The sequence below is a fragment of the Agarivorans sp. QJM3NY_33 genome (assembly GCF_050870865.2).
In the GTDB taxonomy this organism is placed as follows: Bacteria; Pseudomonadota; Gammaproteobacteria; order Enterobacterales; family Celerinatantimonadaceae; genus Agarivorans.
In genome coordinates, this window is record NZ_CP194039.2 from 1010479 (window position 1) to 1068149 (window position 57671).

Sequence of the window (57671 nt, forward strand, 5' to 3'; positions counted from 1 at the left end):
GTGGTAAATTACTGGCTCAGCAAGCCGGGGCTTTGCCCGCGCAAGCGCTGTCACAATGGATAGAACAGCAGTTGTAAATAGCCAAGCCTGATGATCCCTGTCATAACTTAGTGTGGGGGTTCCGCTTCGGTTTGTCTTTCATTAACATGAGGGTGAGTAGGATCTTACTGGGCACCATTAGTAATAAGCCTGCACCGATGATCCCGGCGATAATCTGTACCCCTTGAACGCCCCTGTCAACACTGATGCTGGTAAACATAGCCAGCGCGACGCCTAACAATACTAGCGTTAAGCCAAGCCCAATACTGATGTACAATAGCCACTTCCAGTTTGTTTCACTCATCACTTTGTCCTTTTCATCATCAGCTGATTTTATTATTCAGACATAGCTCGCGATTAACCTTGCGTTGGCGCAGTTTATTGGAGATTTTTTGTTACCAGCCTGTTTTATTATTTAGGCTTGGTATCGTTAGCGATTCAGTTGGTATTGGCGCTTCTTATTGAGGCTCAGTGGCGTTTTGTCATACTTCCTTTAGCGACGAGGGTGTCGAGAATAGCGATGTCACCTTGCCATTGGAGTTTGCCGCTGACTCGCCAGAGAGAACCGATGGCTGGTGGCTGGGGGAGGTTCGCCAAGATTTGTAATTCAAGAGCGGAACCATCGGTGGTGATGGCCTTCAAGTCGTAGTGACTGGGAGATGTTTTCCGACTCGCTAGTAGGCGAATATTGCCACGACTCAGCCCTTGAAAAGTCTGGCTCAGGGCCTGTTCTAAGCGGGGGAGCTGAGAGGTTTGAAACGGGCTATCAGGTGACCAGGTGTAGTAACAAAATACACCAATAAATAAGACCATCACCAAAGGTAAGCGTTTATCGATATGTCGGGGATCTTTCGACATTTTGGGGTCCTCGTTGTGATGCTCTAGGTGCAGGCTTAGACTTGCGCCTGATTAACTGAAAGGCTAGTGCCCATTGGTAATTAAAGCTACTTCTCTCAGCGAGGTTAACTTACCCACTAGTGATCCGTTTTGTTCAAAACTTTACGAGCAGTGGAGCAGTTTAGGCTATAAATTATCCAGTTAAGTGGCCTGATATGGGCATCTCATTAAGCCTAATTGTCACTTTGCTGGGATGCTTCTCGATTGCTGGTTAACGAGTTATTACTTCCTAATGCTAGGTGTGTACATTTAAATTTTATATGCTCATCTAAAAAACCATCTACGGCATTTTGTCACCAATTAATCATCTGCTTTGGGGGGAGCGATTCAGCTATTCATTCTAATCTAAGGGCTTCTTCTGCTATGTTGAAATTTTATGGGCGTTATTTATTTTCTGAAAGAGAACTGCGTCTGCCTTTACTAAAGACTAAGCTATTTATCTGATTTGATAGACTAAATTTAATTTATCCTTGTTTTATTTTTTGTTTTTGCTTTTGTTTTTTTACGTTTTTTGTTTGTTGTTTAAAGTCTTGTGACTTTTATTTCGCCTTCTAAATTTAAACGTTTTTCAGATGAGTTTAAAAGTGGCCCCTAAAAAACCGATGATTAAATTCAAGGTCAATCATTGATTGCGAATCTTCTTGATGAATTAAGTGGTTCATATATTTCATTATATATCAGTATGTTGGGGGTTTTATTGTGGTTATATTAATTGGGGGAGGATTGTTTTTTTATTATGTGATGTAAATCATTTAGACCTTTTTCTCTTAATGATTAATTTATAGGCACCTGTTTTATCCTTGAGTTGCTCGTTACTTTTTGTTTAGGAATGTTTTATAAAATCATTAGTGTGAAATAGCTCAACATTCCCAAATTACTCTGTTGATTTCTTACTCACTTTATACAACTATTGATTATCGAAATAACGGTTTGTTTTTTTAGATCCGCTATTTTGTTTTGTGTTTTTTTGTGGGTGATAGGTTTTTAGTTCTTGTGGGAGGTTGTATTTAATCCTAAATATATAAGTTTTAAATTGTTTTTTATGTATTTTTATAATGGCTTTAAATCTGTTGGGTGTGTTCATTAAAATAAGATCATAAGAAATGATATTATCAAGTTGTAGCATGATGTATATGCAGATTTGTCATTCCTTTACATGAATTTGAATAGGATTTGAGATGATAATGCAAGCGAAGAAATATTCTTTATTTACATTGAAGGCGACAGCGATTGCTGTGTCTTTGTATACAGCGGGGGCTTTAGCCAACGGCGGTTTTGCTACTCAAAATGGTGGAACGACTGGGGGACAAGGTGGTGCGGTTGTTTATGCCAGTACCGGTACCCAAATTCACGAAGCCTTATGTAATCGAGCCTCTAGTGATACGCCTATTATTATTAGAGTTGAGGGCACTATTAATCACGGTAATACCAGTCAAGTATCTGGCGATAGTTGTAATACAGCAGCAGATAAAATTGAACTAAAAGAAGTCAGTAATATTAGTATTATTGGGGTCGGTAGTGGCGCTTTATTTGATGAGCTCGGTATTCATCTACGAGCGGCATCAAACATTATTATTCAAAATGTTCACGTTCGGAATGTTAAAAAATCAGGCTCACCAACCTCTAATGGTGGGGATGCCATTGGTATGGAGAGTAATGTATATAACGTCTGGGTGGATCACGTCACATTAGAGGCCAGCGGCGGAGAAAGTGACGGCTATGATGCCTTATTTGATATGAAAGCCACCACCAAGTATGTCACGCTATCTTACAGTATATTACGCAATTCTGGACGGGGTGGTTTGGTTGGCTCTAGCGATAGTGATGACACCAATGGTCCAGTGACCTTTCATCACAACTATTACCAAAATATTAACTCTCGCACTCCCTTGCTTAGACACGCAACGGCTCACTCTTACAACAATTACTATGATGGTTTAATCTCTTCGGGAATGAATCCTCGAATTGGCGGCCAAATTCGTGCTGAAAATAACTATGTGAAAGATTCTAGCGATCCTTTAGGGACTTTCTATACCAATGATATGGGTTATTGGCAGGTGAGTGGCAATATATGGGACAACGTGAGTTGGTCGTCTGACGATGATAAGTTACACCCCGCTGGACCGAACCCTGTTTCAACCACTTCTATTAGTATTCCGTATAGTTACTCGATGGATGACGCAAGTTGTGTTCCTGCCTTGGTGTTAGCGGCTGCCGGGGCAAATAAAGGCCTGGCTGTGTCTGACGGGAGCTGTTCACCGACGGATCCGACTGACCCAACCGATCCAACTGACCCAACCGATCCGACCGATCCTACGGTTCCTGGTGATGGTGAGAATCTTGCCTTAAACGCTGCCGCAGATGGTAGTTCTAAAGCCAGTGGTACCAGTTACGGTAATGTGATTGATGGTGACACCGCTACCTATTGGGCCCCTTCAGGCTCAACCGGTACCATTAACGTTAAAAATCTAAATACCACTATCAACGCCGTAAGAATTGTTCCATCTTCAGGCACCGAGGGGCGGATTAGTTCTTGGGCATTAGTGAACTATGATACGGGTGAAACTTTGGCAAATGGCGGTACGGTGCCAGATGTGATTACTTTCTCTGACGTCAACTTGAACAAGCTGAGCTTTGTGATTCAGGCTGCGAGCGCAAGCCCGCAAATCGCCGAGTTTGAAGTTTATAATGGCTATACCAGTGGGGGTTCCGATGGCGGAAGCTCGGTGGTGAATGGTACCGTGAATGGCACCTACAAAATTTCACCATTGCATAGTGCGAAAGCGCTTGATGTTGCCAACTGTGGTAGCAGTAATGGGACGAATGTGCAGCAATTTAGTTGGTTAGCTAACGATTGCCAGAAGTTTGTTATCTCTAACGTGGATGGTATTTGGCATCGTATTTCGCCAGTGAATGCTTCAACGAAAGGGGTAGAAGTGGCTTCTTCTTCAACCAGTGCAGCAGCCAATGTACAACTCTATGATTACTGGGGTGGTGCGAATCAACAGTTCCGCTTCCAAGCTGCAGGTTCAGGTAAATGGAGAATCATTAACCGAAATAGTGAGTTGTGTTTAGATGTGGCGTCTAAGTCAGCGGCTGATGGTGCTAATATCATCCAATATACTTGTAAGGCGGGTGCTGAAAATCAGATGTTTGTTTTAGAGCGTCAGTAATTCTTTAACTTGAGTTTTAGCTTGTGCTTAAAAGCCGCTCTGTGAAATAACAGAGCGGCTTTTTTTGATGTCGCAAATCGACATGGGCGAAACCATCGCGTTTCGGTAACTCAGTATGCTTTATCGCGTGTCAGTCAAGGTTTGGCTTGCTTAACTGTCGTCATCTTCACCATCGCTACCTTTTTTAAACATCGATAAATTTAAAGATTGGGGAGTTCCTAGCCAATAGGCGTACTCGGTATGATCGCGTAAGTTATTACCGGTTTGGGCATGCACCAAAATGTTTAAGTCTTGGCGTTGTGCTTCTAACCAAGGAATGAGCTGTTCAAAATGTTGTTCTGAGAAACTAAGCTGGCAACTCCAATGTGGGTGAGGGCCAACTAAGGTTTGATGCACTCTCCCCATTTTAATCGCGCATTTTTGCGCGGCCTGTTGGCATAGCTGTGTCGCAAATTCGAGGCTCGTAGCATCGAAATACACGTGGGCGTGATAGTGTTTATGGACATTTTGGGGAAAGTAGGGATTCAAGTTGAGCGATCCTTCGGTGATGAATGACATGATTACATTGTTGTACTAATTGATGAGACTTGCTATATAATTGCTCACTTCGTCGCCAAGGGCGGTGTTGTAACACTAACTAATGAGGTGAACATGAGTCACAAAAACAAACGGGCTAAGCAGCTTGCCCATGCGCATGGCCGAGGCCAGATCAATGATAATGCGCTTAAAGCTTTAGTCACCAGTCCACTGTTTAAAAGCAAAGTGGAGCGGCCTAAAAAGGGTAAAGGTTCATATAACAGAAAGGGGCATCAGCTGAAGGGCGATGCTCCTTTTAACATTTTGACTTGCAACTTACTTAAGCAGTCATCAGTAGGTGTTGCAGTTCTTTAAGTGAATTCACTTCGTGCTTAGGCGCAATCCCTTCAGGTTTAGCATGACCATGTCGGTTCAACCAACAAGTATCAATACCTGCGTTAATCCCGCCTTGAATATCCGAGTGCAGATTGTCCCCCACCATTAAAATAGAGTCTTTTGCAGGATGCTTCATGTGCTTAAAGGCATGATTAAAAATATCAACATGCGGTTTAGCGATACCGACTTGTTCGGAAATAACCAGTGGGAAAAAATAGCTTTTTAAACCAGTGCGTTCTAAACGGATCGTTTGTAAGGCGGTGAACCCGTTGGTGATGATCCCCATTTTGACTTTGCCCGATAAAGCATCTAGAAGTTCTTTGGCTCCCGGTAATAAGCTGCAAATGTCGGCCATGGCATTTAAAAAGGCACTATTTAGTTGTTGTGGATGAAGTCCAAACTTGGCCGCCCATTGGCTAAAGCGCTGCTGCTGGAGTTCGCGAGCGGATATTTTTCCGGCCTGATAGTCGACCCAAAGCGGTAAATTAACGGTTTGATAGTGTTGATAGTCTTGCTCATTAAAGTTAACCCCATAGCGTGAGAACATCAGTCTGAGCCCCGCAAAGGCATCAAAGTTGAATAGCGTTTCATCAGCGTCAAATAGGATCCATTGGTATTTCATTCTCTGCGCACCTTACAACTTAACAGGCGACTTATGCTGGGCTAAGTGACTCATATTGTCAAAAATGTTTTACAGAACAAGGCGATTCAGTTGATGGCTGAGGGGCTTCGACTTCACCAGAAAATCTGCGATTCTTAACGAAGCCTTTAAACCTGCATCCATTGCTGATTTAACTCCGTTTAAGCTGGCCTTATAACTTGCAATTAACCCAAAAAGGAGTACAATTCCGCGGCTTCAATTAGCGGGACTCCCATTTAGGGACCTTAAATTTTTTAACTAGTATGAGGACGATATGGTTACCATTCGTTTGCAACGTGGCGGCGCAAAAAAGCGTCCATTCTATCAAGTAGTTGTTACTGATAGCCGTAATTCACGTGACGGTCGTTTCATTGAAAAATTAGGTTTTTTCAATCCGATTGCTCGTGGTCAAGAAGAGCGTATTCGCTTAGAACAAGACCGCATTGATCACTGGGTTGGCCAAGGCGCTGCGGTTTCTAACCGTGTAGCTAAGCTAATCAAAGATTCAAAAGCAGCATAATTCAGTCTTTTTTAGTGGAGTTAAGATGAGCAATAAAGAACAGCCCATCGTGATAGGTCGCTTAGGTGCCGTTTACGGTATTAAAGGGTGGCTTAAAGTTAACTCGTTCACTGAAGATGCGGAAGCTGTTTTTAACTATCAACCTTGGTTGATAGGTCGTTCTGGTGAGTATACTTCGATTGAAGTGACAGAATGGCGGCGACACAGTAAATCTTTCATCGTGAAGCTTGCGGGCTTTGATGTGAGAGAACAAGCTCAGAGTTTAACCGGGATGGATATTGCGGCTTCGCCGGAGGTTCTACCGGAGCTATCTGATGATGAATATTACTGGCGTGACCTGATGGACATGAAAGTGGTGAATCGCAGTGGCTATGACTTAGGACATGTGACCGATTTAATGGAAACAGGTTCGAATGATGTCTTGGTTGTGAAAGCCAATTTAAAAGATGCCTTTAGCAAAAAGGAACGGTTAATCCCGTTCGTAGAGTCTCAGATAATTGATAACATCGATCGCGAGTCTCAAACTATTACTGTTGATTGGGATCCTAGTTTTTAGGTTCCTTTATGGCTGAGCAGACACCACAGTTGTGGGTGGGAATAGTGAGTCTATTTCCGGAAATGTTTCATGCTATAAGCGAGTACGGTGTGACTGGGCGTGCGGTAAAACGTGGCTTAGTTAAGATTGAGTGTTGGAATCCGCGTGATTTCACTCATGATCGTCATCGTACGGTGGACGACCGGCCTTACGGCGGTGGCCCTGGTATGTTAATGATGGTACAGCCCTTACGGGATGCGATTCATGCTGCTAAACAGGCTGCTGGTGATGGGGTTAAGGTGATCTATATGTCACCGCAAGGGCGTACCTTGAAGCAAGATGGAGTAATGGAGTTAGCTCAACAGCAAAAGCTGATTATAGTTGCGGGTCGCTATGAAGGCATTGATGAACGCTTAATTCAAGCCGAAGTTGATGAAGAATGGTCGATTGGTGATTATGTGTTAAGTGGTGGTGAGCTGCCAGCAATGAATATGATAGACGCCGTCTCGCGGTTAATTCCGGGAGTTTTGGGGGATAAAGCTTCAGCTGAGCAGGATTCATTCTCTGATGGATTGTTGGATTGTCCACATTATACTCGTCCAGAAGTTTTGGATGGGCAGGCGGTACCTCCGGTACTGCTCAGTGGAAACCATAAAAAAATTGAAGAATGGCGCTACAAACAAGCACTTGGGCGAACCTATTTGAGGCGACCGGAGTTATTGGAGAATCTAGCTCTGACTGACAAGCAAGAGAAGATTCTTGCTGAGTTCATCCAAGAGCAAACGCCCTTGGATAATAAATAAAGATTCAGTTAATTCTAGGAAATAGTAATGAGCAATATTATTAAACAGCTCGAAGAAGAGCAATTGAAGCAAGACGTACCTGCGTTCGCTCCTGGTGACACAGTAGTTGTACAGGTAAAGGTAAAAGAAGGTAATCGTGAGCGTCTACAGGCGTTTGAAGGCGTAGTAATTGCTAAGCGTAACCGTGGTTTACACTCAGCATTTACTGTTCGTAAAATTTCAAACGGTGAAGGCGTTGAGCGTGCATTCCAAACTCATAGCCCGCTAGTTGAGAGTATTACTGTTAAGCGTCGTGGTGACGTTCGTCGTGCTAAACTTTACTACTTACGTGAACTTTCTGGTAAGAAAGCCCGTATTAAAGAAAAGTTGGCGACGAAGTAAGTCTACTTCTTCGAGAAAAAAGCCCGCGTATGCGGGCTTTTTTGTGCGCGAGTCTAGGCGATTTCTAAGACTGAGTTGTCACCACCAACACCACTGTTCTGATAGCTATCTGCGAGCCAATCGTTGTCATAGGTTTCGGTCCCATCAGCTAAGCACAGTTTATATTTAAACTGATAGCTTGCTTGTTGGTCCGTGGGAACATTGACCACGACTTTAAATTTGCCATTTTTGAGTTTGGTTAGCTCTATCGGCTGCCACTCATTAAATTCGGCAATTAAATAGATCTGCGCGGCGTCTTGGGTGGCTTCCTTTTCAATTTCAAAGGTGACCTTTACTTCAGGTTTTGACTTTAGATATTGCTTTTTTAAGGGCATGCTATTCTCCTCCGAGAGATAAAATAAATCCGTATACATTGTGACCAATAGTGATTCTTTCAAAAAAGTGAGAGCTTGGTCAATAGTAGATTGGTTTTTTTAAAGTTGAAAGTATTGTCGAAGGATCTCTTGAGTAAACACAGTTTTAAGGTAATAACCTCGAGGAAGTACTTGAATTAGGCTGCCATTGGGTCCTATGGCGGCAGTTCTTGCCTTGTTATTTGCGGCCTTAGGACGTAATTGTAGTACTTGTCCTTGGCGTGCCGTTATTTGTTCAATTTGGCCAAAGCTAATCATCTCCATTTGCTCTTCCCAATCAGCTTGGAGTTGCTGGTTTTGCTCCGCTGAAGGGCTCCACAAAATTGGGTTTGCGACAATCCGTTGCGGGATAGGGATGCTTCGTTCTGCCAATATGGGGATCCACAATACTCGCGAAAGCTTATTGTAGACATTGCTATGATGCCAAGTCAGCCCTGCCACATTAGTGAGCGGCGTAATACATACATAAGTACTTTCCAGAGGTTTACCTTGTGCATCAATTGGGATCGTTTTTAATTCGATGCCTAGTTCGGGAAAGTCTTGAATCGGCTTGCTGCCAGCGCTTGCCCCTAGGCACCATTCAATCAGTTGACCCCCCCAGCCTTTTTGACGTTTAAAGTTAGCGGGAATGCTAAAGCCTTCACGTAATGCTAATTCACCAAGACTCAGTCCGGCTAAGGATTGGGCGCGAGCGTAGAGTTCGGCTTCACTATTTGGTTTGCTGATCATGGCTTCGTTAACTGTGGGTAAAAGGCTATTGTATAGAAGCTGCGCAGTAAATGCAGCAGCTTATCCAATAGCCATAATTATAGTGTAACTTATTGATTATTGGTGGTTTTATTTTTTCTCTTTGAATCGGTTGGTGGATAGTTAAACGTTATTCATAGCTAATTTAGACTTACAAACAACCTTATCCACATTATCTATGGATAACTATTGTTAATTGTTATTAACTAGTATTTTATGCACAGAAAGACTCTATTTAACTCAGAATGTCTATAATTAAGGCGATCTGATGAGAATAAACCCGTTTTATGGAGATGTGTTGTTTTTTTAAACAATTAAAGTTATGAACAGTGCGAATCTAGATAAACTTGAAAAATTATTTCCTATTCAAAATTAAGATATTGATTTTTAATGTTATTTTGTATTTTTATGTATGTTATTTTTTAGACTTTTATTGTTTGAAAATGTTAGTTTTGGGCTTTATCCCAAGTTATACACAGTTTTTCTCACAGATAAATCGAATAACTTTGCTTAAGCGGGTGTTATTACAATTTTGTTCCTTTGTGATAAGCGTATTTGCCGAGCTTGACGATCTGTGAAAGAATCACTTATCTATAGTTTTTAGCTGAAGGTTGTTTCAGTGATTGATGGGGATGGTTATCGCCCCAACGTCGGCATCGTTATTTGTAATCAGCGTGGTCAGGTATTGTGGGCACGTAGATATGGTCAACATTCATGGCAGTTTCCCCAAGGTGGCGTTGATGAAGGGGAATCGGCTGAACAAGCGATGTATCGTGAGTTGCATGAAGAAGTAGGCTTGCTGCCGCAAGATGTAAAAATTTTGGCAACAACCAAACATTGGCTGCGTTATAAATTACCGAAGCGCTTAATTCGTTGGGATAGTCCGCCAGTTTGTATCGGACAAAAACAAAAGTGGTTTTTACTGCGTCTAGTGGGTCAAGAATCTAGTATTAAATTTGATTGTTGTGGACACCCAGAGTTTGATGATTGGCGCTGGGTGAGTTTTTGGTACCCGGTTCGGCAAGTCGTATCATTTAAACGAGAAGTATATCGTCGTGCTCTCAAAGAGTTTGTGGTTTCGGCAATGCCTTATCACCGTCCAGATAAGGTACCAAATAAAGATAAACGGCGACGTTTTAAGAAACGTAAAGGAGCTTAAGAAGTGTTAGCAGAGTTACGTGCCATTGTTGAACAGGTAAGCAATGCCGATACTCTCGACAGTGCTTTGGCAATTTTAGTTACGAAGATCCGTTATACGATGCAAACCGATTGTTGTTCGGTATATGTCATGGATCATCAACAAAAACGCTTAGTTCTGCGAGCAACAGAAGGCCTAGCCGCCAGCGCTATTGGTAAGGCGGCAATGCCCCTTGGCGAAGGCGTGGTTGGTCAGGTGGCCTTACGCGAAGAGCCGATCAACTTGGCCGATGCTCGGCTTAATCCGCATTTTAAATATCTTCCTGAAACTGCGGAAGAAGGCTTCTTTTCTTTCTTAGGCACGCCGATTACCCATCAGCGTAAGGTACTGGGCGTATTGGTCGTCCAGCAATCAGAGGCGCGAAGCTTTGATCAGAGTGAAGAGTCATTCTTGGTGACTTTGGCGACTCATTTAGCGGGAGTCCTCGCGAATTCCGATCTACACGCGGTGCTTAATGCGCCCTCCAAGAAAAAGAAATGGGCCGAGGCGATTAAGGCTGGTTCCAGTTCGAGTGGTATTGCGATTGCTAAAGCTTGGTTAAACCGTTCAACCGGGGCGCTTGAACAGCAACGGATTGAGCAGTGTGAAGATGTTGATATTGAGTTACAACGTTTTAATGGTGCCTTAGATATTGCTCGGGATGAGTTTCATAGTCTGGCGATTAAATTGTCTGAGCAGTTACCAAAAGACGTCGCGTCAATTTTTGATTTTTATCAACAGATGTTGGCTGACGCTAGCTTGGCCGGAGATATTCGTGCAAAAATAACCCAAGGTTATTATGTCGAATCAGCTTTGCGTTTGGTCGTTGAACACTATGTTAATTTATTTGCCGAGATGAACGACCCTTATTTGAAGGAGCGGGCAATTGACGTTAAAGACGTTGGTTTACGTTTATTACACGCTTTGCAAATGGGACCTAGTGCTGGCTTGTTACCCTCGGAACCCGTGATTGTGGTTGCTGAAGAGGTGACCGCGACAATGTTTGCTCAGGTGCCTCGGCATTTACTTGCTGGCGTCGTGTCGCAACGCGGTGCGGCGAATTCTCATGCTGCTATTCTGGCTCGAGCCTTGGGGGTGCCAGCCTTAATGGGCTTGAGTTTCGATGTGAATAAGTTGCAAGACTGTGAATTATTGCTAGATGGTTATTCGGCGGAGTTATTTGTAGAGCCAGACCAACTTTTAAAAGACGAGTACAATAAGCTTCTTGCCCAAGAAGATCAGCTTAATAGTCTGGTTCAGCAGAAATTGGATAAACCAGCAGTCACTCAAGATGGTTTAGCCATTGAGTTATTAATTAACGCAGGTTTGAGTGCTGACAGCGATATTGCAATTAATGCGGGTGCCGATGGCGTCGGTTTATATCGCACAGAAGTGCCATTTTTGATGCAAGATCGTTTTCCTTCTGAAGAAGAGCAATTTGTTCGTTATCGCGATATCTTAAGCAGTTATCAAGGTAAGAATGTTTGTATGCGTACCCTCGATGTGGGGGGCGATAAACAGTTACCTTATTTCCCTATTGTTGAAGAAAACCCATTTTTGGGATGGCGTGGTATCCGACTGACGTTAGATCACCCTGAAATTTTCTTGGTGCAAGCGAGAGCGATGTTTCGAGCTGCCATCGAATGCGGTAATTTGTCGATCATGTTACCCATGATCAGTAGTTTGAACGAAGTCGATGAGTCTTCTCGTTTGCTGGAACAAGCCTGGGCAGAAGTGGTTGAAGAACTTAGTTTAGAGGAACCGCCAGAACCGCCGAAATATGGGGTGATGTTGGAAGTCCCTTCGGTGTTGTTTTTGTTGCCAGAGTTAGCGCAGCGCGTTGATTTTTGGTCGGTGGGCAGCAATGACCTAACCCAGTATTTATTAGCGGTGGATCGTAATAATACCCGAGTCGCTGAATTGTTTGATACCTTTCATCCGGCGGTCGTGAGAGCGCTGAAGCACATAATTGAACAAGCCAATTTGTATGATGTTCCAGTGAGTTTTTGTGGTGAACTGGCAGGGGACCCTGTGGGCGCTTTATTGGTGCTGGTTCTGGGGTATAGCCGTTTAAGTATGAGTAGTTTTAATCTGGCTAAAATTAAATACATTGTTCGTCATGTGAAGCAGGCCGATTTTGCTCAGTTACAAGAAAAGGTATTGGCGAGTCAAACGGGGTCGGCAATTTACCAGATACTTTATGACTACTTAGAGAAGCAACAGTTATCGCAGTTTGTTCGTGTAAGTAAACATTAATGGATAAGCTTGCTTGATACGCTTGTTTCATCTTGTGATTCACTGCAAAATGCCCTTTCTTTATATTCGTTAAATAGAGCTACTTATTGTGTCTACTCCTTTGGTGTTTCCTAAGATTGATCCGATTGCTATTAGTATTGGCCCATTAGACGTGCGTTGGTACGGCTTAATGTACTTACTTGGATTTATGTTTGCGATGTGGTTAGGTAATCGCATGGCTGATAAAGCTGGCAGCGGCTGGACTCGCGCCGAAGTTAGTGATTTGTTATTTTATGGTTTTCTCGGAGTGATTCTTGGCGGACGGGTTGGTTACGTGATGTTTTATCAGTTACCACTATTTTTAGACAACCCACTTTATCTATTTAAAATCTGGGAAGGTGGAATGTCTTTCCACGGCGGTTTACTCGGCGTGATTACCGCGATGTTTTGGTTTGCGCGACATACTAAACGTCATTTCTTTACCGTCTCCGATTTTATCGCACCTTTGATCCCGTTTGGCTTAGCGACAGGGCGGATCGGCAATTTTTTAAATGGCGAGTTATGGGGACGACCAACTGATATGCCTTGGGGCATGATATTTCCCTCGGGCGGATTAGTCGCTCGTCATCCCTCGCAACTATACGAGTTTGCTCTTGAAGGGATTGCACTACTGCTCATTTTATTGATTTACGCAAAACGTAAGCCACCCATGGGGGCTATTTCTGGAGCATTTCTACTCACTTATGGCTGTTTTCGTTTCACTATAGAGTTTTTCCGTGAGCCCGACAGTCAGCTCGGTTTACTCAGTTTTGGGATGAGCATGGGACAATTGTTATCTCTACCGATGGTGATTGTTGGCGCATTATTTATCACCTGGGCCTATCGACGTCACTCTAATGAGAGCAAAGCATGAAACAGTATTTAGACTTATGTCAACGGATTGTTGAACAGGGAACTTGGGTTGAAAATGAGCGCACCGGTAAGCGTTGTTTGACGGTGATTAATGCTGATCTCGAATATGACGTAGCAAATAATGAATTTCCCCTGGTGACCACTCGTAAGAGCTATTGGAAGGCGGCCATTGCTGAATTGCTCGGCTATATTCGGGGTCTGAATGATGCTGGCGAGTTTAAAGCCTTAGGTACGCCAACTTGGTTAGCCAATGCCAATGAAAATCGGGCATGGTTAAACAACCCTGCTCGCAAAGGCGAAAATGATATGGGGCGAGTATATGGTGTTCAGGGCCGTTCTTGGCTTAAACCCGATGGTGGAACGGTTGATCAACTGCGTAAGATTGTGGATGACTTAAGCCAGGGGATTGATGATCGCGGTGAGATCTTATCGTTTTACAACCCAGGGGAGTTTCATCTTGGTTGTTTGCGTCCTTGTATGCATACTCATACCTTTTCCTTGCTTGGAGATAGTCTTTACTTAACTTCTAGTCAGCGCTCTTGTGATGTGCCTTTAGGACAAAATTTCAATCAAATTCAAGTCTTTACTTTCTTGGCTTTGATGGCGCAGATTACCGGTCACAAACCTGGTAAGGCTTACCATAAGATTGTTAACGCTCACATTTATGAAGACCAACTGGCGTTGATGAAAGAGGTGCAACTGAAGCGGGAGCCCTTTGCGGCTCCAAAGTTGCATATTAATCCGAAGATCAAAACATTGGAAGATTTGGAAACTTGGGTCACTCTTGATGATTTTGAGGTCAGTGGCTATCAGTATCATGACCCTATCGCCTACCCATTTTCGGTGTAATCAGCGACTGCTATTGGTTGTTATATGGGGGCGGCCTTAAGTTTGGCCGCCGCTATTTTTGCAAGTCTCCTTTAAGTCTTTAGCCTGCCATCTCGCACCTATTTGAGCGTTATGAGCCATTTTAAGTTCTTTTCTCTTCCTGCATTTAATTTTCCTTCTCTTTCGGGTCTAGTGCTCAGCTAAATCTCACTCGTCATCTACAGTCAAAATAGATCTTTATGCCGAACATTGCTGTATAAACTACAGTCTATCTTCTTTATTATCGGAAATACCGATGCTTAGGCTCATTAGAAGTGAATATCAATTACTTGCTCGCTGGGTAAAATAACCATTCTTTTTTTTAGTGGGCTGTTATGAAACAATTTATTGATCGTTTTTTAAGATTAGAAGCTGCTGGTGGTATTTTGTTGATGGTGGCTGCGGTATTGGCTTTAGTGATGGCCAATACCGCTTGGTTATCTCCTGTCTATTTCTCTTTTCTCGAGACTCCTTTGCAGCTGAGGATCGCTGAATTAGATATCAATAAACCTTTGCTGTTGTGGATTAATGATGGCTTGATGGCGATTTTTTTCTTAGTCATCGGTTTAGAAGTTAAACGCGAACTCATCGAAGGAGCGCTTTCTTCGAAAGAACAAGCATTGTTGCCAGTGGTTGCTGCGGTTGGTGGCATGCTGGTGCCAGCGGCGATTTATTTAATATTTAATGGCACTGATCCGGAGTTGGCGAAAGGTTGGGCGATCCCTGCAGCAACCGATATTGCTTTTGCCCTAGGGGTCATGGCTTTATTAGGTAAACGTGTTCCAGCGAGCCTAAAAGTATTCCTCTTGGCTCTGGCGATCAGTGATGATCTTGGCGTGATTGTAGTCATCGCACTATTTTATACCAGTGAATTGGCGATTATTCCGGCGCTTTGGGCGTTAGCGGCAAGTGCTGGTTTGTTATTGTTGAATCGTCGAGGTTACGGAGGCTTAAGCGCTTATTTACTGCTCGGCGCTGTGCTTTGGGTGGCGGTATTAAAATCTGGGGTTCATGCGACCTTAGCTGGGGTCATTGTTGGCTTTATGATCCCCTTGAAAGCGAAAACCGGTGGTTCACCGCTAAAGACACTTGAGCATGCCCTACATCCAGCTTCGAGTTTTATTATTGTGCCTATCTTTGCTTTTGCCAACGCAGGTGTCCCTCTCACTGGCATTAGTTTGGCGAGTTTTCAAAGCCCGCTTGCTTTAGGGATTATTCTGGGCTTGTTGGTGGGTAAACCTTTAGGCATATACGTTTGTTGTCGTTTAGCCATCAGGGCTGGTTTCGCAAAGTTGCCCGCAGGTGCGAATAATCAACAGTTATTTGCGACAGCTGTGTTATGTGGAATTGGCTTTACCATGTCAATATTCATTTCCTCACTTGCCTTTAACGGGCAAAGTGAATTGATAGCTTTATCCCGTTTAGCTATATTGTGTGGGTCGGTACTTGCTGCATTGATTGGCTATGGCTTATTACATGGCTCGACTCGTAAAGAAGCTAAAAGTTTGCGCAACTCTGCGCAAACTAGGCTGGGTCAATCATGGGAAAATTCCTCCATTTAGCAAGGGGAAAGGTCATTTAAAATCATCAACGCAATCCCCTGAGAGGGATTGCTTTTAGGTCATACATGTCGCATTTAAACTATAACCACCTTTACTATTTTTGGATGACCTGCAAACGAGGGTCGGTGACGGCCGCCGCAGAAGCCTTATTTATTACACCACAAACCGTTACCGGCCAAATTAAACAACTTGAGCAACGTCTTGCTGGGGAATTATTCACTCGGCGCGGTCCGAAAATCACTCGGACCGAGCTAGGTCAGTTGGTTTATAAATATGCTGACCGAATGTTTAGTTTAAGCTACGAAATGCTGGATATTGTGAATTATTCACAACAAGAAAAGTTGTTATTTGAAGTCGGAGTGGCCGATGCATTATCTAAGCGTTTGGCGAGTCGGATCTTATTATCTACGGTGCCGCCTGATGGTGATATTCGTTTACGTTGCGTGGAATCGACTCACGAATTACTGCTGTCGCAACTCGCTGAACATAAGTTGGATGTGATTTTATCCGACTGCGGCTTAGATCATGCGAAGCAAGAGGGGGTACTCAGTAAAAAATTAGGCGAAAGCAGTATTGCTTTTTTCGCCAACGAACCCTTACCTTTGTTGCCTTTTCCAGCCTGTTTAGAGCAGCGTAGCTTGTTATTGCCTGGTCGCCGAAGTGCTTTGGGTCGTAAATTATGGGCTTGGTTTGAGCAGTTGGGTTTAAAGGTATCGGTATTGGCTGAATTTGATGATGCCGCGTTAATGAAAGCATTTGGCGAATATACCGATGGTATTTTTATTGCTCCTGCAATTTACACTGAAGATATGTTGGCCAATCCTAATACCCGTTTACTAGGCGTTACCGATGATCTCAAAGAAGAATATCATCTGTTATTTGCCGAACGGATGATTCAACATCCTTCGGTGAGGCGCTTATGTAATACCGATTTTTCGCAGCTGTTTGCCGATGAAAAACATCAACATAGTCTGGATGTAATACAGAGCCTCGGCGGTTAAAATTTAGGTTTTACAAGATAATCCTCTTCTCAAAAAGCAATCTTTACCATTCCTCAAATATAAATGATAGCTTTCGTGATAAATATCAAATTTATCACTAAGTTGTTTGTGTTTATTTGATGTTTGACGAGTTTATCGACTTCGTTGCTTCTTAATTGAAGGTATACCCGCTAGTGTTGCTAAAACTATAAAGTAACGTCGAAGGTTCGCTTACATCTCAAAGCGAATTCCGGTTTATATAATAAGTGTTGGCGTCAAGGCGACTAGCATACTGAATGTTTCTGATAACTCTGCGTAATGGCTAAATCACTTCGCCTGTTCGCTTTTGAGCTGAAGTACAGAAGCCTTGTGGAGTAGAGTCCATCTCAACTTCTACTTCACAAGTGATGCCTTAGGCATCAAATACGCAGGATCCAACCGTTATAGGGCAATTAAATATAATCGGCTTAACGGCCTACAAACCCATGTTTGGCTTCTGCATTTTAATCAGCAAGTAAAGCGTATCGAATAGCTATGCCTATGGCTATGGTGCGGGAAAGGAAGCAAATCATGAAAAAGATGTTCGCCATCACGATGGTGGCAGCGTCGGTCTCTGCGCATGCAGAAATCGCTGCAACTCATATTTACCATAATCACATGCCCAATTTCTGGCCTTATTACGATGTCAGTGAATACGATAATCTTGCGGTCGGGGAGGCGGTTCGCTATGCCTACGACGGTCAAGTGATTAACTTAAAACAAAACCCGCCAGCAAATTATAGTTTTTTTATTCCAAGCTCCGGGGCGCCGATGCCTCATGATGATTTGGTCTCGTATTATCAGCATCATGCTAAAACAGGCGCCTACCTGAGTTGGCCCATGGATACCGCGAAGTCTAATCATGGTAATCATCCACAGAGCCAAACTCATGTCACCATGTCGGCCGCGGTGATCAATAACGTACAAAGTTTTGCCGAGTTGGCTAATTTAGACGGATATAACCTAGGTTGGGGAGCGCATTGGCGAGAGGTTCAAGCGAATACTAAAACCTCAGGCGGTTTTAATGCATTAGATACCATTCACTTCTCTGGTCACCATACAATGGGGCCTTTAGTGGGTAATGAGTACTTTCTAAAAGATTTGATTTATCAAAATGTAACTTTAGCGCAAGATTATTTTCTAGGTGACGCCTTTAAGTCATCGAAAGGTTTCTTCCCGACTGAGCTCGGCTTTTCCGAGCGGATCATCCCAGTGTTAAATAAACTGGGGATTGAATGGTCGGTATTGGGTAATGTGCATTATTCCCGAACCCTACGTGATTATCCCTATTTAAATGATCCGGGGGTCGATACTTTAATTTCTCCACCGAATCGAGCGGACTTACAGAATGAAAGTAATATCGGGGCGTGGACCGAGTTGCACATGTTTAATGAACAGCAAAACACCATTAATAAATTTCCCTTCGCCTCGATCCCTCATTGGGTGCAGTATGTCGATCCTGAAAGCGGTGAGCAATACAAAGTTGCCGGTATTCCGGTTGAACAGGCGAGCTCTTGGGAAGAAGGATATCAGTGTAAAGTGACCGCTGATGTCATTAAACCATTTGTTGATGATGCGGCAAGCTTAGGGCGGACTCAGTTCTTTACCATTGCGCACGATGGTGATAATTCTTCTGGCTGTGCTGGTGATGGAAACACTTGGGCGAATTCGGGGAATGTGACTTATGCGGATACTACGGTTCGAGGTATGGGGGTAGAGGAATATTTGGCCGCACACCCGATCCCTGCCGAGGATGTGGTACATGTTCAAGATGGCTCGTGGATTGATACTCGAGACTCTTCCGCAGATCCAACTTGGTATCATTGGCATATTCCAATGGGGGTTTGGAAGGGGCAAATGGCGGACTTTAATACCGCCAATGGCACCGACTTTGTCGCCACGCGTGAGCATATGGTCTCACTTGAATTGGGATATCATTATTTAGAACGTAATTTTGCGTTGCTTCAAGCCGCGGAGAACTATGCCAAGACCGCTGAGCAAATTTGGTTGGATAATAACCCTAATTATTGGAGCCCAAGTACCGAACGTGACCATCAAGTGACCTACCCTGGTAATCAATTGAATCCCTGGATGATGTCGTTTCCGCTGAAAGGAGATCCTGCGAACAATTACGCGGGTGGGGCTAATCCTGCGGAGCTAGGCTGGTACTTCTTATTAGCATCGATTGATTCGGGCTTTGGTTATTATGATGAGAATATTGATGATGGGGTGAAACCCACAGTGTCGTTTAATCAATCGCTACACTTCTCTGTTCCCTATGTGGAAGCAAATCTGAGTCAGGATAAAACTGGGCCTTCTTTATGGTGGCCGCAGCGCTACCCTTATAATCCAGGCAGCGCCAACGCGAGTAAGGCCGAGGGTTGGGCGAAGGTTTACGCCGATACTAAATTTGCCATCTATACCTATGGCTACGATGTGAGTGATATTCAAGACATCAAGGTAAAGGTTCGGGTACATAAGGATAAGTGGGCAACAGCCACCGATAAAACCTTTAAGTTATACGATCCGAGTGCCCATAGTAGCGATCCAAATGTTGACCCTTCACGGGTTGGCGAGTGGCAGAGTTTTGCGATGAGTGAACGGGATTTAAGTGCCGATATCAACGGCGTGAGCTGGCAGCCATCGGGCAAGGAAATATTTGAGGTGGTTCCGGCAGACAAAATCGGCAACATGTACTTCAGCTATATCGAGGACTTTCAAGAGCAGCTACTTGATTACTATATTGAAGCGCGCGATAGCAAAGGTAATATCACGCGTTCGGCTATTCAACAAGTTTATGTTGGCGCGGGTCAGTTCAGTCACGTCGATGGCAAGCTGGTGGAAGATGTCAACGGTAGCGTTGCAGGTGAAGCAATGTTCTTTACCGATGATGTGATTATTGGAGATGCTCGTCCAGTTGCTGATATTGATGCAAGTGATGCAGAGGTCGCACATGGGACAGTGGTTACCCTAAGCGCTGCCGGTTCAACGGATAGTGAAGGCCCTATTGCGAGCTATCTTTGGAGCACTGGTGAAACGACTCCGACAATTACACTCACTCTGAATGAGCGGACTACCATTTCAGTCACCGTGACCGATAGTGTGGGGCAAAAAGCGTCTACCAGTGTGAGCTATCGGATCATTGGACAAACTGTCACTTCCAGCGTGTACTACCAGGACAGCAATGGTTGGGGACAAGTGTGTTTGCATTACAGTATTGATGGCGGATTAACTTGGACAACGGCACCGGGAGTGGCAATGCAAAGTCTTGCTGATAATTGGTATCGCTTAAGCATTGATTTAGACAATGCTGATCAGCTTGAATTTGTCGCGAACAGTTGTAGTGGCGCTTGGGATAATAATGGGGGGGCTAATTACAGTGCAGGTGAAGGTGATTGGCAGGTTGCCGGTGGCGTGATTTTAGCAGGGATCCCCGATGGCGTTGACGGTAATATCGCCCCAGTGGCGGTGATATCTCCTGCTAGCCATACGGTGGCAGTCGGCACCGAGGTGACTTTAAGTGCTGCGGGGTCTAGCGATAGTGACGGAAGCATTAGCAGCTATGCTTGGAGTACTGGTGAAACCAGCCAAAGCATTACACTTACGGTGACTGAAACGCAAACTATTACGCTGACCGTGACCGACGATGCCGGGAAAACGAATACCGCTTCGGTGACCTTAAATGTTGCTGAAAATGTATTGCCAATTGCGGTGATTAGTCCCGCCAGTCAAACCGTGATTGCCGGTAGTGTGGTGACCTTAAGTGCGGCAGGTTCTTTCGATGAAGACGGTCAAGTGCTTAGCTATTTATGGAGCACTGGCGAAACCACCGCGGAGATTGACGTTACTGTTAATCAAAGCATGACGGTCGGGCTTACGGTCACGGATAATGATGAGGGGCAAGCCTCAACAGAAGTGCTCTTGAGTCTTGCGACGGAAAATTTCGCTGCTAATTTTGAGCAACTTTACTTCCGTGGCACTGCGAATGGTTGGCAAAGCTCAGCGATGAGCCTCATCGCGGATCATACTTGGCAAGTATTGGTTGATTTTGATGGCCAAACAGAGCAACGCTTTAAGTTTGATGTTAATGGTGATTGGAGTCAAAACTATGGGGATAACAATAGTGATGGCGTGTTAGAGCAAAGCGGCGGTGATATTTTCACTGCGGTCTCTGGCGTTTATTGGGTTGAAGTGAATGATCAAGAGCTTGCTTATCGCATTGTTGAGCAGAATGTAAATCAAGCACCAACTGCGGTGATCACTGCGTCTGCAACACAAATCGATATTGGTCAAAGCATTAGCTATAGTGCCGCAGCCTCTAGTGACAGTGATGGCAGCATTACCGGTTACTTGTGGAGTAATGGTGCAAATACTGAAACCACGACCATCACTTACGATGCCGTAGGCTCTTATGAGCTTAGCTTAACGGTTACTGACGATGGCGATAAAACCGGTCAAGCGTCGGTGTTCGTGACAGTAGTGGACCCCAATGCCAACTTCGTTGCTAATTTCGAGAACTTGTATTTTCGAGGCACCGCTAATGCTTGGCAAAATACCGCAATGAGCTTAGTCAGAGATAACATCTGGCAAGTGACTATCAGTTTTGATGGGCAAAGCGGACAGCGTTTCAAGTTCGATACGGTTGGAGATTGGTCTTATAACCTCGGTGATAATGAAGCCGATGGTATCCTGGAAGAAGCGGGGGCCGATATTTATACCGATGTTGTTGGCGATTATTTACTGGAATTAGATGATTTGAGTATGACTTATTCGCTCACTGCTTTGTAACGGAGTCGGAACGATAAATGAGCCGCTTTCGAGCGGCTTTTTTATGTTCAATACCGCGGCCATGGCGACTCCATTGCTCGATCCGGCTAGCTGAATTTGGTCATTTCACGTATAGTTTGGATAATTAATATTTTAGAGTTTGCAGATGAATATACAAAATATGCAGAAAAATGCTGAACCAGCATTGAAGCTACTAAAAGCCTTGGCGAATCAGAACCGCTTGATGATTTTGTGTCATTTGTTAGAAGGGGAGTTAACAGTTGGTGAATTAAATCAACGAGTTGAATTAAGCCAATCAGCTTTATCTCAGCATTTAGCTTGGTTAAGAAAAGATCAGTTGGTGATGACTCGTAAAGAATCGCAAACCATTTATTATGCTTTAGCGAGTAAAGAGGCAAAAGCAGTTCTGGTTCAGCTTCATGATTTATACTGTGCGGATTAAGTTTCTTCTTAATTTCACCAATAAAAAAACCGACTTAAAGTCGGTTTTTTTGTTCAAGCACCTTAAATTAAAGTGCGTTGATTTTAGCCACAATGCGGCTCTTATGGCGAGCTGCTTTGTTTTTGCTGATCAAACCTTTAGACGCGTAACGGTCTAGGATAGGTTGAGCAACAGTGTATGCTGCTTGAGCTGCATCTTTATCGCCTGCGTCGATAGCTGCAATAACTTTTTTCAAATTAGTGCGCATCATGGAGCGACGGCTAGCGTTATGTTGACGACGCGTTTCAGCTTGGATAGCGCGTTTTTTAGCTGACTTAGTATTAGCCAAGGTTAACTCCTGAACTTTGTCTTGGAATTATGAATTTAAAGGCCGTGGAATATGCCCGTTTTTCATGTTTATGTCAAACAATTTTTAACCAACTATAAAATCCAAGCAAGTAAAACCTAACTAAACGTTATGGTCGTAGCATCGATCTCTATAGGCGGGTAAACTGTGGCGCGATTCTACCAGCATTTTTAATGTTAGGGCAGAGGAATTTGTATAAATTGGCTACAGGACAGTGCATTGAGTAGAACCTTGTTAAAATCGGGCGCCATTGTGAGCGGTATGACTTTGATTTCTCGGGTGTTAGGTTTGGTTCGTGATGTGGTGATTGCGAATTTGATGGGGGCAGGCGTTGCCGCTGATGTATTTTTCTTTGCGAACAAAATACCAAACTTTTTACGTCGATTATTTGCCGAAGGTGCGTTTGCTCAAGCCTTTGTCCCGGTGCTGACCGAGTACAAACAAAATAATCGTGAAGATGAAGTGCGTTTGTTGATTGCCAAGGTAAGTGGCACGCTAGGTTTAGCGGTTACCATTGTGACTCTATTTGGCATTATTGGCTCGCCATTAATCGCGGCCTTGTTTGGCACGGGATGGTTTATTTCTTGGCTACAAGATGGGCCCGATGCAGCAAAATTTGAATTATCGGCTTTTCTTTTAAAAATTACTTTTCCTTATTTATGGTTTGTCACCTTTACTGGTTTATCTGGGGCCATTTTAAATGCCTTTGGCCGTTTTGCCGTGGCTGCTTTCACTCCCGTGTTATTGAACGTCGCAGTGATTGGTTTTGCGCTTGTTGTGTCTCCGCATCTTGAGCAGCCGGAAATCGGTTTGGCGATGGGGGTCTTTTTTGGTGGTCTGATCCAGTTCTTGTTTCAGCTGCCTTTTTTGTTGAAACTAAATTTATTGAGTAAACCTCAATGGGGCTGGAAGCACCCAGGGGTGACGAAGATCCGAACCTTGATGATCCCTGCTTTATTTGGGGTGTCGGTGAGTCAAATCAACTTGCTATTAGATACCTTGATCGCGAGCTTTTTGGTTACGGGCTCAATCTCATGGTTGTATTACTCCGATCGTTTATTAGAGTTTCCTCTCGGCTTGTTCGGCATTGCTATTGCCACGGTGATCTTACCAAGCTTGTCGCAACGCCATGTGGATAGCGATCCAAAACAGTTTCAGCAAACCATGGATTGGGCTGTACGTATGGTGTGCTTCTTGGGGATTCCGGCAACCGTGGGCATGGCGCTATTGGCACAACCCATTCTACAGGTGTTATTTATGCGTGGTGCCTTTGACCCTCAAGATGTCCTCAACGCATCCTATAGTCTGGTGGCTTATAGTGGTGGCTTACTATTTTTCATGTTGGTTAAAATTTTAGCGCCAGGCTATTACTCCCGACAAGATACTAAAACCCCTGTTAAATATGGCATCATCGCGATGGTCAGTAACATGGGGCTTAATTTGATTTTTGCGATCCCCTACGGATATGTTGGCCTTGCCATTGCGACCGCTTTATCTGCAGTATTGAATGCTAGTCTGTTATATCGAGGTTTACACCTTCAAGGGGTGTATCAGATGAGTCGCGCCAGTGCTTGGTGTATTGCTCGCATTCTCCTTGCATCGATTGTGATGGGGGCTGCGATTGCTTGGCTGTCACCAACAACAGAACAATGGTTTAGCCTCGCTTGGCATAGCAGTATGTTGCATTTGCTCAGCTATATTGGCGTTGCGGTCATCGTATATCTTATTTTACTGTTTGCTTTGGGGATCCGATTAGCTCACCTGAAAAGCAGTTTCGGGGCTGTAACTGGCGGCTAAACAAGCTATAATCCGTCGGTTTTTGATGAAATAGGCGCCGGAATGGAGTTAATTCGCGGTATATGCAATATAAAAGCACGTCATTATGGCTGTGCTTTGAGCATTGGTAATTTTGATGGTGTTCATTTAGGTCACCAGCAAGTCATTAAACGTTTAGTCGAACAGGCTCGCCAGCGAGGTCTGCCCGCTGTGGTGATGATTTTCGAGCCCCAGCCCTTAGAGGTTTTTGCTAAACGCCAAGCGCCCGCTCGAATTAGCCGCTTTCGTGATAAATACCAACAGTTGAAAACGTTGGGTGTAGACCGGCTACTTGTGGTCCGTTTCAATCAAGTATTTGCGGAACTGAGCGCCGATTATTTTGTACGCCAGTTGTTAGTTGAATTGCTGGGTATTCAATACCTTGCTGTTGGCGATGATTTTCGCTTCGGTAAGGCGCGTGCTGGTGATTTTTCGAGCTTACAAGTTGCGGGGCAACGTTACGGTTTTGATGTAACGGCAACTCACTCGTTTTGTATTAATCATCAACGAGTCAGCAGTACTGGTTTACGTCAGTATTTAGCAGAGTCTGATTTTAATACTGTTGGGCAGTTATTAGGACGAAAGTTTAGTTTTAATGGCAAAGTCATTCACGGTCAAAAGTTAGGACGTCAATTGGGGTTTGCCACCGCTAATTTAAAAGTGGCTCGTCATGTATGCCCTATTCACGGGGTATTTGCGGTTAAAGCTTATGTTCAGCAGCTGCCTGAACATCGATTTTCTGGCATTGCTAACATCGGTTGGCGGCCGACTGCAAATGGTAAAGATTTATTGGTAGAGGCCCATTTATTTGAGTTTGATGCCAACCTGTATGGCCAACGTTTAGTGGTTGAGCCGCAGTTGAAAATAAGAGATGAACAAAAATTTGATTCGCTTGACGCACTGAAAGCTCAGGTGAATCTCGATATTAAGCGAGCAAAAGCCTACTATGGCCTTGCAGAGTAACCGACTGGAAAAGTAATTCGATGAGCGACTATAAAGATACTCTTAATCTACCCAATACCGAGTTCCCAATGCGTGGTAATTTGGCAAACCGTGAACCTGCAATGCTAAAGCGTTGGAGTGAAAAGGATCTATACGGCCAAATTAGGCTGGCCAAAAAGGGTAAGAAGAGCTTTATTTTACACGATGGCCCTCCTTACGCGAATGGCAATATTCACTTGGGCCACGCGGTGAATAAGGTGCTAAAAGATATTATCGTGAAATCGAAAACCCTGTCTGATTACGATTCGCCTTATATTCCTGGCTGGGACTGCCATGGTTTGCCTATCGAGTTACAGGTTGAGAAAAAAGTCGGTAAGCCCGGTAAAAAAGTGACGGCAGCCGAGTTTCGTCAAAAATGTCGTGAATATGCCGCTAAACAAATTGATGGTCAGCGTCAGGATTTTATTCGGATGGGGATTCTTGGCGATTGGGCGAACCCTTACCTCACCATGAATTTTGATACCGAAGCGAACATTATTCGTGCCTTGGCAAAAATCATTGACAATGGGCACCTCATGCAAGGCTCTAAACCAGTACATTGGTGTACTGATTGTGGCAGCGCCTTGGCAGAAGCGGAAGTGGAGTACGAAGATAAAAATTCTCCTGCGATTGATGTGCGTTTCGTTGTTGTTGATGAAGCTGCGTTGCTGGCAAAATTTGATCATCCACAAGGTGCCGATGGTGAAGGTCCAATTTCTGCGGTGATTTGGACCACTACGCCTTGGACCTTGCCTGCGAACCGCGCCGTGGCTGTGAATGCACATCTTGAATATGTGCTGGTTCAAATTGAAACCGAGGATGGCAAACAGCGGGTTATTTTGGCGCGTGAGTTAATGGAGCAGTGTGTTGAGCGTTTTGGCGCAATTCACTTTCATGCGCTTGGGTATTGCCAGGGGGCTGCGCTTGAACTGATTCAAGTGAAGCATCCGTTCTACAATTTTGAAGTGCCGATTATTCTCGGCGACCACGTGACCACTGAATCGGGTACTGGTTGTGTACATACCGCTCCTGGCCACGGTCAAGAAGATTTCGCAGTCGGTCAAAAGTATGGCTTAGAAGTTGCGAATCCAGTGGGTGACAATGGTGTGTTTCTTGCCGACACCGAGTTTTTTGCAGGTCAGCATGTATTTAAAGCCAATGACAATGTTGTAGAAAAGCTGAAAGAAACGGGTGCTCTATTACACCATCATGCTTATCGTCATAGTTATCCACATTGTTGGCGCCATAAAACGCCGATTATTTTCCGAGCTACCCCGCAGTGGTTTGTCAGTATGGACCAAAATGGTTTGCGCAAGCAGGCGATGCAAGAAATTAAGAATACTCAATGGATCCCTGATTGGGGCCAGAGTCGCATCGAAAGCATGGTTGAGAATCGTCCCGACTGGTGTATTTCTCGCCAACGTACTTGGGGCGTTCCAATTGCCCTATTTGTGCATCGCGAAACTAACGAGTTGCATCCTCGCGCTGTCGAGTTGATGGAAGAGGTAGCGAAACGCGTTGAACAGAACGGTATTCAGGCTTGGTGGGATTTAGATGCAACTGAATTATTAGGGGATGAAGCGGCTAGTTATCGCAAGGTTGAAGACACTCTGGATGTATGGTTTGACTCTGGCTCTACCCATTCAAGTGTGGTTGCTGCGCGTCAAGAGTTTAATGGCCATGCCGCCGATATGTACCTAGAAGGTTCAGATCAACATCGTGGTTGGTTTCAATCATCATTAATGATTTCGACTGCCATTAATGGGAAAGCACCATACCAACAAGTGTTAACTCACGGTTTTACGGTTGATGCCAACGGTCATAAGTTTTCAAAATCATTGGGGAATGGTGTTGCACCGCAGGACGTATGGAACAAACTTGGTTCTGATATCTTACGCTTGTGGATCGCATCAACTAACTACACTGCAGAAATGAGTGTGTCTGATGAAGTATTTAAACGCAGCGCCGATGCCTATCGACGTATTCGGAATACTTCACGCTTCTTGTTAGCAAATTTAGCTGGTTTTGAACCTGAGCAACATTTGGTCGCTAGTGAAGATATGGTGGCTCTTGACCGCTGGGTGGTGGGGCGTGCCGCTGCAGTTCAACAAGAAATCGTTGAAGCTTACGAGCAATATCAGTTCCATGTGGTGTATCAAAAATTAATGCACTTCTGCTCAATCGAGTTAGGTAGCTTCTACTTAGATATCATTAAAGATCGTCAGTATACTGCTAAATCCGATGGTTTAGCGCGTCGTTCGTGTCAAACCGCCTTGTACCATATCGCGGAGGCATTAACACGCTGGATAGCGCCTATCTTGAGCTTTACTGCCGATGAAATCTGGCAGGCTCTGCCTGGTCAGCGCAACGAATTTGTGTTTACCGAAACTTGGTATCAAGGTTTGAGTTCTTTAGCGCAAGATAGCGCGATGAACGATGATTTTTGGGCGAAGTTAATCACCATTCGTGATGAGGTGAATAAAAACCTTGAACAAGCGCGTCGTGATAAGAAGATCGGTGGCACCTTAGAAGCGAAAGTAAGCCTCTATGTTGATACTGAATTGGCGCAACTATTAAGTTTGCTGGGTGATGAGTTACGCTTTGTATTGTTAACCTCTGAGGTTAGCTTACATACCCTAGAATCTGCTGGTGCAGAAGCCGCGAGCACTGAGTTAGCGAATATGAAAGTGCAGATTGAAGTTGCCGAAGCTGAGAAATGTGAGCGTTGTTGGCACCATCGAGAAGATGTTGGTCAAACAGAGGCTCATCCACATTTGTGCGCACGTTGTGTGAGTAATGTGGCTGGCGAAGGAGAGTCTCGTCACTATGCATAAGCAAGCTGCTATGACTGAAGTTTCAGCGACCGGCTTGCGTTGGCTGTGGTTGAGCGTATTGGTTTTTGCGCTTGACCAAGCCACTAAGTATGCAATCGCAGCTAACTTTAATTTGTATGAGTCGCTGCCAATTACACCGTTTTTCAATTTGGTCTCGGTGCGTAATTACGGTGCAGCTTTTAGTTTTCTCAGTGACGCAGGTGGTTGGCAGCGCTGGTTTTTCACTGCCATAGCGATTGGGGTTAGTGGCCTGTTGCTATGGTGGATGAAGAAAACTTCGGTAGCCCAAAAATGGCAGGCGATTGCTTATGCTCTGGTGCTTGGCGGTGCCGTTGGTAACGTATTTGATCGCTTGGTTTTTGGTTATGTGATCGACTTTCTAGATTTTTATATCGGGAGTTACCATTGGCCATCTTTTAATGTTGCCGATTCAGCCATCTGTGTTGGCGCAGTGCTATTGGTACTTGATAGCCTATTTAGTTCTCATTCTAAGGACACTAAATGATCCAGCAAGGTAGTACGGTTGAGTTGCATTTTGTGTTGAAATTGTCAGATGGCACTATCGCTGAAAGTACTTACAATTATTCCAAACCCGCGCAACTAGTGCTGGGGGATGGTAGCTTAACTGAAGGTTTCGAAACCTGTTTGCTAGGCTTGAAATCAGGGGATAAACGTGAATTTGAACTGCCAGCAGAGCAAGCTTTTGGCTTGAGTAATCCTGATAATATTCAGCACTTTGAACGCAGTAAATTTGGTACCGATGCGCCGGCAGAAGAGGGTAATATCATTGCTTTTGCTCAGCCAGATGGGAGTGAAATTCCAGGAATTATTAGAGCCGTTACTGGTGACTCAGTGACGGTAGATTTTAATCATCCTTTAGCGGGTCATACAGTGATCTTCGAAGTGGAAATTTTGGCGGTTCATTAAGGAACGATAATGGAAATAATCTTAGCCAACCCTCGGGGATTTTGTGCCGGTGTTGACCGGGCCATTTCTATTGTTGAGCGCGCTCTGGAAATGTTTGGTGCGCCAATTTACGTCCGTCATGAAGTTGTGCATAACCGCTATGTTGTGGATGGCTTACGTAAACGAGGCGCAGAATTTGTTGATGAACTGAGTGATGTTCCTGAAGGCAGTATCTGTATCTTTAGTGCACATGGTGTTTCACAACAAGTCCGCGCGGAGGCAAAACGTCGAAACTTAAAGATTTTTGATGCCACCTGCCCGTTGGTAACCAAAGTTCATATGGAAGTTACTCGGGCTAGCCGCAAAGGCATTGAGTGTGTATTGATCGGCCACCAAGGTCACCCTGAAGTGAATGGGACAATGGGGCAGTATAATAACGATGCAGGCGGTATCTATTTGGTGGAAACCGTGGCCTGTGTTGAAAAACTTACAGTAAAAAAACCGACGCATTTATTTTATTGTACTCAAACCACGCTGTCGGTGGATGATACTTCGGCGATTATCGATGCCCTGCGGCTTAAGTTCCCAGCCATTCAAGGACCACGCAAGGATGATATTTGTTATGCGACCCAGAATCGTCAAGACGCGGTAAAAAATCTTGCTGAAAAGTCTGATGTGGTGCTGGTGGTTGGTTCTAAAAATTCGTCTAACTCTAACCGTTTGCGTGAAAAAGCTGAAAAGTCTGGAGCTCAGGCTTACCTTATTGATGGTGTGAGCGATATTAATGCAGCTTGGTTTAAATCTGATAGTCGGGTGGGGGTGACCGCTGGCGCTTCTGCTCCCGAAGTACTGGTGCAAGAGGTCGTTGCTGGTTTAAAAGATATGGGAGGGGTTCGTGTTATAGAGAATCCCGGTCGAGAAGAAAATACTATTTTTGAAGTCCCTGCAGAGTTAAGACTGATCTAGTCTAGCGCGTTCAGCATTCTCATATTCTATAAAAAAGAAGGCATGTCCTTCTTTTTTGCGCTATACACTAAATAACTAGGTTGTTAGAGGTTCGCTTCTGGCTGTTGCTCATGGATTCGGAGCGACATAGAGACTTGGGCTATTCGCGGCACGCTGCTATGGCGGCTTTAGGCAAGCGTAATTACACTTCTCGTCATCTAAGTTCAAATTATTGGATGTCGAAGTATGCCATTTGAGGCCGATTACTGAGGGACTTAGGCAAGCGCGATTCTTGGTTATCGTCATTTCAAAGTCGTAAGCTATAGCGGGATCTGCGTGACTGAAATGAGCTCGCTGGTTTTCCTGATTGACTGAATATTGGCACAAAATGGCATTAAGCATCATGGATGGGTCGGTTAAGATGCTACATCAATCATATTCTCGAAACCTCGGTTTTACGCTGATCGAGGTCATCATCACTTCTTTTATTTTGGCCGTGGGTTTACTGGCCGTCGTCGCGATGCAGGCGGTTGCTAAACGTTCTAGTTTCGAATCTCATCAACGTACAGTTGCTATGTTATTAGCTGAAAATTTGGTGGAACGGGTGCGGTTAAATCATTTGGCTTGGCAAGCTAATAATCCAGCTACAGTGACTGTTGGCGAGGGCCAAGTTGCAAGGGTTAAGCCTGCCTGTGCAGAAGACAATGGTTTACTGAGCAACTGTAGTTTTGCTGACCTAGTGAACGATGATTTATATCACTGGGAATATGGTCTTTACGCCAAGTCTGCGGGCGGTAAAGGCGGATTAGTAAAACCTAACGGTTGCGTGCAGCTGAAGGCCGATGGGGAGCTCACGGTGGTGGTTACATGGCAGTCTCGACAATCGTTAGTTGCTTTGAGTCACAGTAATCCTCTTGTTGCTAGCTGCGGCGTGAATGCAGACCAACGTCGCAAAATGGTACTCACTACACGAGTTGGCCTATGAGCCATTCCACTCAACAGGGCTTTACTTTAATTGAATGGTTGATCGCGATTGTGATTGGTTTGTTTTTGACTGCAGGGATCGGGAGTTTTTTGGTTGCCTCGCAGCGTACTACGGAAGCGACCTATCATAGTGAACAAATGATGGATAGTGGCAGAATCGCCACCCATTTAATTACTCGAGATCTAAAAATGGTTGGTTTTTTTGGCGAATATACCGGTAAGCCTATGGTGAGAGGTGCTGGGGTCACTTTAGTTACAAGCGATATTCCGAGTGCTAACGATTGTTTGACTGACTGGGTTGGCGCGACCCCAGAAGGCTCTTTTCCATCGGCTGGAGGGCGTTTTAGTCCTTTGTTTGTTGGTCAAGTGAGTAACAGTAACTCTTTAAGTGGCCAGTATGCTTGTGTGAGTTCGCGTAGCAACTTGGTGCTTGACTCCGATGTTATTGGTATTAAGCGGGTAATTGGCTCTCCAAAGTTAAGCGCCGCAGACTTAAATTCCAAGCGTTATTACTTTGCGGCAAATTCCGCCCAAGCGGAGCTCTTTACTAGTAGCGATCCTTGGCCAAGTGAAGCTGATATGCCGGGGCGGCAAGTTTGGGAATATCAACACTTTGTTTATTACTTAGATGTGAGCGCGCAATCAGGCTTGCCTGTTTTACGCAAGTTGTATCTCCATAATGATAGTGGAATGCAGGCCATCAATGGCCCTTTGGTGGAAGGTATTGAGAGAATGAGGTTATTACTGGGGGTGGATACTGATACCAGTGTAGATGGGGTGATTAATGAATTTATTGCCGCTAGTAACGTGACGCCGCTGCAGTGGAGTGAAGGGCGAGTGATTGGCGCGAAGTTATATTTGTTAGTCCGTTCCTTAACTGAAGATCAAAACTATACTAATAACAATAGTTATGAATTGGGCGATGTTGCTGTTGCTGCTGCAAATGATCATTATCGCCGAACGTTGTTTGAATCGGTCATCTTTTTCAGAAATATGGTGTATTGATGAGTATTCACTTGAAATTGAGGAAACAGTCTGGCGCGGCATTGTTTGTGGCTATGTTGTTTTTGCTGATTTTAAGCTTTTTGGGTGGGGTGTTACTGAGCAGTGCCAATCAAGGTTTAAAAGTCGTTTCAGCGATGGGTGATCGGCTTGGCGCTGAGAATGTATTGGAAGGCGAGATGGATCAGTTGATTATGGCTCCTCGCTTACAAAGTTTAATTGGCTCGATGCCTGCGGCGTCTTCAATGTCTGCATCCAGTGTGGTGCCAGGGGTCGACGGTACCTTGAGTCACACCGTCGACAACGTCTGCTCGAGAAGCATTAATGCTAGCAGCAATAATGCCATTAGCCAATGTCGTTATATTAGAGTTGTGGCGGATAAAAGTTATGGTAAAGGGGCACGGGCAGCAACTTCCTTAGCGGCCGGGATTGAGCAGCCATTGTTGTAAATAACGGCTTAAATATAAGTAGAGGCTGCTGACACATTTTAGGAGAGAGCGAATGAACGGGCGATTAAAAGCGGGACTATTTGCTTGCTTGTGTTCCGCGGCGGTGACGGTTCCGGTATGGGCAGACGATACAGAGTTATTTCTTTTTGATTTTAATAGCCTCAATTCTGCAGATCCTAAAGTTTTAATTATTTTTGATACTTCAGGCAGCATGGCATGGAATATCACGACCCGCCAAGGTTATAACCGCGATAGTCAAGGTAACGAGAGTTACCAAAATTATCCTATTGGAATCAGCTCGCAAAATAGTCTCGATAACGATTTTATTTATTTTACGGTTAATGGCGTCGATGGTTCTTATATTCCGGTTGGCGCCAATGATGATCGCCGCTTTATTTGGGATATTAATAACTGCGCCGCCTCTTATGAAGCATTAGCCAAAAATGGTGTTTTCACTGGGTATTTTCGAGAACACCGTATTCAAGGAGGTAGCGGATCTTGGGACGATGTTCGGCTAAATAATGGCGCTAATTATACCGTATTGGATTGTATTGATGATTATGAATTAAGCAGCGACCCGAGTGATGGACGTTTACTCGATGCCAATGGAGACCCGCGCTCATTTACTGTAAAGCTCCAAGATGATGCCGGTAATTTTTATGACAAAGTGGTCTCTACCATTAATCCGGGTCAGTACCGGGAAAGCAATAACGCCTATGTTCCCGCTCCACAGGGCCACCCCATTAATGGAGCGGCACGTAATACCGAAGATTTTTATACTTTAAATAAAGCCGATGCGGAGCGAACCACGAAAGATACCTTCGATGATGGTTACTTGATAACGTTGTATTCAGCTAATTATTTACGTTGGTACCACTATGCAGATTCGACAACGTCAAGACCTCGAATTGAGATAGCCCAAGAAGCAATGGAGAATGCCTTAGATACCATTAATGGGGTTAAGTTTGGATTGATGGTTTTTAATACTACCAATCATGGTGGTCGGATCATTCGTCGTATTCAAGCCTCCGATGATAATCAAGATTTAATCACGAGTATTGTTGAATTGGATGCAAATGGTGGAACCCCCTTGGTTGAAACCTTAATGGAGGCCAAACACTACTTTGCGGGGGAACCGGTGGTATATGGCTTGGAAGGTTCACGTCGAAGCCAAAGAGATACTGCCGCAGAGTCTTCTGGGAGCTATATCTCCCCCTATGATGTGGGCTGTGATGCTTCGATTAGCATTATTTATATTACCGATGGAACGCCGACCGTTGATGATGAAGAAAATGGTAATGTAACCGCCTTGCCAATTAATACCAATAACGTGCAAGGCTGCGATGAGAACGCAAGCACTGTCGCGGATTGTTCTTGGAAAGATCCGGTTGGCTTTGGCACCGGAAATGAAACCAGCTATTTACCGGTATTAGCCAAGTGGATGAACACCAACGATATCAACCCAGACGTAAGCGGTAGGCAGTATGCTAAAATTTCGACCATTGGTTTTGGTGAAGATGTTATTCAAGGCGGCTCAGCAATGCTTATTAAGACCGCTGAAAACGCTCAGGGACGTTTTTACCCCGCAGAGGATGGCGTTGAATTAGAATCAGCCTTTCGCCAAGCCTTGATTGGAATTTATGAAGAAAGCTCTTCCTTAGTCTCTCCGGCAGTAACCAGTAATAACTTTGACCGAACCCGCACCCTGGATCGGGTGTATTACGCGATGTTCAAACCCTCGTTAAGTCCGCGTTGGCGTGGCAATTTAAAAAAATTACAGCTCTCGTCGGCTGGTTATATGAGTGATCAGAACGGAAACCCTGCGATTGGTGCCGATGGTTCAATTATCGATGAAGCAAAGACTTATTGGTCCTCAGTTAAAGATGGCAACAATGTCGAATTAGGTGGTGTATCTGAAAGCCTTGTGAGCAATCAAGCTCGAGTGGTGTATTTTAATCAAAGTGACCGCGGCAATTTTGCTACTTTATCTTCGACTAACCTCACAACCAAAGCAGGCTCCGCTGCAAATTTGGCCAATCATTTGGGCGTAAATGAAGATGCGCTGACTGAGCAGGTAAATTGGATCCTTGGATTGGATGTTGATGATGATGATGGTGATAGCAATACCACCATTCGTAATGACTTGATGGGAGATCCGCTGCACTCTCGTCCGCTCGTGATTAATTATGGCTTGCGCTCTGGTGCAGCCAGTACCAGCGCCGACCCGAATGATATGGATATTCGTATTCTGGTTGGCACCAATGGTGGTGCCTTGCATATGTTTAAAGACTCGGGTGCGACGGTAGCGGAAAGCTGGGCATTTTTTCCTTATGAGCTGTTAGGTCGCCAGCTGGCATTACGTAATAACGTTGCAAGTTCCCAGCATATATACGCTATTGATGGTACCCCAAGCGTTTTTCTAAAGGATGTTGATAATGATGGTAAGTACAGCACTTCGGGAGATCAGGTGCTTGTATTTACCGGTTTACGTCGTGGGGGCGATGCCTATTATGGGATGGATTTAACCGATCCTGATTCACCTAAAATGCTTTGGAGGCTGAATAGTTCTTCAGCTGGTTTGTCGGAGTTAAGTCAAACTTGGTCACAACCGTCAGTCGGTTATGTGCCAGGACATAGCAACCCAGTGGTTATTTTTGGCGGTGGTTATGATGTGAATCAAGATTCGATGAATCCTGTGAGTGACAGCAAAGGAAGAGCGATATTCATCGTTGATGCAATGACTGGTGAACGTGTTTGGAGTTTAACAAATACTGGCGATAGCCGTTTAACACATAGTATTCCAAGTAAGATAGCGACTTTGGATAGTGATGGAGATGGCAAGATTGACCGTCTATATTTTGGCGATATGGGGGGGCGGGTATGGCGAGTCGACTTATACTCAGAGGATCAAAGTAAATGGGAAATGACAGCCTTAGCGAGCATCAGCGATAGCACAACCGTGACCGAAAGACGTAAATTCTTTACTGAGCCAGTCATTGTTCGAACCTATCTTAAAAAATTGACTCAAATCACCACTGGTGAAGGTGCAGAGCAAGTAACCATCACCGACTCACAGCAAATTCCCTACGATGCGGTGTTGATTGGCTCAGGAGACCGGACTAAACCCGTGACCGATAAAGACCCCAATGGTGTGAACAACAAATTTTATATGTTTCGAGATTATAATGTCCAATCGACAGATTTCACTACAGTTTCAGAAAAGCCCACCGCAATTACTTCTGATGAGCTATACAATATTACCAGTGATCCTATCGGTAGTTTAAGTGATGAAGCGGCGATTGAAAATCAGTTGCTCGCTTTGGGCTCTGCCAAAGGTTGGGTTTATGATTTACTCGATGATGGTGAAAAGTCTTTAGGGAGTGCTTTAGTACTTGGAGGAGAAGTTTACTTCACATCCTTTATTCCGGAAACGACAAATTCGGCCACCTGCACCATTCCTACAATTGGTAAAGGCCGAACTTACGCGGTGAGTATGCATATTGGTACTAACGTGAATAACCAGCGATATTATGATGTGGCAAATAAAGTCCCCGATGACTTGATTATTCATTCTGGTGAAGATGAGCAAGGAGAGTCGGTGATTCGCGTATTTGGCGGAGATCCGGGTGAAGACTTGGTGTTTGATGACCAAAATGATGAGCAAGAGCATACCTGTGAAGAGGATGGTGCTTGTAAGCAGGGGTCTCGTCAGGCAAATGTCGATATGAGTCCAAAACAAATTTACTTTTATTTTAATGAGGACTAGATGAGCAGAGCGATGCGAGGGGTCACTTTAATTGAACTGATGATTGCGGTTGCGATTGTGGCTATATTAGCGGCGGTGGCTTACCCTGCTTATACTTCCTTTGTGGCTGAGTCGCGGCGCAATGAGGCGAAGAAAGAACTCAGTACTTTGACCGTTTTGCAGGAGCAGTATTACGCAGATAATGCGAGTTACGCCAGTAGCTTAGCTGCATTGGGGCTGACTGCTGCTGGAGTTACGACTTATAACTCTGAGAGTGCATATTACACGATAAGCTTAACCGCTTCGGCTGCGGCAAGCACTTACACTGTCAAAGCGACCGCCATAGGTTCTCAGTTGAACGCTGACAGTGATTGTCGAAGCTTTACGATTAATGAGCAAGGGGCTAAAGCCGCAGTGAATGCCTCGGGAAGCTCTAATCCAGAATGTTGGTAGGATGATGAATAGACTATTATGGTTGTTGTTAGTATTGATGTTGCCTATTTCGGTGAGCTCTGCTCAGACGGTAAAGTGTTATATGCAGGGGGAAAAAGGCATTGACCAGGTGATTATTGCCAGTCCCGGTAAACAAAAATCGAAGCCGCAGCCTTCTATCGGGGATATTCGAGCAGATTTGTATCAGCGTTATGTGAATGACCGTAAAACCATAAAAAGGCTGGGTCACTTGCGTACTTTCGAATGTGTTGATTTTAACGATAAATTCAGTTCAGAGCTGGCCAATCGCGCCTTTACAGAATTAAACTATTAAGCTCATCGCTAGATGGGACAACTGGTTTTTTCGCTGTCAGTGATAAAGCGAATATTGCCACCTAAAGAAACTTTTACACCTTCAATATAGTGATTGTTATCAGAGCAAAAATAGAGGCTTGCTGAGCTACCATGGCCGAGGACTAAACCGTCACTACCAAAATGTATAGCATTTACAGAACCATAAAAGTTTATTTTGCCAGCTTGGTTATAGGGGGCCGCTGCTTGTAGTATTTGTTCGTTAGCATCGAGTTTTCCATTGTTGTTATTGTCAGCAAAAATCGTTAAACCGTTATTGACGGTGCCTCCGCAGTCACTGCCGTTGGACTGTAATGCACAAATTACCACCCGTTGATTTAAGTTGATTGCCTGCGCTCTGGCAAAGCGGACTTCGCGCATTAAGCGATTAACCGTGGCATCAGCAGACATCGATTGGAATAAATTCGATAAGTTAGGGACTCCGACCCCCAAAAGAATGACCGCAATAGCGACAGTGACCATTAGTTCTAAGAGAGTAAAACCTAGCTGTTTCATTGTGATACTCAATATTGGACTCTATTTAAGCTTATACCTTTTTCTTGAACTTACCGTTTTAATCATTCAATCAAGTGCTGATATGCTTGACACAATGATAAGCAGCAAGTCATTTTGTTAAACTTTTCAAGGTGAAGGTGGTGATAGAAACATTGTTAGTTGCTTAAGCTTGGCTTAAAGTAAAGAGCATAGTTAATAAAATGATGAACATAAGGAAGTACAAATGAAGCAAGTAACAGCCATTATCAAACCATTTAAGATGGATGATGTACGCGAAGCCTTAGCTGAAATTGGTATTACTGGTATGACGGTGACAGAAGTGAAGGGCTTTGGTCGTCAAAAAGGTCACACTGAACTATACCGTGGTGCAGAATACAAAGTGGACTTTTTACCCAAAATGAAGCTAGAGCTAGTGGTGCAAAAAGATGATTTAGAGCGTTGTATTGAAGCGATTGTTCAGACTGCTCAAACGGGAAAAATTGGCGACGGCAAAATTTTTGTGCGTGATGTAGACCGTGTGATCCGTATTCGTACTGGTGAAGAAAACGAAGACGCTATTTGATTTCATAAAAAAGCGAGCTCCATGAGCTCGCTTTTTTAAATGTGTTATTGATTAGTTCGCTTGAATTATTTTTTGAGTCTGCTCGGCCATTTCTTCTACGCCCAAAGCTTTGTAACCTTTTTCCATGACGACCAAAGCTTCTCTAGCGGAGGGGGTATCTGGAAAGTTTTCTACAACATAGCGAGCGCGATTTATCGCCCCAATATAGGCTTCTCGTTTAATATAGTAATTTGCCACAGAAATCTCATTCCGAGCGAGGTTATCTTTTAGGTAAACCATTCGCTGCTGAGCATCTGTGGCATAACCGCTGTGAGGATAACGAGTGATTAGAGTATTAAAATCACTGAAGGCTTGACGAGAAAAACTTGGATCGCGGTCGTAGCGATCAATTCCGACCAAACTTTGAAATAAATTATGGTCAGCCGCCATATTAATTAAGCCACGCATATAGTAGACGTAATCTAGAGAGCTATGAGTGGGGTGATTGCGAATGAAGCGATCAGTGCTTGCTAAGGCCATGGCCGTATCGTTGCGTTTATAATATACATAGATTAAATCGAGTTGAACCTGACTAGAATATGGCCCAAATGGATAACGGGTATCTAGTGCTTCAAGGCTATCCGTGGCATCACTAAAAGAACCATTATTAATCGCAGTCTGCGCATCGGCATACAGCTCTGATGCTGGCTTATCAGGGATTTTAGGTTTCTCTTTGGTGTTCGAAGAGCAAGCGCCTAATATAAGGCCAAGTAGTATGATTGAAATTGTTTGCTGATAAATGCGCATAATTTGGCTAAAAGTCATCTTGGTAATAAATGTGATAGTAGAAAAGTAACACGGGCCACAATGGACACGGTAAGTGTTAAACCAATCACCTCAAATAATGGGCAAACAGTATCCTCTATGCTACTTAAACCGTCAATCATCGAGTGAGATATATGATAGGAAGATGATCCGGTAAACAATTTTCTTCTATGCTTTAGCCTGAGAATGATTACAATAGCCGGTTTTGGCCTTCCTGTCAGAGGTAATACCTAAGATGAGTCAACAATTAGAGTTGCGTGCAATCGTCGACCAAGAACTTGCTGGGGCCCGCCTAGACCAAGCTTTAGCGGCCTTATTTCCCGATTATTCTCGTTCTCGGATAAAAGAATGGATATTGGGGGAGTGTGTTCGTTTGGATGGCGAACTTAAGGTGAAACCGAGGGAAAAGGTTGTTGGTGGAGAAGAGATTATCTTAAACACCGTATTAGAAGATGTAGTTGAAGCGCAAGCAGAAGACATCGAACTGGACATCGTTTACGAAGATGATGACATCTTGGTAATCAATAAACCTATTAATATGGTGGTTCATCCAGGTGCTGGTAATCCTAGTGGCACGATCCTGAATGCCTTATTATATCGCTATCCAGCGATTGCCGAAGTGGCTCGAGCAGGGATTGTTCACCGTCTTGATAAGGATACTTCCGGCTTAATGGTGGTGGCTAAGACGGTTCCCGCTCAAACGCATTTGGTGGAAGCTTTACAAGAGCGCCGTGTGACCCGTGAATATGAAGCGATTGTTACCGGCACCATGACTGCTGGTGGTCTAGTGGATGAACCTATTGGTCGCCATCCAAATAAGCGAACTCATATGGCAGTGGTTCAATCGGGAAAGCCCGCGGTGACTCATTATCGTGTTGCCGAAAAGTTTCGTCAGCATACCCGTATTCGTTTGCGTTTAGAAACTGGGAGAACCCACCAAATTCGGGTTCACATGGCGCATATTGGTCACGCCTTGTTGGGCGATCAAACCTATGGCCGTTTACGTTTACCAAAAGGGGCGAGTGAGGAATTAGTCACCGTAATGCGTGCATTTAAACGCCAAGCTCTACACGCAGTGATGTTACGTCTAGAACATCCCATCACCGGTGAAATGATGGAATGGCATGCACCGGTCCCTCAGGATATTTTAGATATCGCAGAGGCTTTACGTGACGACCACAAACTTAATCCAGATTTAGGTTAGGTTTTGCCAAGTCACCTTGTTGAATGGCCTTGTCCGCCAAATGTTCGAGCCATATTTAGTGACCGTCTTGGTGGCGTGAGTCAAGCGCCCTTTGACTCCTTTAATTTAGGGGATCATGTTGGCGATGCTCGGAGAGCGGTTCAGCAAAATCGTGTCGCTTTTCAGGCTGAGATGCCAGACCAGGTCTGCTGGCTAAAGCAGATCCATAGTACTCAAGTGGTTGATGCGAGTTTGAGTGGCAGTCAAATGGCAGAGGCTGACGCCAGTGTTAGCGACCAACCGGGGGCAGTTTGTGTGGTGATGACCGCAGATTGCTTGCCGATCCTATTATGTGACAAACAAGGTCGAGTGGTGGCTGCGGTTCATGCTGGTTGGCGTGGTTTAGCCAATGGGATCATTGAAAATACCATCGCTAAGATGAAAGTTGCCCCGAAGCAAGTGATGGCATGGATGGGCCCAGCGATTGGCCCAAGTGCCTTTGAAGTGGGTGAAGAGGTCAAACAAGCGTTTGTCGATAGTCACTCAGAGGCATATTTAGCTTTTACTCCAAGCAATAAAGCCAATAAGTATTTTGCTGATATCTTTATGTTGGCCGAGCAACGTCTTACCCAAGCGGGGCTTACCGCAGTCTATTCTGAGCGGTGCTGCACTTATCGTTCAGCACAGCAGTTTTACTCATATCGTCGTGAGGGATTAACTGGCAGAATGGCCGCTGCGATCTGGTTGGAAGAATAACTGGAAACAGTTCACAAAGTTTACCTTTAGCTTGAAAATTAAACATTATTGAGCTTGAAAATTGGCCGTTCAACACCAACATAATAGGTAATAAACTATTTCATGTGGAGGTGTTAGATGCGCCTAGATCGATTCACAAGTAAGTTTCAATTAGCCATCTCTGATGCGCAGTCACTGGCATTGGGTAGAGATCATCAATTCATTGAACCTGTGCATTTAATGTCTGCGATGTTAAATCAAGATGCAGCTTCATTACGTCCATTGTTGGCGGAAGCTGGTATTGAAGGCAGCGCATTACGCTCTCAATTATCGCAGGCCTTAGAGCAACTCCCTCGAGTAGAAGGTACTGGCGGAGATGTTCAACTTTCTAACCAACTGGTGGTTTTGCTTAATCTTTGTGACAAGTTAGCGCAAAAGCGCAAAGATAAGTTTATTTCTTCAGAAATCTTCTTCCTAGCCGTCACCGAGGATAAAGGCAAACTCGGCGATATTATGCGTGGCTTAGGTGCTAATAAAGACAATATTAATAAAGCAATCGAAAAGCTACGTGGGGGTCAGAAAGTCGATGATCCGAATGCTGAAGATCAGCGTCAAGCATTAGAGAAATATACGATTGATCTAACCGAGCGCGCCGAGCAAGGTAAGCTTGATCCAGTGATTGGTCGTGATGATGAAATTCGTCGAACGATTCAAGTGCTGCAACGCCGGACTAAAAATAACCCGGTGTTAATTGGCGAACCTGGTGTTGGTAAAACAGCTATCGCAGAAGGTCTCGCGCAACGCATTATTAACCATGAAGTGCCTGAGGGCTTAAAAAATAAGCGGGTTTTATCCTTAGATATGGGCTCATTGGTGGCGGGGGCCAAATATCGAGGCGAGTTTGAAGAGCGCTTAAAAGCGGTACTCAATGAATTGTCGCAAGAAGAAGGTCAGGTGATCTTATTTATCGACGAGCTACACACCATGGTCGGAGCGGGTAAAGGCGATGGCGCAATGGATGCAGGCAATATGCTTAAACCAGCTCTTGCTCGGGGAGAGCTACATTGTGTTGGCGCCACAACTTTAAATGAATACCGACAATATATTGAAAAAGATGCCGCTTTAGAACGGCGTTTCCAAAAAGTATTGGTGGAAGAACCTAGCGTAGAAGACACCATTGCGATACTACGCGGGCTAAAAGAGCGTTATGAATTGCACCACTCTGTAGAAATTACCGATCCGGCAATTGTGGCGGCGGCAAATTTGTCAAATCGCTATATTTCCGATCGACAATTACCGGATAAGGCTATTGATCTGATCGATGAGGCAGCATCAAGCATCCGTTTGCAAATTGACTCCAAGCCTGAAGCGCTCGATAAATTAGAACGAAAAATTATTCAGCTGAAACTAGAAAGCCAGGCTTTGCAGAAAGAATCAGATAGCGCCAGTCAAAAACGCTTAATGTTGTTAGATGAAGAGCTGACCGATAAAGAACTGCAATTTAAAGAGCTTGATGAAGTATGGAAAGCCGAAAAAGCCGCGTTATCTGGCACTCAACACATTAAGTCTGATTTGGAGCAAGCTCGTTTAGATATGGACGTAGCACGCCGAGCTGGTGATTTGAATCGGATGTCTGAATTGCAATATGGAAGAATTCCTGAGTTGGAACGACAGCTAGATTTGGCGTCTCAGGCGGAAATGCAAGACATGAGTTTACTGCGCAATAAAGTAACCGATGCCGAAATTGCCGATGTGCTCTCGCGTTGGACGGGAATACCAGTAAACCGGATGCTCGAAGGCGAGCGTGAGAAACTGTTGCGCATGGAACAAGGGTTACATACCCGAGTGATCGGCCAAAGCGAAGCTGTGGTGGCAGTATCAAACGCTATTCGGCGCAGCCGAGCAGGTTTGTCTGATCCAAACCGCCCCATTGGATCGTTTCTATTTTTAGGGCCCACAGGGGTTGGTAAAACTGAGTTATGTAAAGCGCTTGCTGAATTTATGTTTAATACCGAAGACTCAATGGTCCGCATTGACATGTCTGAGTTTATGGAAAAACATTCGGTTGCGCGTTTAGTCGGTGCACCTCCCGGTTATGTGGGTTATGAAGAAGGTGGTTATTTAACCGAGGCGGTGAGGCGACGCCCGTACTCGGTGATATTACTAGATGAAGTTGAAAAGGCCCATCCAGATGTATTCAATATCTTACTGCAAGTGCTTGATGATGGGCGGCTAACCGATGGACAAGGGCGTACCGTCGATTTTCGTAATTCAGTCATCATCATGACCTCTAATCTTGGTTCCGATATTATTCAAGAGCGTCATGGCCAAATGACTCATGAGGAAATTAAAGTGGCACTCATGGAGGTTTTATCGCAGCAATTTAGACCTGAATTTATTAACCGTATTGATGAAACCGTCGTGTTTCATCCTTTAGAAGCTGCTCAGATCCGGGAAATCGCGCGAATTCAAGTCCAGCGGCTGGTGCCTCGTTTGGAAGAGCAGGGCTATAAGTTTGAGTTTAGTGATGCGGTGTTGGATAATCTTTGTCAAGCTGGCTTTGATCCGGTTTATGGTGCTCGCCCGCTAAAACGAGCGATTCAACAACGCTTAGAGAACCCGTTAGCCCAAGCGCTTCTCGCAGGTCAGCTTGAACCGGGGAAAACCATTGTGATTGAGTTTGTCGATGGACAACTTCGTTTTGGCTAACCGAAGTTCGCAATCAGCAAGCATCTAACTTTTTGGGTGAAGTGCTTGCTTTAATTGCTGCTTCTCTTTTTGTTTAAGTGTGAAATAGTTTTGAGTTTGTTTGGCATCGAGTAACTTTTGAATCTCGATGTCTTTTTGTTTTACTAAGTTTCGCATGGCTTTCCACATTTGTTTACGGTCACCGTCGAAACTAAAAAGTTCTTCCATTAAACGGTCATAAAGTTGTTCTAAGTGAGCAAACTGTTCAACCTGTTCATTATCCAATTGTAATTGCTCGGTCAATCTACCTATATTCATTGCGATACTACCAAGTTTATGCGCTCGCGATATTTAACGAAACGTAATACAGCGGTCAGAGTGTATTAGTCTTAATATATAGCTCATCGCTGCTTATTTGTCAGTGCAGCGCTATTAACAACTAAGGTGATATGCTATTTTTAGCCCACGTTTTTTAGGCAGTTTTATAGAGTAACTAAATGACAGAGCATAAAGTGGGAGAGGGAGCGAGACAAAAAGGTATCTTTTTACTCCCGAATTTATTTACTACCGCGGGTCTTTTTTCTGGATTTTATGCGGTTGTTGCGTCCATGAATGGTCAATTTGAAGCCGCTGCGATTGCTATTTTTGTGGCGATGATCTTTGACGGTGTTGATGGTCGTGTCGCTCGGTTAACCAATACCGAAAGTGCTTTTGGTGCCGAATATGATTCCATGGCGGATATGGTGTCTTTTGGTATCGCACCTGCGTTGGTTGCCTACAATTGGGCATTACATGACTTAGGTAAAATTGGCTGGTTAGCTGCATTCGTTTACACCGTTGGTGCAGCTTTACGTTTGGCGCGCTTTAATACTCAGGTTGGAATTGCCGATAAACGGTTTTTTCAAGGTTTAGCTAGTCCCGCTGCTGCGGCGGTTGTAGCCGGAATGGTGTGGTTTGCCCAAGATATAGATCTCTCCAGAAATAGTGCCGATATTGTGGCTTGTGTTGTGACGGTTATCAGCGGTTTGTTGATGGTCACTAATTTTAAATATCATAGTTTTAAGGGGATTGACCTTAAGGGGCGTGTGCCATTTTTTGCTGTGTTACTGGTGGTATTAGTATTTATTATTGTCGCGGTTAAACCTGCACTCGTATTGTTTACCTTGTTTGCGGCTTATGCCATTTCGGGCCCGATTTACACGATTCGTACAGTGAATAAGCTTAAGATTGAACATGTCGTCGGTGATGAGGAAGATCTTGACTCTAATCATAGCCACACAGAATCAGATTTGAACTCCGTTGAAAAAACATCTACTGAGACTAAAGATGTAAAGTGAGTAATCGTAAGGTATATTCATCAAAAGGCGCTTAATTAAGCGCCTTTTTGTGTGTTTGTTGTACGTTTTTAGATGTATCTACGGAAAAGTCGATAAAGTTTGAAATAATGGTTGCTTTCCTACATTGCTTCCCTATAATGCGACTCCACTGACACGGCGGGCAGCACGCAATAGCGCAGCAGCAAGCAGTCAGGGTTGGTAAGGCCTGAGGCTTTATCAGCGGCGGTTAAACGCTTCAAACTTTCCTTAGAAAAGTTCTTCGGAAAAGATTGAAAAAAGCGGTTGACAGTCACCGAGGATGGCGTAGAATGCGCACCTCGCTTCGCAAGAAGCAACGCTCTTTAACAATTTATCAAGCAATCTGTGTGAGCACTCACAGAGCACTAAGCGAAAAAAATTAGCTTAAGTGGACTGGAGTGACACACTGTTTTAACAGTAATAATTTCAGTATTTACTTTGAGCGAAAAAACTTTGATTGAAGAGTTTGATCATGGCTCAGATTGAACGCTGGCGGCAGGCTTAACACATGCAAGTCGAGCGGTAACATTTCTAGCTTGCTAGAAGATGACGAGCGGCGGACGGGTGAGTAATGCTTGGGAATATGCCTTTACGTGGGGGACAACAGTTGGAAACGACTGCTAATACCGCATAATGTCTTCGGACCAAAGGAGGGGACTCTTCGGAGCCTTTCGCGTAGAGATTAGCCCAAGTGGGATTAGCTAGTTGGTGGGGTAATGGCTCACCAAGGCGACGATCCCTAGCTGGTTTGAGAGGATGATCAGCCACACTGGGACTGAGACACGGCCCAGACTCCTACGGGAGGCAGCAGTGGGGAATATTGCACAATGGGCGAAAGCCTGATGCAGCCATGCCGCGTGTGTGAAGAAGGCCTTCGGGTTGTAAAGCACTTTCAGTTGTGAGGAAGGCAATATGCTTAATACGTATATTGTTTGACGTTAGCGACAGAAGAAGGACCGGCTAACTCCGTGCCAGCAGCCGCGGTAATACGGAGGGTCCGAGCGTTAATCGGAATTACTGGGCGTAAAGCGTACGCAGGCGGCTTTTTAAGCCAGATGTGAAATCCCCGGGCTCAACCTGGGAATGGCATTTGGAACTGGGAAGCTAGAGTTTTGTAGAGGGTGGTAGAATTTCAGGTGTAGCGGTGAAATGCGTAGAGATCTGAAGGAATACCAGTGGCGAAGGCGGCCACCTGGACAAAAACTGACGCTCATGTACGAAAGCGTGGGGAGCAAACAGGATTAGATACCCTGGTAGTCCACGCCGTAAACGATGTCTACTAGTTGTCTGTGGGTTTAACCCGTGGGTAACGCAGCTAACGCATTAAGTAGACCGCCTGGGGAGTACGGCCGCAAGGTTAAAACTCAAATGAATTGACGGGGGCCCGCACAAGCGGTGGAGCATGTGGTTTAATTCGATGCAACGCGAAGAACCTTACCTGCCCTTGACATACTAAGAACTTTCCAGAGATGGATTGGTGCCTTCGGGAGCTTAGATACAGGTGCTGCATGGCTGTCGTCAGCTCGTGTCGTGAGATGTTGGGTTAAGTCCCGCAACGAGCGCAACCCTTATCCTTATTTGCCAGCACGTAATGGTGGGAACTCTAGGGAGACTGCCGGTGATAAACCGGAGGAAGGTGGGGACGACGTCAAGTCATCATGGCCCTTACGGGCAGGGCTACACACGTGCTACAATGGCATGTACAGAGGGATGCGAACTCGCGAGAGCAAGCGGACCCCAGAAAGCATGTCGTAGTCCGGATCGGAGTCTGCAACTCGACTCCGTGAAGTCGGAATCGCTAGTAATCGTGGATCAGAATGCCACGGTGAATACGTTCCCGGGCCTTGTACACACCGCCCGTCACACCATGGGAGTGGGCTGCAAAAGAAGTGGGTAGTTTAACCTTCGGGAGGACGCTCACCACTTTGTGGTTCATGACTGGGGTGAAGTCGTAACAAGGTAGCCCTAGGGGAACCTGGGGCTGGATCACCTCCTTATTATGAACGTTTATGTTTTGTGACGTGTTCACACAGATTGCTTGATAGAAGATAAAGAGAGAAGTTCTAGTGTGGTTTAGAACCAACGAGAACAGCTAACGCAGTGTCCCGTTCGTCTAGAGGCCTAGGACACCGCCCTTTCACGGCGGTAACACGAGTTCAAATCTCGTACGGGATACCATTTCTCTCTTGGTTTAAGAAAATAAAGCTAAGCATTATGTTGATACAGTGCTTAGCTTTGGTTTCTAAGAAGCCGAATGCTCTTTAACAATTTGGAAAAGCTGATAAAAAATATCTCAAAAATACGAGTTAAATAACAAGTGTTTTTGGTATTCAAAAAATAAGGTGATCGTACTCGAGTGGCAGGATTTATACAGCCTGACCATTCAAGTGATTTAAGCGACAACATTTAGGTGTTGTATGGTTAAGTGACTAAGCGTATACGGTGGATGCCTTGGCAGTCAGAGGCGATGAAGGACGTGTTAATCTGCGATAAGCCATGTTGAGTCGATAAAAGACGTAATAGACATGGATTTCCGAATGGGGAAACCCACTGCATTTTATGCAGTATCGTAACGTGAATACATAGCGTTGCGAGGCGAACCCGGGGAACTGAAACATCTAAGTACCCGGAGGAAAAGAAATCAACCGAGATTCTGGTAGTAGCGGCGAGCGAACCCGGATTAGCCCTTAAGCTTCTTATAATTTAGTGGAACAAGCTGGAAAGTTTGGCCGTAGCGGGTGATAGCCCCGTACACGAAAGGTGATTTGAAGTGAAAACGAGTAGGACGGCACACGTGATATGTTGTCTGAATATGGGGGGACCATCCTCCAAGGCTAAATACTCCTGACTGACCGATAGTGAACCAGTACCGTGAGGGAAAGGCGAAAAGAACCCCTGTGAGGGGAGTGAAATAGAACCTGAAACCGTATACGTACAAGCAGTGGGAGCCTCTTTGTGGGGTGACTGCGTACCTTTTGTATAATGGGTCAACGACTTAATTTCAGTAGCAAGGTTAAGCGAATAGCGGAGCCGTAGGGAAACCGAGTGTTAACTGCGCGCATAGTTGCTGGGATTAGACCCGAAACCCGGTGATCTAGCCATGGGCAGGTTGAAGATTGGGTAACACCAATTGGAGGACCGAACCGACTAATGTTGAAAAATTAGCGGATGACTTGTGGCTGGGGGTGAAAGGCCAATCAAACCGGGAGATAGCTGGTTCTCCTCGAAAGCTATTTAGGTAGCGCCTCGGACGAATACTAGTGGGGGTAGAGCACTGTTAAGGCTAGGGGGTCATCCCGACTTACCAACCCTTTGCAAACTCCGAATACCACTAAGTACTATCCGGGAGACACACGGCGGGTGCTAACGTCCGTCGTGAAAAGGGAAACAACCCAGACCGTCAGCTAAGGTCCCAAAGTCATAGCTAAGTGGGAAACGATGTGGGAAGGCTTAGACAGCCAGGATGTTGGCTTAGAAGCAGCCATCATTTAAAGAAAGCGTAATAGCTCACTGGTCGAGTCGGCCTGCGCGGAAGATGTAACGGGGCTAAGCTATGCACCGAAGCTACGGGTACTTGCTTTGCAAGTGCGGTAGAGGAGCGTTCTGTAAGCCGTTGAAGGTGATTCGTAAGGATTGCTGGAGGTATCAGAAGTGCGAATGTTGACATGAGTAACGATAAAGGGGGTGAAAAGCCCCCTCGCCGAAAGACCAAGGTTTCCTGTTCAATGTTAATCAGAGCAGGGTGAGTCGGCCCCTAAGGCGAGACTGAAAAGTGTAGTCGATGGGAAACAGGTTAATATTCCTGTACTTCGTATAATTGCGATGGGAGGACGGAGAAGGCTAGGCCAGCGCGGCGTTTGGTTGTCCGCGTTTAAGGTTGTAGGCTGGACACTTAGGAAAATCCGGGTGTCTAAGGCTGAGGATTGATGACGAGTCACTAAGGTGATGAAGTGGTTGATGCCCTGCTTCCAGGAAAAGTCTCTAAGCTTCAGATTATACGAAACCGTACCCCAAACCGACACAGGTGGTTGGGTAGAGAATACCAAGGCGCTTGAGAGAACTCGGGTGAAGGAACTAGGCAAAATGGTACCGTAACTTCGGGAGAAGGTACGCTGCTGTTGGTGATGGGACTTGCTCCCTAAGCTGACGGCAGTCGCAGATACCAGTTGGCTGCAACTGTTTATTAAAAACACAGCACTGTGCTAAATCGAAAGATGACGTATACGGTGTGACGCCTGCCCGGTGCCGGAAGGTTAATTGATGTGGTTAGCGCAAGCGAAGCTATTGATCGAAGCCCCGGTAAACGGCGGCCGTAACTATAACGGTCCTAAGGTAGCGAAATTCCTTGTCGGGTAAGTTCCGACCTGCACGAATGGCGTAATGATGGCCAAGCTGTCTCCACCCGAGACTCAGTGAAATTGAAATTGCCGTGAAGATGCGGTGTACCCGCGGCTAGACGGAAAGACCCCGTGAACCTTTACTACAGCTTGACACTGAACATTGACCCTACATGTGTAGGATAGGTGGGAGGCTTTGAAGCGTTGTCGCTAGATGATGTGGAGCCGACCTTGAAATACCACCCTTGTAGTGTTGATGTTCTAACGTTGTCCCGTTATCCGGGATGCGGACAGTGTCTGGTGGGTAGTTTGACTGGGGCGGTCTCCTCCCAAAGAGTAACGGAGGAGCACGAAGGTTGGCTAAGTACGGTCGGACATCGTACGGTTAGTGCAATGGCATAAGCCAGCTTAACTGCGAGACAGACACGTCGAGCAGGTACGAAAGTAGGTCATAGTGATCCGGTGGTTCTGTATGGAAGGGCCATCGCTCAACGGATAAAAGGTACTCCGGGGATAACAGGCTGATACCGCCCAAGAGTTCATATCGACGGCGGTGTTTGGCACCTCGATGTCGGCTCATCACATCCTGGGGCTGAAGTCGGTCCCAAGGGTATGGCTGTTCGCCATTTAAAGTGGTACGCGAGCTGGGTTTAGAACGTCGTGAGACAGTTCGGTCCCTATCTGCCGTGGGCGTTTGAGAATTGAAGGGAGCTGCTCCTAGTACGAGAGGACCGGAGTGGACGAACCGCTGGTGTTTGGGTTGTTATGCCAATAGCATTGCCCAGTAGCTACGTTCGGAACTGATAACCGCTGAAAGCATCTAAGCGGGAAGCAGGCCTTGAGATTAATTCTCACTAGGACTTTAAGTCCTCTGAAGGGCCGTTGGAGACTACAACGTTGATAGGCAAGGTGTGTAAGTGCTGTGAGGCATTGAGCTAACTTGTACTAATTACCCGTGAGGCTTAACCATACAACACCTAAAGGGTGTTGCTTATAGATACTTTATTTTAGAAACCAAGAGTGCTTGTTATACTCGTGGGATATATCAGTTTTTTCGAATGTTAAAGACAACAAGTTTTTGCCTGGTGGCAATAGCGTTGTGGAACCACCTGAACCCATGCCGAACTCAGAAGTGAAACGCAACTGCGCCGATGATAGTGTGGGGTCTCCCCATGTGAAAGTAGGTCACTGCCAGGCACCTATTTTAAAAACCCAGCTATGTGCTGGGTTTTTTACTCTGAATTAACGCTATTTGGCTTAGACCTTTTTGTTCAGAGTTAAGTTTTGCCTAGTGGCAATAGCGTTGTGGCACCACCTGAACCCATGCCGAACTCAGAAGTGAAACGCAACTGCGCCGATGATAGTGTGGGGTCTCCCCATGTGAAAGTAGGTCACTGCTAGGCACCAAATAACCAAGCCCTGCTCTTAAGAGTAGGGCTTTTTTATTGCCTATAATAAGGTTGTTAGTTTTCTGCTTAACCGCGTATAGTTTGCTCTAGAATGCCTTTAGGCTTTAGCCGTAATTACTTGTTAAACTTACCGCTTGATCGATATATAGGCTGGACCTGTTATTTTGTTTGGCCGCTTTTTTCGCGCGACTCGCGGCTTCGCTGAGTGCTTCTATGCTTAGTTTATATTCAGCTAACCAACTTGTCACTCCAACGGCTAAGCCGATTAACGGAAAGAAACATTCATGGCCTTCACGGTTTTTTGAAATGATCCCTTGTGCGTCAAGATCTTTTTGGCGATAGAGTGTTTTGCTGCGTTGTTCGAAAGTTGCCAAGAGTTGCCTTACTGCTGTCTGCCAGTTATTTTCTATGAAAATGACAATGAAATCATCTCCGCCTAGGTGGCCAATAAAATGAGCTTTGCTACTTAGATGAGTCCTTAGCAATTCAGCGACTAGTTTTATCATTTGGTCGCCACGTTCATAACCACAACAGTCATTGAAAGGCTTAAAATTATTCAGATCAAAGTAGGCTAAATCGAAGGGCTTGCCGAACTGAATTAAGTTTTTTAGGCTGCGCTGTAAGGGCACATTCCCAGGTAGCAAGGTGAGTGGATTTGCATATCTGGCAAGTTGCAATTTGTATTCAGATAATTTGCGCATCACATCAACCGCGAGACCAAGTCCAAGGTACTTATCTTGTTGAGTAATAATAAAAGCGGCATCTAAGCCATTTGCAGTATGTTGGGTTAATCTTCTACCGATTTCGCTAAGGCTGGTATCACTCTCAATGATAAGGGGTTTGGCATCCATTAAGTCGGCTACTGATTTACGGTAATTCAGCGAATGTCCATAGGGGCTGGAATAACGGGATAAAAGCTCTTCTTTTTTGATTAAGCCTAATACCCGTAACTGCTGATCGACCACCGGTAAGCTGGTCATTTGTTTATCCTCGAGCATGGTGTTGAGTAGCTCTTTTGCCGACATATCTGGAGAGACAACGGTGACCGTTTTTGCCAATGAGAAGGCTGTTAAGAGTTCATTGTGGTTGGGTCGCTCTGGGGCGGTTTGTTGCTCCTTAGGGCGACCACTTGGTCGCGAAATATGGAAGCCCTGCATATAACCGAGTCCCAAGTTGCTTAGTTGTTGGTATTGTTCTGCATTTTCGATATTCTCGGCAATGACCTCGCTACCTATTTGTTTGGCTATTTCTAATATGCTGGATATAGCGAGTGGGATATTATTGTCATGTAATAATTCATTACAGAAAAATTGGTCGAGTTTTAAGTACTCAGGTGCTATTTGTAGCCAAGTTTTGAGGCCAGCGTAACCCGCTCCAAAGTCATCAAGGGCAAACTTGATACCGAGGTTCCTTAATTCGGTGATGCAGGCTAATAAGGTTTGGTCTACATTAATGGGGTGATGTTCGGTTAATTCGATAACTAGCTTTAAGTCGTCACTACGCAGGGCTTCAAATGCTGAAGTTCCCTGTCGATGGTAGATAGCCAATAAGGTATCAGGAGAAAAGTTAATGAATAAGGCGCCTTTTAACCGCATCCTACTGAATTGTTGTTTGGCTAAAATTGCACAATCTAGCTCCAGTTCTTGTAAGCGATCAAATTGTCGAGCATATTCAAAAAGAATCACTGGATGTCGGAAATAGCTATGTTTTGGACCGCGAGTGAGTGCTTCATAACCTAGGATTCGATTATTATTCTGGTCCCAAATCACTTGGAAAACGGTTGTTATTTCTCCTTCATCAACAATCCGATTAAATTCTAGCTGTAAGTCCTGTTGCATAAGCTGATTTACTCCCATTTCCTTATCCGCTAAGCAGCTATAACATGGTTTTTTTACTAAAAGATGACAGCCCTTAGTTTTTCTTGTCTCAAGTGTCAAGATTAGTGGTAAGAAAATTTTTTCTTTTTTCAGGAGCCTGTATCTAAATGTAGTCACTGAACAGACTGTTATAGAGCGAGTGATCGGGCTTGTTTATAAGGTCCTCATGTTTGATTAGGCTAGTTGCCTGATGATTGGCTGTGATAAAAAGATTTACAGACTTACTGTTGCTTGAGCGTAAAAAGTATTACAGCTGAGCCTCGCGGTGAATTAGTCACTGCGAAGCTGATTTGCTTGTGCGCTACTTTGCGGAGTCTGTTTCGGTTAACGGTTTCCGCGTACCCAAGGACTCACTTCAGTCTTATAGAATGTTGCGAGATCTTGGTGTAACTCGTTTGGCAATGGTGCCCGATTTGCATAACTTACATTTTGCGCGATTTGCTGTGGTTTACTTGCACCGGTAATCACGCTGGTGATTTGGGGCTGATCGAGCAGCCAGCGGATTGCGGCTTCGGCTAAGCTAATATTGATCGGTAGCAACTGTTGTAGTTGGGCGACCAGCGTTAAGGCTTTATCCAGTGGTAAGCCTGCAAAGGTTTCTCCTACATGAAAAGCCTCTCCATTTCGGTTGTAATTTCGATGGTCACTCTCGGCAAATTGTCGTTGCGCAGTGACGGCTCCGCTGAGCAGCCCGCTGGCATAGGGGAGTCGAGCGATGATACCGACTTGTTGCTGTTCTGCTTGCTCAAGTAGCTCATCTAGCGCCTCTTGGCGAAACAGGTTAATAATCACCTGAAGGCTGGTAAGCTGAGGATCGGCAAGACATAGTTTAGCTTCAGTCATAGACTCGATACTGGCTCCATAATGGCGAATTAAACCTTGCTGTTTAAAGTCTTGTAACCAACTAAAGACTTCACCATCTTGTAGTACTGGCAGCGGAATACAGTGTAGTTGGACCAGATCAAGCTGGTCGACTGTCAAACGCTTGAGGCTTGCTTCAATGCCTTTTTGTAGGCCTTGCTTATGATATTTATCGGGAAATAGAGCGGCGTCCCTGCCAATTTTAGTGGCGATGATGACGTCTTGGTGTTGCTTTGCAAACTGGCCGAGTAATCGCTCACTTCGCCCCGAGCCATAAACGTCGGCGGTGTCATAAAAGCGCACCCCACTGGCGTATGCTTGATCCAGAATTTGCTGGGCCTGCGATTCACTCACTGGGCCAAAATCGCCACCTAATTGCCAACATCCCAAGCCTAACTCAGTTAATGTTAAGCTACTTTTTCCAAGAATTCTGCTATGCATGTCGTTGCTCTCATAATGGGGTTGCGTGGCTTGAGTTTACCGTGCTTTTGTTATTATATATTTTACTAATATTCAGAAACATTGTTCATTAAATGGGGGTAATATGTTTGCTGGCGTGCTTGATTTTGTGGCCGTAGTGGACGCGGGCAGTTTTACCGCCGCGGCTGAAAAGCTAAGTCGCTCTAAAGCGAGTGTAAGCCAGCGAATCAGTGATCTCGAAGCGCGTTTAGGCGTGCAATTACTGTTTCGTTCAACCCGTAAACTGCGTCTTACAGAAGCCGGACAAAGCTATTATCATAGTTGTCGGCTAGCCCTTGAACAGCTGGAACAAGGGGCGTTGGTCGCGCAGCAATCTCAGGAGCAGTTGCAGGGAAAGGTGGTGATTAACTCCGTCGGTGGCATTTTTGCCGAACAGTGGTTAGCGGGCGCTTTGTTAGCTTTTGGTCAGCGATATCCCAATATTGAGCTGGAGTTGGATTTATCTTCGCAACGCGAAGATTTGCTGGCCGCGCCTTTTGATATTGTTATTCGGATGGGGGCATTGCCAGACTCGGGGTTACCGGTTCGAGTGTTAGCGCATTTAGCGAGCCATGTTGTGGCGAGTCCAGCCTATTTGCGTCGACATGGACGCCCTCAGCATCCTGAGCAGTTAAAGTCGCATCAATGCTTGTGTGGAAGTCTCACGCATTGGCCTTTTGTTCAGGGCCAACAGCGGATCTCGGTGAGTGTAAATGGGGCCTTTGCGTGTGCCAATGGGCATGTATTAAAGCAAGCTGCTTTACAGGGCTTCGGTTTAATCCGCAGCCATGAGATGTACTTGCGTGATGCGATACAGAGCGGACGTTTAGAAGCGGTATTAGAAGATTGGCAAGCCGATAGTCAGCCTCTTTGGATGGTCTTTCCCCCGGCCCGTTTTCGAGCTAAACGAGTACTCATGTTGGCCGACTGGTTAGTTGACTACGCCAAATCTCACCCTATTTAATTTTTTAATTTAGCTGTATTTGGCTTTTTTAGAGTTGTAACAAGGGTGATTTAGATATAACTTCATGCGTGCTTATTTGCCAAGATTAAGGAAACGGCATGTCAGGTTCTACGATTAGCGGCGGTTCGCAACTCGTGTCAGCGATACAGCAGCAGACGCATCAATGGTTGCAATCTTTTGTGGTGAAATACAATATTTGCCCCTTTGCGAAGCGTGAAGTTGAACGTGGTTCTATTCGTTACAAAATTGTCGATAGCGACGATATTGAGGCGCAATTAGCGACATTGTTGGAGGAGTGTCAAATCCTGGATACTCAGCCTGAAATAGAGACCACTTTATTTATTATCCCTCAGTTAAGTGATTTTTATGATTATTTGGACTTCGTTGATTGGTCCGAAGGTTTGTTGGGTGAGCAAGGTTATAACGGTGTATACCAGGTGGCGAGCTTTCACCCTGATTATTGTTTTGCGAATGCGTCCAAAGACGATCCCAGTAACTATACTAATCGTTCTCCTTATCCGATGCTGCATTTAATCCGAGAGCAAACCATTACCCGTTTAAGCCGTTTACATCCTGATCCTGAAGGGATCCCCGAGACCAATATTAAATTGACTCAGCAACTTGGTCTTGAAGCGCTGAAGCAGATTTTATATAACTGTAAATGAACTAAGTTTGTTTAGATCTTTTATAGAAAACCCACAGCAACGAGACCCATCGTATAAGTCCGGAGACGGTATGTCATTAACCATTACAGCCGCTGAGAAAGCGATTTTAGCCGATTTAACTATTCCGCCTCGCCCCCAGGTATTGTTAACGATTACTCAAGAAACAAAAAAATCAGAACCTCATGTTGCAACTATCGCCGACGCCATTGCGAGTGATGTTGCGATCTCGGGGGCGGTACTACAAATTGTTAATTCAGCTGCATTTCGTCGTAGCCACGAAATTAAGTCGATCCATCAAGCCGTGATGACCTTGGGAATTAATCGGGTTTTTCCTATTGTGAAAGCGGTGGCGCTTAAGGGGGCGATGCCACAGTCTAAAGCTTTAGATGCATTTTGGCTTGAGGCTAATTTATTAGCGACTAGCGCTGCGGCCGCTGCTGAAGAGTTAGGGTTCGAAAGTGCGAAAGACAATGCTTATATGTTGGGATTATTTCATCAAGCGGGCGTACCTGCCTTATTGCATTCTTTTGCGGACTACGAAGCTTTGTTGGTTCAGGCGAATGATATGGGCTGGGCTAATTTTGCGAATGCCGAGCGTCAGCAATATGGAACATCCCACGCCACGGTAGCGGCTCTGATCGCGCAGCAATGGAATTTACCAAAGGTTATGGTGGAAGCCATTTATTACCAACATGATAGTGATGGTCTGTTTAGTTCACAGGAGTTGGGTAAATCCTCACTGGTGATGTTAGCCATTTTGAAAATAGCTCGTATCTGCGCTTATCGAAAGTTGGGCGTTAGTAGTGAAGAAGCCGTATGGCAAGACATTTATGATGCTTTGTTAGTCTTCTTGAATATTGAAGAGCAACAGTTGGAAGATGTATTGAACGCGGTAACAGAGACTCTGAATGCCTAATGGATACAGGCTATGTTCATATTGGAACACAGCCTGTAATCATTAGCTAGGCGTTTTAAAATTGATAAGCGACATCAACTCCCCAATTTCGGCCTGCCTGGCTATAACGATCCAGTCCTTGGGCGTCGTTATCTTGGCCGTCGAGGTCAGAATAATGCCAATATTTTTGATCAAAGGCATTAAATAAGCCCGCACGTAACGTGAGCTTTTCGAGAGGTTGGTAGTAAGCGGTTAAATCAACTAAGGCATAACCTGGCGCGTTGGCATTATCTTCATTTGACCAATCATCCCCTTGCTTCGCGGCGACCATGGTTAGGTTCAGTTCGCTGCCCCAAAGGTCTTGTGGTTGATCGTAGCCTAAACCCCAAACGATAGTCAGCGGTGCAACCGTGTCCAGTGCGCTGCCATCTTGCTTATTCTTCCCTTGTGCATAGGCAACACTAATTCGACTATAACTGCCTTCTGGAGCACCCCAAGCTTCATCTAACCAATAGTTACCCTTGAATTCTACGCCGTATATTTCAGCTTCATCAATATTTTCGTTCGTTGTGATCCCTGCAGGATAGCTTGGGTTGCTATAGTCTACCGAAGCATTAATGAAGTCGGTGTAGTCGTTGTAGAAGCCAACTAGTTCGATGGTTGAGACGGAATTATTCGCTCGCAAACCTAGTTCATAACTTTGGCTTTGTTCAGGTTTTAGTTCCGGATTAGAAACCATGGCGTAGCCGTAGCTTGCATTGTCAAAATCGTAATATAGTTCCTTGATAGAGGGCGCTCTAAAGCCTTCACTATATTGAACAAAGGAACTGAAGTTCTGGTTCCAATGATAAACCGCGCCTAATCGAGCGGTCAGTGCATCGCTGTTATGCTCTAACAAACCGCTCGTCTCATTGGGTTTTGCAGTGTAGTCGTCGTAACGCAGGCCAGCACTAATGATCAGAGATTCATTGAGTAAATAAATATTATCCTGAACAAATACGCCGTATTTTTCTGACTCGGCATTTGGCACTTCTGGTTCTCCCGGGCTAACGGTGCCGGAATCGAATAAGTGAGTGCGATAGTCGAGCTCAAAATCACTATTGATAGCACTTAAGCCATAGCTGAGTTGGTGGCTTCCATACTCAAATACTAATTCTTTATCGAACTGAGCATCAAACTGAAGGCTACTGTCTTCGCCATTCCGTTCGCGGTTACGATTGCCGTAGATCCCCGTCGTATCAAAAGTATTGTGTTCGGTTTTACTTTGCTGATGACTGAGTTGCCAAAATAGTTTATCGAAGGCGACGTTTTCACTTAACCAGGTATGGTTTATGCCCAGACGCAGCCGAGTATCTTGGTCATCAGATCTCACATTGGTATAGGTAAAGCTTGGCGACATGCCATAGCCTTCATTGCTGAGGATCCTGCCCTCAGCTTGACGTTGATATAGTTCTGCAACTAAGCCAAATTTATGCGCTTGATTTGCCTGAAAATTTATTTTTGCCAATA

48 protein-coding genes, 1 tRNA gene and 4 rRNA genes (2 of these 53 only partly in view) are annotated in these 57671 nt (G+C 44.9%); 40 read left to right on the forward strand and 13 right to left on the reverse strand.

The genetic code is table 11. The features are described 5' to 3' along the window. Positions 1 to 77: the final stretch of a thioredoxin TrxC gene (gene trxC / locus ACRRSY_RS04550; protein ID WP_432454334.1), read on the forward strand. The gene continues 355 nt to the left of window position 1, outside the view; 77 of the gene's 432 nt are visible here — the last part of the coding sequence; its start codon lies off the left edge, out of view; its stop codon occupies positions 75 to 77. Positions 78 to 100: 23 nt separating this feature from the next. Here trxC and ACRRSY_RS04555 read toward each other — a convergent pair whose 3' ends face one another. Then, positions 101 to 343, reverse strand: a complete 243-nt coding sequence (locus ACRRSY_RS04555) for a hypothetical protein (RefSeq protein ID WP_432454333.1) — start codon at positions 341 to 343, stop codon at positions 101 to 103. A 164-nt stretch (positions 344 to 507) separates the two neighbouring features. Beyond that, a complete protein-coding gene (locus ACRRSY_RS04560) occupies positions 508 to 897 on the reverse strand; it encodes a hypothetical protein (protein WP_432464426.1) in 390 nt (129 codons plus the stop codon). 1223 nt (positions 898 to 2120) lie between these two features. Between ACRRSY_RS04560 and ACRRSY_RS04565 the strand changes: the two genes are divergently transcribed. Further along, complete coding sequence (locus ACRRSY_RS04565) at positions 2121 to 4109, forward strand: pectate lyase family protein (protein ID WP_432464427.1); 1989 nt, start codon at positions 2121 to 2123, stop codon at positions 4107 to 4109. A 150-nt stretch (positions 4110 to 4259) separates the two neighbouring features. Here the strand turns inward: ACRRSY_RS04565 and ACRRSY_RS04570 are convergent, their stop codons facing one another. After that, positions 4260 to 4637 carry a DOPA 4,5-dioxygenase family protein gene (locus ACRRSY_RS04570; protein WP_432454330.1) on the reverse strand — a complete coding sequence of 126 codons (378 nt, stop codon included), beginning with the start codon at positions 4635 to 4637 and terminating at the stop codon, positions 4260 to 4262. 123 nt (positions 4638 to 4760) lie between these two features. Between ACRRSY_RS04570 and ACRRSY_RS04575 the strand changes: the two genes are divergently transcribed. Then, a complete protein-coding gene (locus ACRRSY_RS04575; protein WP_432454329.1) occupies positions 4761 to 5000 on the forward strand; it encodes an alternative ribosome-rescue factor A in 240 nt (79 codons plus the stop codon). On the opposite strand, the gene yjjG is transcribed toward ACRRSY_RS04575, so the two are convergent. Further along, positions 4966 to 5643, reverse strand: a complete 678-nt coding sequence (gene yjjG, locus ACRRSY_RS04580) for a pyrimidine 5'-nucleotidase (protein WP_432464428.1) — start codon at positions 5641 to 5643, stop codon at positions 4966 to 4968. The genes ACRRSY_RS04575 and yjjG overlap by 35 nt on opposite strands. Positions 5644 to 5935: 292 nt before the next feature. On the opposite strand from yjjG, the gene rpsP reads away from it, so the two are divergent. Genes rpsP through rplS form a run of 4 tightly spaced genes read left to right on the forward strand, consistent with a single transcriptional unit; the run spans position 5936 to position 7900 of the window. Further along, on the forward strand, positions 5936 to 6181 hold the full coding sequence (rpsP, locus tag ACRRSY_RS04585; RefSeq protein WP_432454327.1) for a 30S ribosomal protein S16: 246 nt from the start codon (positions 5936 to 5938) through the stop codon (positions 6179 to 6181). A gap of 25 nt (positions 6182 to 6206) precedes the next feature. Then, a complete protein-coding gene (rimM, locus tag ACRRSY_RS04590) occupies positions 6207 to 6737 on the forward strand; it encodes a ribosome maturation factor RimM (RefSeq protein WP_432464429.1) in 531 nt (176 codons plus the stop codon). An 8-nt stretch (positions 6738 to 6745) separates the two neighbouring features. Continuing rightward, positions 6746 to 7519, forward strand: a complete 774-nt coding sequence (gene trmD, locus ACRRSY_RS04595; RefSeq protein WP_432454323.1) for a tRNA (guanosine(37)-N1)-methyltransferase TrmD — start codon at positions 6746 to 6748, stop codon at positions 7517 to 7519. Between the two features lie 27 nt (positions 7520 to 7546). Continuing rightward, the gene (gene rplS, locus ACRRSY_RS04600; RefSeq protein WP_432454322.1) at positions 7547 to 7900 is read left to right on the forward strand and encodes a 50S ribosomal protein L19; all 354 of its coding nucleotides are present in this window, start codon (positions 7547 to 7549) and stop codon (positions 7898 to 7900) included. A gap of 53 nt (positions 7901 to 7953) precedes the next feature. On the opposite strand, the gene ACRRSY_RS04605 is transcribed toward rplS, so the two are convergent. Beyond that, entirely contained in the window at positions 7954 to 8274 is a 321-nt protein-coding gene (locus ACRRSY_RS04605; protein WP_432454320.1) for an isoamylase early set domain-containing protein, read from the reverse strand. Positions 8275 to 8373: 99 nt separating this feature from the next. After that, complete coding sequence (gene mutH, locus ACRRSY_RS04610; protein WP_432454318.1) at positions 8374 to 9042, reverse strand: DNA mismatch repair endonuclease MutH; 669 nt, start codon at positions 9040 to 9042, stop codon at positions 8374 to 8376. Between the two features lie 637 nt (positions 9043 to 9679). Here mutH and rppH point away from each other — a divergent pair. The 8 genes from rppH to ACRRSY_RS04650 all read left to right on the forward strand — a co-directional run bounded on the left by rppH (position 9680) and on the right by ACRRSY_RS04650 (position 22062). Further along, positions 9680 to 10219, forward strand: a complete 540-nt coding sequence (gene rppH / locus ACRRSY_RS04615) for an RNA pyrophosphohydrolase (protein ID WP_432464430.1) — start codon at positions 9680 to 9682, stop codon at positions 10217 to 10219. 3 nt (positions 10220 to 10222) lie between these two features. Continuing rightward, entirely contained in the window at positions 10223 to 12493 is a 2271-nt protein-coding gene (gene ptsP, locus ACRRSY_RS04620) for a phosphoenolpyruvate--protein phosphotransferase (protein ID WP_432464431.1), read from the forward strand. Between the two features lie 85 nt (positions 12494 to 12578). After that, on the forward strand, positions 12579 to 13385 hold the full coding sequence (gene lgt, locus ACRRSY_RS04625) for a prolipoprotein diacylglyceryl transferase (protein ID WP_432456095.1): 807 nt from the start codon (positions 12579 to 12581) through the stop codon (positions 13383 to 13385). Then, positions 13382 to 14233 (forward strand): thymidylate synthase, encoded by an 852-nt coding sequence (locus tag ACRRSY_RS04630; protein WP_432464432.1) that lies wholly within the window; start codon positions 13382 to 13384, stop codon positions 14231 to 14233. Before lgt ends, ACRRSY_RS04630 begins: the two co-directional genes overlap by 4 nt. 353 nt (positions 14234 to 14586) lie before the next feature. Next, positions 14587 to 15813: a Na+/H+ antiporter NhaA gene (nhaA, locus tag ACRRSY_RS04635; protein WP_432454312.1), complete on the forward strand. Its 1227-nt coding sequence runs from the start codon at positions 14587 to 14589 to the stop codon at positions 15811 to 15813. 65 nt (positions 15814 to 15878) lie between these two features. Continuing rightward, positions 15879 to 16814, forward strand: coding sequence for a transcriptional activator NhaR (nhaR, locus tag ACRRSY_RS04640; protein ID WP_432461040.1), 936 nt, complete (start codon positions 15879 to 15881; stop codon positions 16812 to 16814). A gap of 549 nt (positions 16815 to 17363) precedes the next feature. Further along, positions 17364 to 21620: a PKD domain-containing protein gene (locus tag ACRRSY_RS04645; RefSeq protein ID WP_432464433.1), complete on the forward strand. Its 4257-nt coding sequence runs from the start codon at positions 17364 to 17366 to the stop codon at positions 21618 to 21620. Positions 21621 to 21765: 145 nt separating this feature from the next. Next, positions 21766 to 22062, forward strand: coding sequence for an ArsR/SmtB family transcription factor (locus tag ACRRSY_RS04650; RefSeq protein ID WP_432454308.1), 297 nt, complete (start codon positions 21766 to 21768; stop codon positions 22060 to 22062). A gap of 67 nt (positions 22063 to 22129) precedes the next feature. On the opposite strand, the gene rpsT is transcribed toward ACRRSY_RS04650, so the two are convergent. Continuing rightward, on the reverse strand, positions 22130 to 22390 hold the full coding sequence (gene rpsT, locus ACRRSY_RS04655; RefSeq protein ID WP_432454307.1) for a 30S ribosomal protein S20: 261 nt from the start codon (positions 22388 to 22390) through the stop codon (positions 22130 to 22132). Positions 22391 to 22627: 237 nt separating this feature from the next. Here rpsT and murJ point away from each other — a divergent pair, with 237 nt between their 5' ends. The 12 genes from murJ to ACRRSY_RS04715 all read left to right on the forward strand — a co-directional run bounded on the left by murJ (position 22628) and on the right by ACRRSY_RS04715 (position 36835). Then, positions 22628 to 24205: a murein biosynthesis integral membrane protein MurJ gene (gene murJ / locus ACRRSY_RS04660; RefSeq protein ID WP_432454306.1), complete on the forward strand. Its 1578-nt coding sequence runs from the start codon at positions 22628 to 22630 to the stop codon at positions 24203 to 24205. A 42-nt stretch (positions 24206 to 24247) separates the two neighbouring features. After that, positions 24248 to 25186, forward strand: a complete 939-nt coding sequence (gene ribF / locus ACRRSY_RS04665) for a bifunctional riboflavin kinase/FAD synthetase (RefSeq protein ID WP_432454305.1) — start codon at positions 24248 to 24250, stop codon at positions 25184 to 25186. A gap of 20 nt (positions 25187 to 25206) precedes the next feature. Next, positions 25207 to 28038, forward strand: a complete 2832-nt coding sequence (gene ileS, locus ACRRSY_RS04670) for an isoleucine--tRNA ligase (protein ID WP_432461043.1) — start codon at positions 25207 to 25209, stop codon at positions 28036 to 28038. Then, positions 28031 to 28543 carry a signal peptidase II gene (gene lspA, locus ACRRSY_RS04675; RefSeq protein ID WP_432454303.1) on the forward strand — a complete coding sequence of 171 codons (513 nt, stop codon included), beginning with the start codon at positions 28031 to 28033 and terminating at the stop codon, positions 28541 to 28543. Before ileS ends, lspA begins: the two co-directional genes overlap by 8 nt. Beyond that, on the forward strand, positions 28540 to 28965 hold the full coding sequence (gene fkpB / locus ACRRSY_RS04680) for an FKBP-type peptidyl-prolyl cis-trans isomerase (protein WP_432461044.1): 426 nt from the start codon (positions 28540 to 28542) through the stop codon (positions 28963 to 28965). The genes lspA and fkpB overlap by 4 nt, the downstream gene beginning before the upstream one ends. A gap of 9 nt (positions 28966 to 28974) precedes the next feature. Then, positions 28975 to 29910 (forward strand): 4-hydroxy-3-methylbut-2-enyl diphosphate reductase, encoded by a 936-nt coding sequence (gene ispH / locus ACRRSY_RS04685; RefSeq protein WP_432454299.1) that lies wholly within the window; start codon positions 28975 to 28977, stop codon positions 29908 to 29910. A 367-nt stretch (positions 29911 to 30277) separates the two neighbouring features. Further along, complete coding sequence (gene pilV, locus ACRRSY_RS04690) at positions 30278 to 30874, forward strand: type IV pilus modification protein PilV (protein WP_432454297.1); 597 nt, start codon at positions 30278 to 30280, stop codon at positions 30872 to 30874. Next, positions 30871 to 31878 (forward strand): PilW family protein, encoded by a 1008-nt coding sequence (locus ACRRSY_RS04695; protein WP_432464434.1) that lies wholly within the window; start codon positions 30871 to 30873, stop codon positions 31876 to 31878. The genes pilV and ACRRSY_RS04695 overlap by 4 nt, the downstream gene beginning before the upstream one ends. After that, positions 31878 to 32324, forward strand: a complete 447-nt coding sequence (locus ACRRSY_RS04700) for a hypothetical protein (RefSeq protein WP_432454295.1) — start codon at positions 31878 to 31880, stop codon at positions 32322 to 32324. The genes ACRRSY_RS04695 and ACRRSY_RS04700 overlap by 1 nt, the downstream gene beginning before the upstream one ends. Before the next feature lie 52 nt (positions 32325 to 32376). Further along, positions 32377 to 36090, forward strand: a complete 3714-nt coding sequence (locus ACRRSY_RS04705; RefSeq protein ID WP_432464435.1) for a PilC/PilY family type IV pilus protein — start codon at positions 32377 to 32379, stop codon at positions 36088 to 36090. Beyond that, positions 36091 to 36522: a type IV pilin protein gene (locus ACRRSY_RS04710; RefSeq protein ID WP_432464436.1), complete on the forward strand. Its 432-nt coding sequence runs from the start codon at positions 36091 to 36093 to the stop codon at positions 36520 to 36522. A gap of 1 nt (position 36523) precedes the next feature. Next, entirely contained in the window at positions 36524 to 36835 is a 312-nt protein-coding gene (locus ACRRSY_RS04715; RefSeq protein ID WP_439033345.1) for a hypothetical protein, read from the forward strand. 8 nt (positions 36836 to 36843) lie between these two features. Here the strand turns inward: ACRRSY_RS04715 and ACRRSY_RS04720 are convergent, their stop codons facing one another. After that, complete coding sequence (locus ACRRSY_RS04720; RefSeq protein ID WP_432454289.1) at positions 36844 to 37368, reverse strand: GspH/FimT family pseudopilin; 525 nt, start codon at positions 37366 to 37368, stop codon at positions 36844 to 36846. Positions 37369 to 37591: 223 nt separating this feature from the next. Here ACRRSY_RS04720 and ACRRSY_RS04725 point away from each other — a divergent pair, with 223 nt between their 5' ends. Further along, positions 37592 to 37930 carry a P-II family nitrogen regulator gene (locus ACRRSY_RS04725; RefSeq protein ID WP_220718788.1) on the forward strand — a complete coding sequence of 113 codons (339 nt, stop codon included), beginning with the start codon at positions 37592 to 37594 and terminating at the stop codon, positions 37928 to 37930. Between the two features lie 51 nt (positions 37931 to 37981). On the opposite strand, the gene ACRRSY_RS04730 is transcribed toward ACRRSY_RS04725, so the two are convergent. Next, a complete protein-coding gene (locus ACRRSY_RS04730; RefSeq protein WP_432454288.1) occupies positions 37982 to 38716 on the reverse strand; it encodes an outer membrane protein assembly factor BamD in 735 nt (244 codons plus the stop codon). Between the two features lie 253 nt (positions 38717 to 38969). Between ACRRSY_RS04730 and rluD the strand changes: the two genes are divergently transcribed. The 3 genes from rluD (at position 38970) to clpB (ending at position 43361) form a co-directional block, all read left to right on the forward strand. After that, positions 38970 to 39938, forward strand: coding sequence for a 23S rRNA pseudouridine(1911/1915/1917) synthase RluD (gene rluD, locus ACRRSY_RS04735; protein WP_432454286.1), 969 nt, complete (start codon positions 38970 to 38972; stop codon positions 39936 to 39938). A 3-nt stretch (positions 39939 to 39941) separates the two neighbouring features. Beyond that, a complete protein-coding gene (gene pgeF / locus ACRRSY_RS04740) occupies positions 39942 to 40673 on the forward strand; it encodes a peptidoglycan editing factor PgeF (RefSeq protein ID WP_432454284.1) in 732 nt (243 codons plus the stop codon). 117 nt (positions 40674 to 40790) lie between these two features. Further along, positions 40791 to 43361: an ATP-dependent chaperone ClpB gene (clpB, locus tag ACRRSY_RS04745; RefSeq protein ID WP_432454283.1), complete on the forward strand. Its 2571-nt coding sequence runs from the start codon at positions 40791 to 40793 to the stop codon at positions 43359 to 43361. Positions 43362 to 43385: 24 nt separating this feature from the next. Here clpB and ACRRSY_RS04750 read toward each other — a convergent pair whose 3' ends face one another. Then, complete coding sequence (locus ACRRSY_RS04750; RefSeq protein ID WP_432454282.1) at positions 43386 to 43658, reverse strand: hypothetical protein; 273 nt, start codon at positions 43656 to 43658, stop codon at positions 43386 to 43388. Positions 43659 to 43837: 179 nt separating this feature from the next. Here ACRRSY_RS04750 and pssA point away from each other — a divergent pair, with 179 nt between their 5' ends. The 6 genes from pssA (at position 43838) to rrf (ACRRSY_RS04780) (ending at position 50435) form a co-directional block, all read left to right on the forward strand. Then, positions 43838 to 44677 carry a CDP-diacylglycerol--serine O-phosphatidyltransferase gene (pssA, locus tag ACRRSY_RS04755; protein ID WP_432454281.1) on the forward strand — a complete coding sequence of 280 codons (840 nt, stop codon included), beginning with the start codon at positions 43838 to 43840 and terminating at the stop codon, positions 44675 to 44677. A 472-nt stretch (positions 44678 to 45149) separates the two neighbouring features. Further along, positions 45150 to 46692: ribosomal RNA gene (locus ACRRSY_RS04760) — 16S ribosomal RNA — on the forward strand. A 105-nt stretch (positions 46693 to 46797) separates the two neighbouring features. Then, a tRNA-Glu gene (locus ACRRSY_RS04765) sits at positions 46798 to 46873 on the forward strand. 241 nt (positions 46874 to 47114) lie between these two features. Then, positions 47115 to 50002, forward strand: a 23S ribosomal RNA gene (locus ACRRSY_RS04770). 111 nt (positions 50003 to 50113) lie between these two features. Further along, positions 50114 to 50229: ribosomal RNA gene (gene rrf / locus ACRRSY_RS04775) — 5S ribosomal RNA — on the forward strand. Positions 50230 to 50319: 90 nt separating this feature from the next. Further along, a 5S ribosomal RNA gene (gene rrf / locus ACRRSY_RS04780) occupies positions 50320 to 50435 on the forward strand. The 16S, 23S and 5S rRNA genes sit together here with 1 tRNA gene alongside, the layout of an rRNA operon. A gap of 110 nt (positions 50436 to 50545) precedes the next feature. Here rrf (ACRRSY_RS04780) and ACRRSY_RS04785 read toward each other — a convergent pair. Both ACRRSY_RS04785 and ACRRSY_RS04790 read right to left on the reverse strand, forming a co-directional pair. Then, complete coding sequence (locus ACRRSY_RS04785) at positions 50546 to 52279, reverse strand: EAL domain-containing protein (RefSeq protein WP_432464438.1); 1734 nt, start codon at positions 52277 to 52279, stop codon at positions 50546 to 50548. A gap of 363 nt (positions 52280 to 52642) precedes the next feature. Continuing rightward, entirely contained in the window at positions 52643 to 53620 is a 978-nt protein-coding gene (locus tag ACRRSY_RS04790; RefSeq protein WP_432464439.1) for an aldo/keto reductase, read from the reverse strand. A 103-nt stretch (positions 53621 to 53723) separates the two neighbouring features. Between ACRRSY_RS04790 and ACRRSY_RS04795 the strand changes: the two genes are divergently transcribed. The 3 genes from ACRRSY_RS04795 to ACRRSY_RS04805 all read left to right on the forward strand — a co-directional run bounded on the left by ACRRSY_RS04795 (position 53724) and on the right by ACRRSY_RS04805 (position 56183). Next, a complete protein-coding gene (locus ACRRSY_RS04795; protein WP_432454278.1) occupies positions 53724 to 54602 on the forward strand; it encodes a LysR substrate-binding domain-containing protein in 879 nt (292 codons plus the stop codon). A gap of 98 nt (positions 54603 to 54700) precedes the next feature. Continuing rightward, positions 54701 to 55267, forward strand: a complete 567-nt coding sequence (locus tag ACRRSY_RS04800; RefSeq protein WP_432454277.1) for a DUF1415 domain-containing protein — start codon at positions 54701 to 54703, stop codon at positions 55265 to 55267. 70 nt (positions 55268 to 55337) lie between these two features. Continuing rightward, positions 55338 to 56183 carry an HDOD domain-containing protein gene (locus tag ACRRSY_RS04805; protein ID WP_432454276.1) on the forward strand — a complete coding sequence of 282 codons (846 nt, stop codon included), beginning with the start codon at positions 55338 to 55340 and terminating at the stop codon, positions 56181 to 56183. Positions 56184 to 56238: 55 nt separating this feature from the next. Here the strand turns inward: ACRRSY_RS04805 and ACRRSY_RS04810 are convergent, their stop codons facing one another. Beyond that, positions 56239 to 57671, reverse strand: the 3' portion of a protein-coding gene (locus ACRRSY_RS04810; RefSeq protein ID WP_432464440.1) for a TonB-dependent hemoglobin/transferrin/lactoferrin family receptor. It continues 721 nt past the right edge of the window; only the last 1433 of its 2154 coding nucleotides appear in the window; its start codon lies beyond the right edge, outside the window; its stop codon occupies positions 56239 to 56241.

Excerpts from the sequence above, each read along its gene's own strand:
- ACRRSY_RS04790 (WP_432464439.1), bottom strand. The coding sequence starts at position 53,620 with ATGCATAGCAGAATTCTTGGAAAAAGTAGCTTAACATTAACTGAGTTA.
- ACRRSY_RS04730 (WP_432454288.1), bottom strand. The coding sequence starts at position 38,716 with ATGCGCATTTATCAGCAAACAATTTCAATCATACTACTTGGCCTTATA.
- rimM (WP_432464429.1), top strand. The coding sequence starts at position 6,207 with ATGAGCAATAAAGAACAGCCCATCGTGATAGGTCGCTTAGGTGCCGTT.
- ileS (WP_432461043.1), top strand. The coding sequence starts at position 25,207 with ATGAGCGACTATAAAGATACTCTTAATCTACCCAATACCGAGTTCCCA.
- ACRRSY_RS04650 (WP_432454308.1), top strand. The coding sequence starts at position 21,766 with ATGAATATACAAAATATGCAGAAAAATGCTGAACCAGCATTGAAGCTA.
- nhaR (WP_432461040.1), top strand. The coding sequence starts at position 15,879 with ATGTCGCATTTAAACTATAACCACCTTTACTATTTTTGGATGACCTGC.
- rluD (WP_432454286.1), top strand. The coding sequence starts at position 38,970 with ATGAGTCAACAATTAGAGTTGCGTGCAATCGTCGACCAAGAACTTGCT.
- ACRRSY_RS04805 (WP_432454276.1), top strand. The coding sequence starts at position 55,338 with ATGTCATTAACCATTACAGCCGCTGAGAAAGCGATTTTAGCCGATTTA.
- ACRRSY_RS04795 (WP_432454278.1), top strand. The coding sequence starts at position 53,724 with ATGTTTGCTGGCGTGCTTGATTTTGTGGCCGTAGTGGACGCGGGCAGT.
- ACRRSY_RS04725 (WP_220718788.1), top strand. The coding sequence starts at position 37,592 with ATGAAGCAAGTAACAGCCATTATCAAACCATTTAAGATGGATGATGTA.
- trmD (WP_432454323.1), top strand. The coding sequence starts at position 6,746 with ATGGCTGAGCAGACACCACAGTTGTGGGTGGGAATAGTGAGTCTATTT.
- rplS (WP_432454322.1), top strand. The coding sequence starts at position 7,547 with ATGAGCAATATTATTAAACAGCTCGAAGAAGAGCAATTGAAGCAAGAC.
- rpsP (WP_432454327.1), top strand. The coding sequence starts at position 5,936 with ATGGTTACCATTCGTTTGCAACGTGGCGGCGCAAAAAAGCGTCCATTC.
- ACRRSY_RS04720 (WP_432454289.1), bottom strand. The coding sequence starts at position 37,368 with ATGAAACAGCTAGGTTTTACTCTCTTAGAACTAATGGTCACTGTCGCT.
- ACRRSY_RS04560 (WP_432464426.1), bottom strand. The coding sequence starts at position 897 with ATGTCGAAAGATCCCCGACATATCGATAAACGCTTACCTTTGGTGATG.
- ACRRSY_RS04630 (WP_432464432.1), top strand. The coding sequence starts at position 13,382 with ATGAAACAGTATTTAGACTTATGTCAACGGATTGTTGAACAGGGAACT.
- mutH (WP_432454318.1), bottom strand. The coding sequence starts at position 9,042 with ATGATCAGCAAACCAAATAGTGAAGCCGAACTCTACGCTCGCGCCCAA.
- ispH (WP_432454299.1), top strand. The coding sequence starts at position 28,975 with ATGGAAATAATCTTAGCCAACCCTCGGGGATTTTGTGCCGGTGTTGAC.
- ACRRSY_RS04800 (WP_432454277.1), top strand. The coding sequence starts at position 54,701 with ATGTCAGGTTCTACGATTAGCGGCGGTTCGCAACTCGTGTCAGCGATA.
- ACRRSY_RS04555 (WP_432454333.1), bottom strand. The coding sequence starts at position 343 with ATGAGTGAAACAAACTGGAAGTGGCTATTGTACATCAGTATTGGGCTT.
- ACRRSY_RS04565 (WP_432464427.1), top strand. The coding sequence starts at position 2,121 with ATGCAAGCGAAGAAATATTCTTTATTTACATTGAAGGCGACAGCGATT.
- lspA (WP_432454303.1), top strand. The coding sequence starts at position 28,031 with ATGCATAAGCAAGCTGCTATGACTGAAGTTTCAGCGACCGGCTTGCGT.
- ribF (WP_432454305.1), top strand. The coding sequence starts at position 24,248 with ATGGAGTTAATTCGCGGTATATGCAATATAAAAGCACGTCATTATGGC.
- pilV (WP_432454297.1), top strand. The coding sequence starts at position 30,278 with ATGGCATTAAGCATCATGGATGGGTCGGTTAAGATGCTACATCAATCA.
- ACRRSY_RS04785 (WP_432464438.1), bottom strand. The coding sequence starts at position 52,279 with ATGCAACAGGACTTACAGCTAGAATTTAATCGGATTGTTGATGAAGGA.
- ACRRSY_RS04700 (WP_432454295.1), top strand. The coding sequence starts at position 31,878 with ATGAGTATTCACTTGAAATTGAGGAAACAGTCTGGCGCGGCATTGTTT.
- ACRRSY_RS04605 (WP_432454320.1), bottom strand. The coding sequence starts at position 8,274 with ATGCCCTTAAAAAAGCAATATCTAAAGTCAAAACCTGAAGTAAAGGTC.
- ACRRSY_RS04705 (WP_432464435.1), top strand. The coding sequence starts at position 32,377 with ATGAACGGGCGATTAAAAGCGGGACTATTTGCTTGCTTGTGTTCCGCG.
- yjjG (WP_432464428.1), bottom strand. The coding sequence starts at position 5,643 with ATGAAATACCAATGGATCCTATTTGACGCTGATGAAACGCTATTCAAC.
- ACRRSY_RS04710 (WP_432464436.1), top strand. The coding sequence starts at position 36,091 with ATGAGCAGAGCGATGCGAGGGGTCACTTTAATTGAACTGATGATTGCG.
- nhaA (WP_432454312.1), top strand. The coding sequence starts at position 14,587 with ATGAAACAATTTATTGATCGTTTTTTAAGATTAGAAGCTGCTGGTGGT.
- ACRRSY_RS04645 (WP_432464433.1), top strand. The coding sequence starts at position 17,364 with ATGAAAAAGATGTTCGCCATCACGATGGTGGCAGCGTCGGTCTCTGCG.
- fkpB (WP_432461044.1), top strand. The coding sequence starts at position 28,540 with ATGATCCAGCAAGGTAGTACGGTTGAGTTGCATTTTGTGTTGAAATTG.
- clpB (WP_432454283.1), top strand. The coding sequence starts at position 40,791 with ATGCGCCTAGATCGATTCACAAGTAAGTTTCAATTAGCCATCTCTGAT.
- ACRRSY_RS04715 (WP_439033345.1), top strand. The coding sequence starts at position 36,524 with ATGATGAATAGACTATTATGGTTGTTGTTAGTATTGATGTTGCCTATT.
- ACRRSY_RS04695 (WP_432464434.1), top strand. The coding sequence starts at position 30,871 with ATGAGCCATTCCACTCAACAGGGCTTTACTTTAATTGAATGGTTGATC.
- ACRRSY_RS04575 (WP_432454329.1), top strand. The coding sequence starts at position 4,761 with ATGAGTCACAAAAACAAACGGGCTAAGCAGCTTGCCCATGCGCATGGC.
- ACRRSY_RS04750 (WP_432454282.1), bottom strand. The coding sequence starts at position 43,658 with ATGAATATAGGTAGATTGACCGAGCAATTACAATTGGATAATGAACAG.
- pssA (WP_432454281.1), top strand. The coding sequence starts at position 43,838 with ATGACAGAGCATAAAGTGGGAGAGGGAGCGAGACAAAAAGGTATCTTT.